This is a genomic window from Nonomuraea guangzhouensis, from assembly GCF_019396345.1.
Classification (GTDB): domain Bacteria; phylum Actinomycetota; class Actinomycetes; order Streptosporangiales; family Streptosporangiaceae; genus Nonomuraea; species Nonomuraea guangzhouensis.
On record NZ_JAHKRM010000011.1, the window covers coordinates 57,672 to 114,584 of the forward strand.

The 56,913-nt window shown below is 69.7% G+C and carries 52 protein-coding genes (2 of these 52 running past the window's edge); 23 read left to right on the forward strand and 29 right to left on the reverse strand.

Annotation, left to right across the window (positions count from 1 at the left end; translation table 11 throughout):
• Positions 1-688, forward strand: the 3' portion of a protein-coding gene (locus tag KME78_RS23460; protein WP_219531297.1) for an SDR family oxidoreductase. The gene continues 50 nt to the left of window position 1, outside the view; 688 of the gene's 738 nt are visible here — the last part of the coding sequence; its start codon lies off the left edge, out of view; it ends in the stop codon at positions 686-688.
• Between the two features lie 15 nt (positions 689-703).
• Here the strand turns inward: KME78_RS23460 and trpS are convergent, their stop codons facing one another.
• Together trpS and KME78_RS23470 are read right to left on the reverse strand one after the other, a co-directional pair.
• On the reverse strand, positions 704-1,708 hold the full coding sequence (gene trpS / locus KME78_RS23465) for a tryptophan--tRNA ligase (RefSeq protein ID WP_219531298.1): 1,005 nt from the start codon (positions 1,706-1,708) through the stop codon (positions 704-706).
• Between the two features lie 14 nt (positions 1,709-1,722).
• Positions 1,723-3,036 carry a hemolysin family protein gene (locus KME78_RS23470; protein ID WP_219531299.1) on the reverse strand — a complete coding sequence of 438 codons (1,314 nt, stop codon included), beginning with the start codon at positions 3,034-3,036 and terminating at the stop codon, positions 1,723-1,725.
• An 86-nt stretch (positions 3,037-3,122) separates the two neighbouring features.
• Here KME78_RS23470 and galE (KME78_RS23475) point away from each other — a divergent pair, with 86 nt between their 5' ends.
• Complete coding sequence (galE, locus tag KME78_RS23475) at positions 3,123-4,076, forward strand: UDP-glucose 4-epimerase GalE (protein WP_219531300.1); 954 nt, start codon at positions 3,123-3,125, stop codon at positions 4,074-4,076.
• Positions 4,077-4,346: 270 nt separating this feature from the next.
• Here the strand turns inward: galE (KME78_RS23475) and KME78_RS23480 are convergent, their stop codons facing one another.
• Both KME78_RS23480 and KME78_RS23485 read right to left on the reverse strand, forming a co-directional pair.
• Entirely contained in the window at positions 4,347-5,321 is a 975-nt protein-coding gene (locus tag KME78_RS23480; RefSeq protein WP_219531301.1) for a malate dehydrogenase, read from the reverse strand.
• Between the two features lie 54 nt (positions 5,322-5,375).
• A complete protein-coding gene (locus KME78_RS23485) occupies positions 5,376-7,328 on the reverse strand; it encodes a serine/threonine-protein kinase (protein ID WP_219531302.1) in 1,953 nt (650 codons plus the stop codon).
• A 202-nt stretch (positions 7,329-7,530) separates the two neighbouring features.
• On the opposite strand from KME78_RS23485, the gene KME78_RS23490 reads away from it, so the two are divergent.
• Positions 7,531-8,667, forward strand: coding sequence for a saccharopine dehydrogenase family protein (locus tag KME78_RS23490; RefSeq protein ID WP_219531303.1), 1,137 nt, complete (start codon positions 7,531-7,533; stop codon positions 8,665-8,667).
• Here KME78_RS23490 and KME78_RS23495 read toward each other — a convergent pair.
• The 4 genes from KME78_RS23495 to KME78_RS23510 all read right to left on the reverse strand — a co-directional run bounded on the left by KME78_RS23495 (position 8,642) and on the right by KME78_RS23510 (position 12,497).
• Entirely contained in the window at positions 8,642-9,679 is a 1,038-nt protein-coding gene (locus KME78_RS23495) for a polysaccharide deacetylase family protein (protein WP_219531304.1), read from the reverse strand. The two genes, KME78_RS23490 and KME78_RS23495, sit on opposite strands and share 26 nt — an antisense overlap.
• Before the next feature lie 140 nt (positions 9,680-9,819).
• On the reverse strand, positions 9,820-11,034 hold the full coding sequence (locus KME78_RS23500; RefSeq protein ID WP_219531305.1) for an NADP-dependent isocitrate dehydrogenase: 1,215 nt from the start codon (positions 11,032-11,034) through the stop codon (positions 9,820-9,822).
• A gap of 54 nt (positions 11,035-11,088) precedes the next feature.
• Entirely contained in the window at positions 11,089-11,379 is a 291-nt protein-coding gene (locus KME78_RS23505; RefSeq protein ID WP_219531306.1) for a DUF3017 domain-containing protein, read from the reverse strand.
• A complete protein-coding gene (locus KME78_RS23510; protein WP_219531307.1) occupies positions 11,376-12,497 on the reverse strand; it encodes a citrate/2-methylcitrate synthase in 1,122 nt (373 codons plus the stop codon). The genes KME78_RS23505 and KME78_RS23510 overlap by 4 nt, the downstream gene beginning before the upstream one ends.
• A 181-nt stretch (positions 12,498-12,678) precedes the next feature.
• Here KME78_RS23510 and KME78_RS23515 point away from each other — a divergent pair, with 181 nt between their 5' ends.
• Entirely contained in the window at positions 12,679-13,329 is a 651-nt protein-coding gene (locus KME78_RS23515; protein WP_219531308.1) for an FHA domain-containing protein, read from the forward strand.
• Between the two features lie 13 nt (positions 13,330-13,342).
• Here KME78_RS23515 and KME78_RS23520 read toward each other — a convergent pair whose 3' ends face one another.
• Both KME78_RS23520 and KME78_RS23525 read right to left on the reverse strand, forming a co-directional pair.
• Positions 13,343-14,443 (reverse strand): anhydro-N-acetylmuramic acid kinase, encoded by a 1,101-nt coding sequence (locus KME78_RS23520; RefSeq protein WP_219531309.1) that lies wholly within the window; start codon positions 14,441-14,443, stop codon positions 13,343-13,345.
• 467 nt (positions 14,444-14,910) lie between these two features.
• Positions 14,911-16,440: a glycoside hydrolase family 10-like protein gene (locus KME78_RS23525; RefSeq protein WP_219531310.1), complete on the reverse strand. Its 1,530-nt coding sequence runs from the start codon at positions 16,438-16,440 to the stop codon at positions 14,911-14,913.
• Between the two features lie 91 nt (positions 16,441-16,531).
• Between KME78_RS23525 and KME78_RS23530 the strand changes: the two genes are divergently transcribed.
• Together KME78_RS23530 and KME78_RS23535 are read left to right on the forward strand one after the other, a co-directional pair.
• Positions 16,532-17,962: a glycoside hydrolase family 3 protein gene (locus KME78_RS23530; RefSeq protein WP_219531311.1), complete on the forward strand. Its 1,431-nt coding sequence runs from the start codon at positions 16,532-16,534 to the stop codon at positions 17,960-17,962.
• The gene (locus tag KME78_RS23535) at positions 17,947-18,852 is read left to right on the forward strand and encodes a MurR/RpiR family transcriptional regulator (protein WP_246651734.1); all 906 of its coding nucleotides are present in this window, start codon (positions 17,947-17,949) and stop codon (positions 18,850-18,852) included. Before KME78_RS23530 ends, KME78_RS23535 begins: the two co-directional genes overlap by 16 nt.
• Here the strand turns inward: KME78_RS23535 and KME78_RS23540 are convergent, their stop codons facing one another.
• Positions 18,853-19,626 (reverse strand): IclR family transcriptional regulator domain-containing protein, encoded by a 774-nt coding sequence (locus tag KME78_RS23540; protein ID WP_246651735.1) that lies wholly within the window; start codon positions 19,624-19,626, stop codon positions 18,853-18,855. It abuts the gene before it with no gap.
• Between the two features lie 99 nt (positions 19,627-19,725).
• On the opposite strand from KME78_RS23540, the gene KME78_RS23545 reads away from it, so the two are divergent.
• Genes KME78_RS23545 through KME78_RS23565 form a run of 5 tightly spaced genes read left to right on the forward strand, consistent with a single transcriptional unit; the run spans position 19,726 to position 24,754 of the window.
• Positions 19,726-20,664, forward strand: coding sequence for an ABC transporter substrate-binding protein (locus KME78_RS23545; protein WP_219531313.1), 939 nt, complete (start codon positions 19,726-19,728; stop codon positions 20,662-20,664).
• Positions 20,665-20,675: 11 nt separating this feature from the next.
• Positions 20,676-21,455, forward strand: a complete 780-nt coding sequence (locus KME78_RS23550) for an ABC transporter permease (RefSeq protein ID WP_308127101.1) — start codon at positions 20,676-20,678, stop codon at positions 21,453-21,455.
• Complete coding sequence (locus KME78_RS23555) at positions 21,452-22,201, forward strand: ABC transporter permease (RefSeq protein ID WP_308127102.1); 750 nt, start codon at positions 21,452-21,454, stop codon at positions 22,199-22,201. The genes KME78_RS23550 and KME78_RS23555 overlap by 4 nt, the downstream gene beginning before the upstream one ends.
• Positions 22,194-22,964 (forward strand): ABC transporter ATP-binding protein, encoded by a 771-nt coding sequence (locus KME78_RS23560; protein ID WP_219531315.1) that lies wholly within the window; start codon positions 22,194-22,196, stop codon positions 22,962-22,964. The genes KME78_RS23555 and KME78_RS23560 overlap by 8 nt, the downstream gene beginning before the upstream one ends.
• Positions 22,961-24,754: a thiamine pyrophosphate-dependent enzyme gene (locus tag KME78_RS23565; protein WP_219531316.1), complete on the forward strand. Its 1,794-nt coding sequence runs from the start codon at positions 22,961-22,963 to the stop codon at positions 24,752-24,754. The genes KME78_RS23560 and KME78_RS23565 overlap by 4 nt, the downstream gene beginning before the upstream one ends.
• Positions 24,755-24,764: 10 nt before the next feature.
• Here the strand turns inward: KME78_RS23565 and KME78_RS23570 are convergent, their stop codons facing one another.
• Entirely contained in the window at positions 24,765-25,610 is an 846-nt protein-coding gene (locus KME78_RS23570) for a bifunctional methylenetetrahydrofolate dehydrogenase/methenyltetrahydrofolate cyclohydrolase (RefSeq protein ID WP_219531317.1), read from the reverse strand.
• Between the two features lie 109 nt (positions 25,611-25,719).
• Here KME78_RS23570 and KME78_RS23575 point away from each other — a divergent pair, with 109 nt between their 5' ends.
• From KME78_RS23575 to KME78_RS23585, 3 genes are read left to right on the forward strand one after another with little or no spacing between them, the layout of a single operon-like run.
• The gene (locus tag KME78_RS23575) at positions 25,720-29,892 is read left to right on the forward strand and encodes a glycoside hydrolase family 38 N-terminal domain-containing protein (protein ID WP_219531318.1); all 4,173 of its coding nucleotides are present in this window, start codon (positions 25,720-25,722) and stop codon (positions 29,890-29,892) included.
• The gene (locus KME78_RS23580) at positions 29,889-30,851 is read left to right on the forward strand and encodes a DUF7158 domain-containing protein (RefSeq protein ID WP_246651736.1); all 963 of its coding nucleotides are present in this window, start codon (positions 29,889-29,891) and stop codon (positions 30,849-30,851) included. The genes KME78_RS23575 and KME78_RS23580 overlap by 4 nt, the downstream gene beginning before the upstream one ends.
• Positions 30,852-30,859: 8 nt before the next feature.
• A complete protein-coding gene (locus KME78_RS23585) occupies positions 30,860-31,882 on the forward strand; it encodes an ROK family protein (RefSeq protein ID WP_219531319.1) in 1,023 nt (340 codons plus the stop codon).
• A gap of 20 nt (positions 31,883-31,902) precedes the next feature.
• Here KME78_RS23585 and KME78_RS23590 read toward each other — a convergent pair whose 3' ends face one another.
• The 3 genes from KME78_RS23590 to purN all read right to left on the reverse strand — a co-directional run bounded on the left by KME78_RS23590 (position 31,903) and on the right by purN (position 34,371).
• Positions 31,903-32,085 (reverse strand): hypothetical protein, encoded by a 183-nt coding sequence (locus tag KME78_RS23590; RefSeq protein ID WP_219531681.1) that lies wholly within the window; start codon positions 32,083-32,085, stop codon positions 31,903-31,905.
• Between the two features lie 118 nt (positions 32,086-32,203).
• A complete protein-coding gene (purH, locus tag KME78_RS23595; RefSeq protein ID WP_219531320.1) occupies positions 32,204-33,745 on the reverse strand; it encodes a bifunctional phosphoribosylaminoimidazolecarboxamide formyltransferase/IMP cyclohydrolase in 1,542 nt (513 codons plus the stop codon).
• Positions 33,742-34,371 (reverse strand): phosphoribosylglycinamide formyltransferase, encoded by a 630-nt coding sequence (gene purN, locus KME78_RS23600; protein WP_219531321.1) that lies wholly within the window; start codon positions 34,369-34,371, stop codon positions 33,742-33,744. The genes purH and purN overlap by 4 nt, the downstream gene beginning before the upstream one ends.
• Before the next feature lie 73 nt (positions 34,372-34,444).
• Between purN and KME78_RS23605 the strand changes: the two genes are divergently transcribed.
• A complete protein-coding gene (locus KME78_RS23605) occupies positions 34,445-34,864 on the forward strand; it encodes a DUF4190 domain-containing protein (RefSeq protein WP_308127103.1) in 420 nt (139 codons plus the stop codon).
• Here KME78_RS23605 and KME78_RS23610 read toward each other — a convergent pair.
• The 3 genes from KME78_RS23610 to sucC form a co-directional block, all read right to left on the reverse strand.
• Positions 34,861-36,465, reverse strand: a complete 1,605-nt coding sequence (locus KME78_RS23610; protein WP_219531322.1) for a cell division protein PerM — start codon at positions 36,463-36,465, stop codon at positions 34,861-34,863. The two genes, KME78_RS23605 and KME78_RS23610, sit on opposite strands and share 4 nt — an antisense overlap.
• 305 nt (positions 36,466-36,770) lie before the next feature.
• Positions 36,771-37,646, reverse strand: a complete 876-nt coding sequence (gene sucD / locus KME78_RS23615) for a succinate--CoA ligase subunit alpha (protein WP_219531323.1) — start codon at positions 37,644-37,646, stop codon at positions 36,771-36,773.
• Positions 37,647-37,649: 3 nt separating this feature from the next.
• Positions 37,650-38,831 (reverse strand): ADP-forming succinate--CoA ligase subunit beta, encoded by a 1,182-nt coding sequence (gene sucC / locus KME78_RS23620; RefSeq protein ID WP_219531324.1) that lies wholly within the window; start codon positions 38,829-38,831, stop codon positions 37,650-37,652.
• Positions 38,832-39,041: 210 nt separating this feature from the next.
• Here sucC and KME78_RS23625 point away from each other — a divergent pair, with 210 nt between their 5' ends.
• Complete coding sequence (locus tag KME78_RS23625) at positions 39,042-39,944, forward strand: hypothetical protein (protein ID WP_219531325.1); 903 nt, start codon at positions 39,042-39,044, stop codon at positions 39,942-39,944.
• A gap of 157 nt (positions 39,945-40,101) precedes the next feature.
• Positions 40,102-40,989 carry a hypothetical protein gene (locus KME78_RS23630; RefSeq protein ID WP_219531326.1) on the forward strand — a complete coding sequence of 296 codons (888 nt, stop codon included), beginning with the start codon at positions 40,102-40,104 and terminating at the stop codon, positions 40,987-40,989.
• A 15-nt stretch (positions 40,990-41,004) separates the two neighbouring features.
• On the opposite strand, the gene KME78_RS23635 is transcribed toward KME78_RS23630, so the two are convergent.
• From KME78_RS23635 to galE (KME78_RS23650), 4 genes are all read right to left on the reverse strand, one after another.
• Positions 41,005-41,367, reverse strand: coding sequence for a VOC family protein (locus KME78_RS23635; protein ID WP_219531327.1), 363 nt, complete (start codon positions 41,365-41,367; stop codon positions 41,005-41,007).
• Positions 41,364-41,636 carry a zinc ribbon domain-containing protein gene (locus KME78_RS23640; RefSeq protein WP_219531328.1) on the reverse strand — a complete coding sequence of 91 codons (273 nt, stop codon included), beginning with the start codon at positions 41,634-41,636 and terminating at the stop codon, positions 41,364-41,366. The genes KME78_RS23635 and KME78_RS23640 overlap by 4 nt, the downstream gene beginning before the upstream one ends.
• Positions 41,637-41,687: 51 nt before the next feature.
• Positions 41,688-42,119 carry a MarR family winged helix-turn-helix transcriptional regulator gene (locus KME78_RS23645; protein ID WP_219531329.1) on the reverse strand — a complete coding sequence of 144 codons (432 nt, stop codon included), beginning with the start codon at positions 42,117-42,119 and terminating at the stop codon, positions 41,688-41,690.
• A 67-nt stretch (positions 42,120-42,186) separates the two neighbouring features.
• Complete coding sequence (gene galE / locus KME78_RS23650) at positions 42,187-43,173, reverse strand: UDP-glucose 4-epimerase GalE (RefSeq protein ID WP_219531330.1); 987 nt, start codon at positions 43,171-43,173, stop codon at positions 42,187-42,189.
• A gap of 138 nt (positions 43,174-43,311) precedes the next feature.
• Here galE (KME78_RS23650) and KME78_RS23655 point away from each other — a divergent pair, with 138 nt between their 5' ends.
• Both KME78_RS23655 and KME78_RS23660 read left to right on the forward strand, forming a co-directional pair.
• Positions 43,312-44,085, forward strand: a complete 774-nt coding sequence (locus KME78_RS23655; RefSeq protein ID WP_219531331.1) for a hypothetical protein — start codon at positions 43,312-43,314, stop codon at positions 44,083-44,085.
• Between the two features lie 132 nt (positions 44,086-44,217).
• On the forward strand, positions 44,218-45,219 hold the full coding sequence (locus KME78_RS23660; RefSeq protein WP_219531332.1) for a L,D-transpeptidase: 1,002 nt from the start codon (positions 44,218-44,220) through the stop codon (positions 45,217-45,219).
• On the opposite strand, the gene pcrA is transcribed toward KME78_RS23660, so the two are convergent.
• Complete coding sequence (gene pcrA / locus KME78_RS23665) at positions 45,216-47,465, reverse strand: DNA helicase PcrA (protein WP_465264798.1); 2,250 nt, start codon at positions 47,463-47,465, stop codon at positions 45,216-45,218. The genes KME78_RS23660 and pcrA overlap by 4 nt on opposite strands.
• 127 nt (positions 47,466-47,592) lie before the next feature.
• Here pcrA and KME78_RS23670 point away from each other — a divergent pair, with 127 nt between their 5' ends.
• Complete coding sequence (locus tag KME78_RS23670; RefSeq protein ID WP_219531333.1) at positions 47,593-48,312, forward strand: PIG-L deacetylase family protein; 720 nt, start codon at positions 47,593-47,595, stop codon at positions 48,310-48,312.
• Positions 48,313-49,333: 1,021 nt separating this feature from the next.
• Here KME78_RS23670 and KME78_RS23675 read toward each other — a convergent pair.
• The 6 genes from KME78_RS23675 to KME78_RS23700 form a co-directional block, all read right to left on the reverse strand.
• A complete protein-coding gene (locus KME78_RS23675; protein WP_219531334.1) occupies positions 49,334-50,029 on the reverse strand; it encodes a CPBP family intramembrane glutamic endopeptidase in 696 nt (231 codons plus the stop codon).
• Positions 50,030-50,425: 396 nt separating this feature from the next.
• Complete coding sequence (locus tag KME78_RS23680) at positions 50,426-50,683, reverse strand: WhiB family transcriptional regulator (RefSeq protein ID WP_219531335.1); 258 nt, start codon at positions 50,681-50,683, stop codon at positions 50,426-50,428.
• A gap of 80 nt (positions 50,684-50,763) precedes the next feature.
• Entirely contained in the window at positions 50,764-51,405 is a 642-nt protein-coding gene (locus KME78_RS23685; protein ID WP_219531336.1) for a neutral zinc metallopeptidase, read from the reverse strand.
• The gene (locus tag KME78_RS23690) at positions 51,405-52,808 is read right to left on the reverse strand and encodes a glutamate-cysteine ligase family protein (RefSeq protein ID WP_308127104.1); all 1,404 of its coding nucleotides are present in this window, start codon (positions 52,806-52,808) and stop codon (positions 51,405-51,407) included. The genes KME78_RS23685 and KME78_RS23690 overlap by 1 nt, the downstream gene beginning before the upstream one ends.
• 137 nt (positions 52,809-52,945) lie before the next feature.
• Entirely contained in the window at positions 52,946-53,578 is a 633-nt protein-coding gene (locus tag KME78_RS23695; protein WP_219531338.1) for a response regulator, read from the reverse strand.
• Positions 53,575-54,786, reverse strand: a complete 1,212-nt coding sequence (locus KME78_RS23700) for an ATP-binding protein (protein WP_219531339.1) — start codon at positions 54,784-54,786, stop codon at positions 53,575-53,577. The genes KME78_RS23695 and KME78_RS23700 overlap by 4 nt, the downstream gene beginning before the upstream one ends.
• A gap of 113 nt (positions 54,787-54,899) precedes the next feature.
• Between KME78_RS23700 and KME78_RS23705 the strand changes: the two genes are divergently transcribed.
• The 3 genes from KME78_RS23705 to KME78_RS23715 all read left to right on the forward strand — a co-directional run.
• Positions 54,900-56,477 (forward strand): PspC domain-containing protein, encoded by a 1,578-nt coding sequence (locus KME78_RS23705; RefSeq protein WP_219531340.1) that lies wholly within the window; start codon positions 54,900-54,902, stop codon positions 56,475-56,477.
• Positions 56,467-56,685, forward strand: a complete 219-nt coding sequence (locus KME78_RS23710; protein WP_219531341.1) for a hypothetical protein — start codon at positions 56,467-56,469, stop codon at positions 56,683-56,685. The genes KME78_RS23705 and KME78_RS23710 overlap by 11 nt, the downstream gene beginning before the upstream one ends.
• A 71-nt stretch (positions 56,686-56,756) precedes the next feature.
• A protein-coding gene (locus tag KME78_RS23715; RefSeq protein WP_219531342.1) for a (2Fe-2S)-binding protein crosses the window boundary here: on the forward strand, positions 56,757-56,913 show its start. The gene runs 326 nt beyond the window's last position; 157 of the gene's 483 nt are visible here — the first part of the coding sequence; the start codon lies at positions 56,757-56,759; its stop codon lies off the right edge, out of view.

Here is a 56,913-nt window from a genome sequence, read left to right on the forward strand (position 1 = left end):
GGGAATCGGCTACGCGACCGCCCGACAGCTCGGCCGGGAGGGCCACGTGGTACTCCTAGGCGCCCGCGACGAGGAGCGAGGGCGTAAGGCCGAGGCGAATCTGATCGGCGAAGGGCTGGACGCCCGGTTCGTCCGGCTCGACGTCACCGACCTCGCCACGGTCGAGGCCGCGGCGGCGTACATCGAGGCGGAGTTCGGCCGCCTGGACATCCTCATCAACAACGCCGGAATCACCCGCGACCGCCCGTACCGGCCGAGCGAGCTGCCGGTGGCGGAGCTGCGCGCGGTCTACGAGACGAACGTGTTCGGGGTCGTCGCGGTGACCAACGCGATGCTCCCGCTGCTCCGCAGGTCGGCGGCCGGGCACATCGCCAACGTGTCGAGCGGGTTGGGCACGATCGCGTTCCTGACCGACTCGGACTCGCCCTTCAAGGACTACAGCCGACTCCTCGGCTACAACTCCTCCAAGGCCGCCCTGAACGCGATCACCCTGATCTACGCGGACGAGTTGCGCGACACCCCGATCAAGGTCAACGCGGTCTCGCCAGGCTTCTGCGCCACCGACCTCAACGACCACCGCGGCGTCCTGACCGCCGACGAGGGCGGCGCCCACATCGCCCACCAGGCCACCACCATGCCCACGACCGGCGCCTTCCTCAGCGAGGATGGCGGCGTCGTCCCCTGGTGATCCCGGTCTTGGCTGTCACAGGCTGGGCAGGAAGCCGACCCGGTCGCGTACCTCGGCCATGGTCTGGCGGGCCACGGCGCCCGCGCGCTCGGCGCCGATGGCCAGCAGGCGGTCGAGCTCGGCCTCGTCGGCCAGCAGCTTCTCCGTGCGCTCACGGATAGGCGTGAACGCCTCCACCACGGCCTCCGCCACGTCCTTCTTGAAGGTCCCGTAGCCCTGTCCGGCATAGCGCGCGACCAGGTCGGGGATCGGTGTGGCCGTGAGGGCGGACTGGATGCGGAGCAGGTTGGAGATGCCGGGCTTGTCGTCCTCGTCGAACAGGACCTCGGACCCCGTGTCCGTGACCGCGCGCATGACCTTCTTGCGCAGCGGCCCCGGCTGCTCCAGGACGTCGAGGATGCCCGCGGGGCTGGAGGACGACTTGGACATCTTGGCCGTCGGGTCCTGGAGGTCGGTGATCTTCTCGACCTCCTTGAGGATGTACGGCTCAGGGATGGTGAACGTGTCGCCCAGGCGGTGGTTGAACCGCTGGGCGAGGTCGCGGGTGAGCTCCAGGTGCTGCTTCTGGTCGGCGCCGACCGGCACGCTGTTGGCCTGATAAAGCAGGATGTCGGCCGCTTGGAGCACCGGATAGGTGAAGAGACCGACGCTGGCCGCGTTCTCCCCGAGCTTGGCGGACTTGTCCTTGAACTGCGTCATCCTGGCCGCCTCGCCCATGCCCGTCAGGCAGATGAGGATCCAGGCGAGCTCGGTGTGCTCCCGCACGTGCGACTGCACGAACACCGTCGAGCGCTCGGGGTCGAGCCCGGCGGCGAACAGCTGGGCGGCGGCCACCCGGGTGCGGCGGCGCAGCGCGGCGGGCTCCGTCGGCACGGTGATCGCGTGGAGGTCGACGACACAGTAGAAGGCGTCATGAGTCTCCTGCATCGTCACCCATTGGCGGACCGCACCCAGATAGTTGCCCAGGTGGAAGGAGTCTGCGGTGGGCTGGATGCCGGAGAGGACACGAGGTCTGGCCATAGCAGCCAATTGTGTCAGGAATCCAGGTCGGGCGGCGACTCGACGACCGGACGCCGCTTCACCCTCACCCTCGCGATACGGCGGCCGTCGAGTTCGATGACGGTCAGCTCGAAGCCGGGCACCTCCACCACCTCCCCACAGGCGGCCACATGGCCGAGCACGGACATCACGAACCCGCCCAGCGTCTCGTACGGCCCGTCGGCCAGCCGGATGCCGGTCTGGGCGTAGAAGTCGTTGAGGTTCGTCAGGCCGTCGATCTCCATCTCGCCCGCCGGGAGGACCACGGTGTCGCCCTCGACGTCGTACTCGTCCCTGATGTCGCCGATGAGCTCTTCGACCAGGTCCTCCAGCGTGACGATGCCGGCCGTCCCGCCGTACTCGTCGACGACGATGGCCAGGTGATGGCCCTCGTCGCGCATCTCCGACAGGGTGGTGAGCAGGCGCTTGGAAGCCGGTACGAACTTGACCGGCCTGATCGGCACCAGCTCGCTGATCGGCTCGATCCGCCCGGTGAGCACCGGGTCGAGCAGGTCCCTGACGTGCACGAACCCGATGACCTCGTCGTACGACTCGCGATAGACGGGAAAGCGCGAATGCGGCAGCCCCGAGGCCAGCACCGCCGCCTCCGCCAGTGTGGTGTCGGCCTCCATGAACTCCACCTCGGTGCGGGGCAGCATGACCTCGCGCAGCTGGCGCTTGCCCGCGGCGAACACCTCGGCGATCAGCTTGCGCTCGTCGGCGGTCAGGTCGGTGTGCCCGACGACCATGTCGCGGAGCTCCTCGGTGGTGACCTCCTCCCGGTCGGCCTGCGGGTTGCCGCCGAGCAGCTTGACCACGCCGTCGGTGGACTTCGACAGCGCCCAGATGATCGGGCGCGACAGCGCGGCCAGGCGGTCGAGGAAGGGCGCCACGACCAGCGAGAGCCCCTCGGCCCGCTGCAGGGCCAGGCGTTTGGGCGCCAGCTCACCGAGCACGAGAGAGACGTACGAGATGGCGAGCGTCACCAGCACCAGCGCGAGTACGGGTGCGACGGCGTGGGGCACGTTCCACCGTTCGAGCACGGGCACGAACTGCATGCCGAGCCGGTCGGCGCCGAACGCGGCCGACAGCATGGTGGCGACGGTCACCCCGATCTGCACCGCCGACAGGAAACGATTGGGGTCGCGGGCGAGCTTGGCCACCCGCTCGCCGCGGCGACCTCTCTGGGCGAGCTTGCGCACCTGGCTCTCCCGCAGGGAGACCATCGCCATCTCGGCGGCGGCGAAGAAGCCGCCGACGAGGATGAACAGCAGGACCAGCGCGATATTGGCCGCGAGCGTGTCAAACATGGTGGTTGGCAGCGTACTCGGCGGATTTCCCGCGTATGCTGAACCCCGAGCCCGACAAAATCAAACATATAGCTACAGGAGTAAACATGAGGTTGCTGGTCACCGGAGGCGCCGGATACGTGGGCAGTGTCGTGGCGGCCCAGCTCGTCGAGTCGGGCCATGAGGTGACCGTGCTCGACGACCTGTCGACCGGCCACGAGGACGCGGTGCCGGAGGGGGCGCGGTTCGTCCGTGGCTCCATCACCGAGGCCCACGAGGCGCTGGCGGGCGTCGAGGCGGTGCTGCACTTCGCGGCCAAGTCGCTGGTCGGCGAGTCGGTGGAGAAGCCCGGCCTTTACTGGTCGCACAACCTCGGCGGCACGCTGGCGCTGCTCGACGCGATGCGCGAGCAGGGTGTGCGCGGGATCGTGTTCTCCTCGACCGCGGCCACGTACGGCGAGCCCGAGCGCTCCCCCATCCTGGAGACCGACCCCACGCGGCCCACCAACCCCTACGGCGCCTCGAAGCTGGCCGTCGACACCGCCCTGACCGCCTACGCGGGCCTGTACGGCCTCGGAGCGGTGAGCCTGCGCTACTTCAACGTGGCCGGCGCGTACGGCCGCTATCGCGAGCGGCACGCCATCGAGACCCACCTCATCCCGAACGTGCTCAAGGTGGCCACCGGCGAGCGTGAGTCGGTCAGCGTGTTCGGCACCGACTACCCGACGGACGACGGCACCTGCGTGCGCGACTACGTCCATGTGGCCGATCTGGCGGTCGCCCACCTGCTGGCGCTGGAGGCGCTCTCCCTTGGCGAGCACAAGATCTACAACCTGGGCAGCGGCGCCGGCTTCTCCGTCCAGGAGGTGATCTCGGTCTGCCGCGAGGTCACCGGCCACGACATCCCCGCCGTTCTCGGGGCACGCCGGGCGGGCGATCCGGCCGTGCTCGTCGCGTCGTCCGAGAAGATCCGGCGCGAGCTCGGCTGGAAGGCCGAGCGCGCCTCCCTGCGGGACATCGTCTCTGACGCATGGGGAGCGCTTTCCGGGAAATCGGTATAGGAAGTCCAGATATGTGCTGTGATATCGAAATGTGAGGAGCTTTTCACCAAGGGTCACGAAGGTAGTCTTCGGCGTCCTCGTTCTACTGGGCAGCCTCACGGCGGCGGCAGGGGTGTTATTCGCCACCTCGCCACCGGCTCCGGCCATGGATATCACCCTGTGCCCTTAGGTCCACAAAAGGGAAATAAGCCGCAAACCGTACATGCGCCCACAGAAAAGGCGCGCGCCCGGAAACGGACGCGCGCCTCGTCAAGGCAGGCCGGAGACGGCTCAGATCAGGCCGAGCGACGCCACCGCGTCGCGCTCCTCGGTGAGCTCGCGCACGCTGGCGTCGATGCGGTCGCGGGAGAACGCGTCGATCTCCAGGCCCTGGATGATCTCGAACCGGCCCCCCGCCGCCCGCACCGGGAACGACGAGATGAGCCCCTCGGGCACGCCGTAGGATCCGTCCGACACGACGGCGGCCGAGGTCCAGTCGGTGCCGTTGACCCAGTCATAGACGTGGTCGATCGCGGCGTTGGCCGCGGAGGCGGCGGACGAGGCGCCACGGGCCTCGATGATGGCGGCGCCGCGCTTGGCCACCGTCGGGATGAACGTGTCGCGCAGCCACTCGGACTCCACCTGCTCGGCCGCGATCTTGCCGCCGACCTCGGCGTGGTAGAGGTCCGGGTACTGGGTGGCGGAGTGGTTGCCCCAGATGGTCATGTTCTTGATCTCGGTGACCGGGACCTGGAGCTTGGCGGCGAGCTGGGACAGCGCGCGGTTGTGGTCAAGACGGGTCATCGCGGTGAAGCGGTCGGCCGGCACGTCGGGCGCGTTCTGCTGGGCGATGAGCGCGTTGGTGTTGGCCGGGTTGCCCACGACCAGGACCTTGATGTCGTCGGCGGCGTGCTCGTTGATCGCCTTGCCCTGCGGGCCGAAGATGCCGCCGTTGGCGCCGAGCAGGTCGCCGCGCTCCATCCCGGCCTTACGCGGCATGGCGCCGACGAGCAGCGCGACGTTGGCACCCGCGAACGCGGTGTTCGGGTCGTCGGTGATCTCGATGCCGGACAGCAACGGGAACGCGCAGTCGTCGAGCTCCATGGCGGTGCCCTCGGCTGCCTTCACCGCCTGCGGGATCTCCAGCAGACTGAGCTTGACCGGGACGTTCGAGCCAAGCAGTTGCCCCGACGCGATGCGGAACAACAGTGCGTAGCCGATCTGACCGGCGGCTCCGGTGACGGTCACCTTGACGGGCGTGGCCATGGCCTTCCCCTAACTCGGAGGACGAATCATTGACTTTCGGATGCTACCCGTTCGTCATCCGCAGGAGTTCATCGAGGGCGTGTCCTGCTCGGGTGTGAAGTCCACGTTGCGGAAATACTGGGCCAGCAGGCTCTTGACGACGCCACCCTTGTAGAGGGCGGTGATGACGCCTTCGGCCGCCTTGCAGGTCCTCGTGTCTCCGTGCTTGATGCCGATGGCATAGCGCTCGTCGTTGAGCTTGGCGCCGAGGACCTTGAAGCGCTGGTTCTCGCGGCTGGCGAACCCGGCCAGCATGAGGTCCTCGCCCGGCACCGCGTCGACCTCGCCGCTCCTGAGCTTGTCCATGCACTCCGCGTAGTTGGTCGCCGGGACGAGCTGGACCTTCACCCTGGCCTGCACACTCCCGACGGACGGGCTGTTGGGAGCGCAGATCTTCTTGCCCTGGAGGTCGTCGATCGAGTCGATCGCGCCGCCGTCGCTCACCAGGAGATCGTGGTGGGCCACATAGTACGGGCCGGCGAACTCGACGTCGCTCTTGTCGATGGAGTAGGTGGCGATCACGAGGTCCACGGTGCCGTCGGCCAGCGCCTTCTCCCTGCCCGCCCTGGGGATCCTGACGAACTTGGTCTGCTCGGCGCCGAGCTCCCGCGCGATGCGCTTGGCCAGCTCGATGTCGAAGCCCTCGAAGCTCCCGTCGCGTTCCAGGGAGACGCCGGGGAGATCGCCCTTCACCCCGATCACGATCTTCTTGGTCTGCGCCACCTTGTCGACCACCGAGGTGAAGGAGCCGGGCGGGGCGGGGTCGGGCGAGGTGGCCTTGCCGAACATGAGCTGTGCCCAGTCGTTGCGCACCGCCACGACCGCCGTCGCGCCGATCAGGAGGACCGCCACGGCCAGCGCCCACCACCAGGCGAGGCGGCGGCGCGGCCCTGTTTCTTGGGCGGGCGCGGGCAGGTCGGTGTCGCGGGCGGGCACGGGCAGGTCGGTGTCCTGGACGCGAGGCGGCGGCGTGGAGCCGGTCGCCCACGGGATCGGCTCACCACCGGTCACCGAGGACTGCTCCGGCGGATGCATGAGCTGCGCTTTCGCCAGCGAACCCGTGCCTATGCTCCCGGTCGGCACCCTGATGAACGGGGTGGTGTCGTCGCTGGCCACCTGCACACCCCTGGTCAGCAGGGCCGTGGAGGCCCCGACCGTCTCGGGCTGGCCGAGCAGCCGCAGCAGGATCTGGTCGGCCGAGGGCCGGTCGTCGGGTGACTTGGCCAGGGCCGACCGCACCACGCCGCGCAGCGGCTCGGGCAGCATGGAGACGTCGACCTCGTGGTTCAGGATCCGGTTGAGCACCACCGCGATCGAGTTGCCCTCGAACACGGTCTCCCCGGTGGCCGCGAACGCGATCACCGCCCCCCAGGCGAACACATCGGTATAAGGCCCGACATCGTCGCCGGCGATCTGCTCGGGGGCCATGTAGGCGGGCGTCCCGATGGCCCGGCTGGTGATGGTGCCGCTGGAATCGATGATCCTGGCGATGCCGAAGTCCACCACGCGCGGCCCGTCGGCGGCGATCAGCACGTTGTCGGGCTTGAAGTCACGGTGCACGATCGAGGCGTGGTGGATCGCGGTCAGCGCGGTCGCCGTCCCGATCGCCAGCCGGTCGAGCGCCGTCCCCCGCAGCGGGCCGTCCTCGTCGACGATGTCCCTGAGCGCGCGCCCGTCGATGTACTCGCTGGCGATGTACGGCGTGTCGCCGTCGAGGTCGGCCTCGATCACCCGGGCCGTGCAGAAGGACGCCACCCGCTGCGCCGCCTTCAGCTCCCTGGCGAACCGCGACCTCGCGATCGTGTCCCCACTGAACTTGACATGCAGCAGCTTGATCGCAGCCTGCTCACCCTCATCGGTGACGCCCAGGTAGACGATGCCCTGGCCGCCCTCCCCAACCCGGCCGACCAGCCGGAACGACCCCAGCTGGCCGGGGTCGCCGGCGACCAGCGGCGAGATCTGCGGCATTCATCTTCCCCACGTTCAAACAAAGCCTAACGACGCAAACTTTACGACGCTGAGTAAGCTCTCAGGGAACCGTTAACCGTTCGTGACGTCACGGTTTACCGCCAGGAGCAGTATGGCCACCCGGCATCACCATCGTTGGGAGAAACGCCGAATAAGCACAGTATCGGGCAAAGCACCGAGAAACACCGGGAGGCTGGGGAATATGTCCCGTTCGTACGATATCGTGCTGTTCGGCGCGAGTGGCTTCACCGGCGCGCTCACCGCGTCCTACCTCGCCAAAGAGGCCGGCCCCGAGGTCCGGTGGGCGCTGGCCGGGCGGGACCGGGCCAAGCTGGAGCGGCTCGGCATCGACGCTCCGATCCTGGTCGCCGACGCCACCGACCCCGCCTCACTGGCCGCGATCGCCCGCGAGGCGCGCGTCGTCGTCACGACCGTCGGCCCCTACCTCCGTTACGGAGAGCCGCTCGTGGCCGCCTGCGCCGAGGCGGGCACGCACTATCTGGACCTGACCGGCGAGGCCGAGTTCGTGGACCGGATGTACGTCCGCCACCACCAGCGGGCCACCACGACGGGCGCCAAGCTCGTGCACGCGTGCGGCTTCGACTCGATCCCCTACGACCTGGGCGTGCTGTTCACGGTCGGCCAGTTGCCGGAGCATGTGCCGCTCAAGGTCAGCGGGTTCCTCAGGAGTGAGATGCGGGCGTCCGGAGGCACGCTGGCCTCCGCGATGACGATCGTCTCGCGCCCCCTGCAGCTCCTCGACGCGGCGGCGCGGCGGCGCGCGGCCGAACCGCGACCACCGGGCCGCCGCATCAGCTCCCTGCCCGGCGGGCTGCGTTACGTCGGCGGCTGGGCGCTGCCCATGCCGAGCCTGGACCCCCAGATCGTCGGCCGCTCGGCCCGCCTCCTCGACCGCTACGGGCCCGACTTCACCTACCGCCAGTACTACGCCGTCAAGGGCCTGCCCGCCGCGCTCGCGGTGGCGGCGGGAGCGGGGACGATGGCGGCTCTCGCGCAGATCGCCCCGGTACGCGACTGGATGGCGGGCCGCGTCAAGCCGGGCGACGGGCCCACCCCCGAGCAGCGGGCCCGCAACTGGTTCAAGATCACCTTTCTCGGCGAGGGCGGCGGCCGGCGGGTCGTCACCGAGGTCGCGGGCGGCGACCCCGGCTACGACGAGACGGCCAAGATGCTCGGCGAGTCGGCACTCTGCCTGGCCTTCGACGACGTGCCGGAGATCGCGGGCCAGGTCACCACCGCCGCCGCGATGGGCCGCCCGCTGATCGACCGCCTGCGCCGGGCAGGCATCACGTTCAGTACGCGAGAGCCCACGTCTTGAAGGACGTCCGCAGGAACGGCGTCTTGAACTTGGGGAAGGCCACGGTCGCCGGGTCGCCGTCCGAGGTGTAGCGCATGTCCGGGTTGCTCTTCAGCCAGTCGAGCCAGGCCACGGAGCAGAACTGCGTGCAGTCGCCCTTCTTGTCCATGGCCCTGATGCGCGGGATGCCCAGCGGGTCGAACGACTTGCTGAACGGCGCGGGCGCGGGCGTGTAACCGGCCAGGAAGACGCCGCTGTGGTCGTAGGCCACATCGCCGAGCTTGCCGTGCATGGCCCATTTCTTGTTGTGCGGCTGATTCCCGTACGGCAGGGCCAGGGTCACCGGCTTGGCGGCGCCCAAGGAGGTGATCATCGTCTGGATGGTGGTGATCTGCTCCTCGACCTCCTTCTCCGACCGGGAGTGCAGGTTGATGTGGTCGCGCGTGTGGTTGCCGATGTCGAACCCGTTGTCCTTGAGCCACAGCAGCATCTGCGCCTGCTCATCGTGCTCGGTCTTGCCGAACATGTCGCGGGTGACGTACATCGTGGCCACCGGCCGGAAGCCGGGATTCTTCGCTGCCACGTCACGCAGGATTCCGATGGCGGTGTCGGGCGCCAGGTTGCCCATCTCGTCCAGCGTGAGCTGCGACGGCGAGGAGTCGTCGAAGGTCAGCACGACGGCGTGCTTGCCCGCCGGAATGTCGATCTTCCCGGTGACGAACTCGGCGGCGGTGATCGGCACGTACCCGTCCTTGACCAGTCGCTCAAGGTCGCCCCTGAACTGCTCGGGAGTCCGGTCGTCGGTGGTCGCGGGGTTCTTGATGACCCGGTGGAACATCAGCACCGGGATCTGTCCCAGTTCGTTGGCCTTCACCTTGGCGGCGGCCGCCATCTTGGCCGCCTTGACCTGCTGCAGCTTCGCCGCCATGTCGGCCTTGGTGGTCACTGGCTTCTTGGCCGGCTCCGAACCGCAGCCGCACACGACCGCCGTGACCGCGATCAGCCCCACCCCACTCAAAAGACGCAATCGCATCCGAACTCCCTGGGACGCCTATGACTGTTACCAGGGACTCTTACCCATTGAATCGTCTCGACCACGCTCTGTGACAGCCAAGAGATGTTCTGGAGAACGCGAAAGGGCCGCCCGAGGGCGGCCCTCCGTGTAGAGGAAGATCAGGCCATCTTCTTCTTGAGGTTCTCGTCCAGCGCCCCCAGGAAGTCCTGGGTGGTGAGCCACTTGGCGTCGCCGCCGACCAGCAGGGCCAGGTCCTTGGTCATCAGGCCGCTCTCGACGGTCTCGATGCAGACCTGCTCCAGCGTGTCGGCGAACGCCGTCACGGCCGGGGTGTTGTCCAGCTTGCCGCGGTGGGCGAGGCCACGGGTCCACGCGAAGATCGAGGCGATCGGGTTGGTGGAGGTGGGGTTGCCCTTCTGGTGCTCGCGGTAGTGACGCGTCACCGTGCCGTGGGCGGCCTCGGCCTCGACGGTCTGGCCGTCGGGGGTCATCAGGACCGAGGTCATCAGGCCGAGCGAGCCGAAGCCCTGCGCGACGGTGTCGGACTGGACGTCGCCGTCGTAGTTCTTGGCGGCCCAGACGTAGCCACCTTCCCACTTCATCGCCGCGGCGACCATGTCGTCGATCAGGCGGTGCTCGTAGGTGAGGCCGGCCTTCTCGAAGTCGGCCTTGAACTCGGTCTCGAAGACCTCGGCGAAGATGTCCTTGAAGCGGCCGTCGTACGCCTTGAGGATCGTGTTCTTGGTCGAGAGGTAGACCGGGTAGTTACGGGCGAGGCCGTAACGCATGGAGGCGCGGGCGAAGTCGCGGATCGACTCGTCCAGGTTGTACATCGCCAGGGCGACACCGCTGCCCGGGAAGTCGTAGACCTCGAGCTCGACCGGCTCGGAGCCGTCCTTCGGGGTGAAGGTGAGGGCCAGCTTGCCCTCGCCGGGGATCTTCAGGTCGGTGGCGCGGTACTGGTCACCGAAGGCGTGACGGCCGACGACGATCGGCTTGGTCCAGCCCGGGACGAGCCGCGGCACGTTCGACATGATGATGGGCTCGCGGAAGATGACGCCGCCGAGGATGTTGCGGATGGTCCCGTTGGGAGACCGCCACATCTTCTTGAGGCCGAACTCCTCGACACGCGCCTCGTCCGGGGTGATGGTGGCGCATTTGACGCCCACGCCGTACTTCTTGATGGCGTTGGCGGCGTCGATCGTGACCTGGTCATCCGTGGCGTCGCGGTGCTCGACGCCGAGGTCGTAGTACTTCAGGTCGACGTCGAGGTAGGGAAGGATCAACTGGTCCTTGATGAACTGCCAGATGATCCGGGTCATCTCGTCGCCGTCAAGCTCGACGACCGGACCCTCCACCTTGATCTTGGGCATGCGAATGGTTCCCCTTCAATGAATCGATAACATTGAGGCTATCGGACGGCCCGGTCACCGGGCCAAAAGGGACATGATGATCCCCTTGAGCTCGTCGTTCGCCAAGATCAGCGAGGTAAGGACGAGCACGAATCCGAACGCCCCTAGCGTGATGACGTCGGTCCTCTTACTGCGTACGGCGAGCCCGCCGTATCCGGCGAACCGGAGGGCGGCGGCCACCATGATGGCGGCGCCCAGCGCGAACCCGCCCCACCGCGGGTCCACGAGAAAGATCAGGACAACACCGACAGCCGCACCCGCCAAGATCAGCGGGTACGGCCCCCAGCTCTCCCTAGAAATCGTCAACGCTCCTCTATCGGCTTCCACTTCTGATCACGCTCACCGATGTACTCACTGTCGGGGCGGATCAGTCGGTTGTCGGCGTGCTGCTCGATGACGTGCGCGGTCCAGCCGGACATGCGGCTGATCGAGAAGACCGGCGTGAATAGGTCCGTCGGAATACCGAGATAGTGATAGACCGATGCCGCGTAGAAGTCGACATTGGGATAGAGGCCCTTCATCTCGAAGACGACCTCCTCCATCTCCTTGGACATCCGATAATAGGTGTCGTCGCCGGTGGATTCGGCGAGTTCCTGCGACATCCTGCGCAGATGCGTGGCCCGCGGATCCTCGGTCTTGTAGACCCGGTGGCCGAAGCCCATGATCTTCTCGCCGGCGTCCAGCTTCTCGCGTACGGCCTGCGCCACCCCGGTGGGCGAGATCGATTCGAGGGTCTTCATGACCTGCTCGTTCGCGCCGCCGTGCAGGGGGCCCTTGAGCGTGCCGATGGCGGCGACGATGGCCGAGTGCATGTCCGACAGGGTCGCGGCGCAGACGCGGGCGGCGAACGTCGAGGCGTTCATGGTGTGGTCGGCGTGCAGCACCAGGCAGGTGTCGAAGATCTCGACCTCGCGCTGCGCGGGGGTGCGCCCGGTGACCTGCAGCAGGAAGTTCGCCGCGATGCTCAGCGCCGGGTCGGGCTCCGGGACCTCGGCGCCGTTGCGGGCGGCGTGGTAGCGGGCGACCAGCAGGGGCTGCTGCGCGGTCAGGCGGGCGGCCTTGCGGTGATTCGCATCGGGAGCGATGGAGTCCTTGTCCGGGTCGTCCGCACCGGAGAGCGAGACCAGGCTGCGCAGGGCCTCCATCGGTTTCTGCTTCTCGGCGATCTCCGGGATGTTCGCGGAGACCAGCGCGCCGAGCTCGCGTCCCCGGACCAGCTCCTGGCCGTACCTCTCCAGCTCGTCCCGGTTGGGGAGCTTGCCGCACTGCAGCAGGTGGGCCGTCTCTTCGAACGTCGCGCGGCCGGCCAGATCGTGGATGTCGTATCCGCGATAGAACAGGCGACCGGCCTTCCCGTCAATGTCGCTGAGCGCTGTGGACGCGGCTACGACATCGGCCAGGCCTTTCGTGGGCTTGTCCGCCATGAGTGATTCCTCCGCATATCTCCGCCCGAAGTCTACCTGTGAGCAGGCAAAACCGGCCGCGAAGGTCCAGACCAATTTCACGCCGGATTCTCCTTATGGCAAAGGCGATTCCGCATCCCCTCGTTTGGGTAAGCCGGAGCTGTAGTAATAGTTACGGCGGGCTACCTGGGGAGGAACTGCCGTGGAGGGGCCGTTCATACGCATCGAGGACACTGGCGAGGTGGTCCCGTTGCGCCCCGAGATCACAACGGTAGGGAGGGGCCGGGGCGCAGACATCCGGCTGACCGACCCGAGTGTGTCTCGACTCCATGCCGAGTTCGTCAGGCGAGGACCCTACCTGTACGTCGTTGATCTGGGCCTGTCCCGCAACGGCACGCGGGTGAACGGCAGGCCGATCGCCCGGAGGGTGCTTGACGACGGCGACGTCGTCTCCTTCGGAGCGGCGCGCGGTCGCATCGGCGGAGTCCCCCGAGAGGACTTCACCCCCGAGGTCGAACTGCGCAGGGCCGCTGCGCCGGAGCTGACGAGGCGCGAGGTCGATGTGCTGACCTCGCTCTGCAGACCGGCGCTCTCGGATGAGGCGTTCGTCGCCCCGGCGACCGCACGCGAGATCGCCGACGACCTGGTCGTGACCGAAGCCGCGGTCAAGCAACACCTGCTGCGGCTGTACCAGAAGTTCCGCATTCCTGAGGGCACCAACCGGCGCACGCGGCTGGCTAACGAGGTCGTCGCGCTGGGCCTGGTGCGCCCGACCCCCGTGGTGCCACCACAGCGGTCGGGGACGTCGGCCGAGCAGCAGCAGCCGACGGCGGCTGGACGCAGGGCTTCCTAGACTGCGGCGGACTTCAGCGGAAACGGATCGCGACCGGTGCCACGGCGAGGGGTTCCGGTAGCGCGAGTGGACCGGAGCCGGGCGTCACCGTGCCCAGGACGCGCGCCCCCGTGGCGCCCGTGCAACTGGGCACGGTCGATGGCAGGCCGTGCGCGGTGAGCCAGCCGAACAGTGAGAAGGCGATCGCCTCCTTCGCGTCGGCGGGCACACCGAGTTCGTCGCTGGTCACGAGCCGCGTCCGCGGCACCCGCGCGCGCAGCATGCCCATGAGAGTGGGATTGCGCACACCGCCGCCGGAGACGATCACGGTGTCGAGTCCGTGCCTGCGGATCTCGGCCGCGACGGTCTCCGCGGTGAGCGCGGTGAGTGTGGCGACGAGGTCGGCCTGCGGCAGGTCCGCTTTGACGTACCCAGGGGTGAAGAGCTCCTTACCTGTGGACTTCGGCGGCTCCTTCGCGTAGTACGGCTCGGCGAGCAGCTCCGCCAGCAGCGCCGCGTCGACCGTACCGGCCGCGCCGAGTGCCCCGTCCTCGTCGTACGGCGGGGCGGCGGCGTCGATGAGCGCGCACGCGGGCCCGGTGTCGTAGGCGATGGCCGGCTCCCGCACGGTCAGGTTGGCGATGCCGCCCAGGTTCAGCGCCCCGGTGTGTCCCGGCAGCCCGGCCATGAGCAGCAGGTCGAGGTAGGAGACGAGCGGCGCCCCCTGCCCGCCGGCGGCCACGTCGCGCGCTCGCACGTCCGACACCACGGGCAGCCCGGTGCGCTCGGCGATCCAGGCGGGCTGGCCCAGCTGCAGGGTGCCGAGGACCCGGCCGCCCTCCACCCAGTGGAAGATCGTCTGCCCGTGGGAGCAGATCAGGTCGGCCGGCGGCCCCTCCGCCGCCGCCTCGGCGAACGCCTGGCCGATGAGCGTGTCCAGGGCGCAGACCTCGCCCAGGTCGATCCGGCTGGGCGGCAGCGCGGCCACGATGCGGGCTCTCAGGCCAGGCTCGTACGGCCGTTCGCCGGTGTGGACGAGCGCGCCGGTCAGCACGCCGCCGTCCAGCGACCAGTCCACGACCGCGCTGTCTATCCCGTCGTGGGACGTCCCCGAGATGAGCCCGAGAACCCGCATCGCACTCCTTCCAAAGGAACCCCTACCGCCCTCTTCCGCTCCCCCGCCAGGGGTAACCCCCCAAAGGGACCCCTACCGCCCTCTTCAGCCCCCGAAGGGGTATCCCTCCAAAGGGACCCCGACCACGACAGACCGCCCTCTTCCGCTCCCTCGCCAGGGGCATCCCTCCAAAGGGACACCGATCACGAGGATCACCCTCTTCCACCCCCGAAGGGGGGATCCCTCCAAAGGGACCCGGCCACGACGGGCCGCTCTCTCCCGCCCCCCCGAAGGGGGTATCCCTCCTCAAGGACCCCAGCCGCCACGGACCGCTCTCTCCCGCCCCCGAAGGGGGGATCCCTCCAAAGGGACCCCGACCACAACGGACCGCCCTCTCCCACCCCCCGAAGGGGGTATTCCTCCTCAAGGACCTCAGCCGCCACGGACCGTCACAGGGATTGAGACGGTCGCGTGACGAACCGTTGCCGCTAAAGCACCCGGAAGCCGTTGCTCGGCTTGCTGGTCCGGTTGGCCCGGTCGACGGCGACCACGTAGTAGTGATCCCCGCGCTTGCCCTCCGGATCCACCCAGCGCACCTGCCGGTCACCCGGCACCACCGCGACCAGGTTGCGAGCGTCAGCGAACGCGCCGGCCCCGGCCTTGCTGGGGAACCGGAAGATGGCGAACTGGAAGGGCTCGTGCCGGTCCGTCGCGACCGCGCGTACCTCCACCCCATCATGCTTGCGCAGCGCGTACGCCAGCACCGGCCGGTGCGGCGCCTCGCCACCCGCCAGCCTGGTCAGCACCGGGGCCAGCGCGGGCCGGGTGTAGTGGTCGGCCACGGCCGTGCTGATCGAGCCGATCCGGTCGGCCCGCAGGTCGTTGGCGTTGTACCAGATGTCGCCGCTGACCGGTGGATTGTCCCGGTTGAGGGTGAGGTGCTTGGACAGCTCGGCCGGGTCCTGCCACTGGGGCACGGTCTGGGCCGGGTCGCCCGCCTTGTACGCCGCCTGGCCGATCCAGAGCAGCGTGCCGGTGCCGTTCGCCACGTCGGACCACCACGGGACGAGCTTGGCGTAGTCGGCCGGCGGCTGCCCGATGTACCAGTAGAGCTGGGGCGCGATGTAGTCGAGCCAGCCCTTCTTCACCCAGCCTCTGGTGTCGGCGTGCAGGCTGTCGTAGGACTGGCCGCCGGCGGTGTCGGAGCCGAGCGGGTCGCTGGCCTTGTTGCGCCAGATGCCCGACGGGCTGATGCCCCACGCGATGTCCGGCTTGACCTGGCGCACTCGCTGCTGCATCTCCGAGACCATGAGGTCCACGTTGTTGCGCCGCCAGGTGGCCAGGTCGGGGAAGCCGGCGCCGTACTGGGCGAACGCGGCGCTGTCGTCGAAGGCGGTGGTGTTCGTCGGGTAGAAATAGTCGTCGAAGTGGAGGCCGTCGATGTCGTACCGGGTGACCGCGTCCATGATCGCGTCCTGGCAGAACTTACGGACCTCGGGCATGCCGGGGTTGTAGTAGAGCTTGCCGCCGAACGGCAGGATCCAGTCGGGGTGCTTGCGGCCCGGGTGGTCGGGGTGCAGCTTGGCCGGGTCGGCCTGCATCGAGACCCGGTACGGGTTGAACCAGGCGTGGAAGGCCAGCCCGCGCTTGTGCGTCTCCTCGACGATGAAGCCCAGCGGGTCGTAGCCGGGGTCCTGCCCCTGGGTGCCGGTCAGCCACTGCGACCACGGTTCGAACGGCGACGGCCAGAACGCGTCGGCGGTCGGCCTGATCTGCACGAAGACGGAGTTCAGCTTCCGCTGCACCGCCAGGTCCAGCCAGGCGAGGTATTCCGCCTTCTGCTGCTCGACGGTCAGCCCGGTCTTGGAGGGCCAGTTGATGTTGACCACTGAGGCGATCCACATGCCGCGCATCTGACGCAACGGCGGAACATAGTCGGCGGCGAAGGCGGGGAGCGGTACGACAGAGGCGGCTGCGGCGAGGGCGAGGCCCTTCAGTAACGTCCTTCTGCTGGGCATGTGGGGGATGGCCTCTCGGAAGTGGTTGTGTCGAGGGCGACGATGACAGAAAATTACCTTCAATTCAATAATCGTGAAGGAAAATGCCGACATGTCCCCTGACCTGTACCGACTAGCGATAACAGTGCTCCAGCCAGGCTACGAAGGCGCGTCCGCGCCCGACTGGTTGCTCAGGGCGCTCGGCGAAGGACTCGGCGGCCTGGTGCTGTTCGCCCGCAACGAGCCCGGCGAGCAGCTCGTCCAGCGCTTTCGCGCCGAGAACCCGGGCGCCGTCGTGGCGATCGACGAGGAAGGCGGGGCGGTCACCCGCCTGGAGGTCACCTCCGGCAGCTCCTTCCCGGGCAACCGGGCGCTCGGCGTGGTGGACGACGTGGCCCTGACCGAGCGGGTGGGCCGCCAGATCGGCCGGATGCTCGCCGACGCCGACATCACGCTCAACTACGCGCCTTCGGCCGACGTCAACGCAAACCCGGCCAACCCGGTGATCGGCGTCCGCTCGTTCGGCCCGACCGCCGACCTGGTCGCCCGCCATACCGTCGCCTACGTCAACGGGGTGCAGGGCGCCGGGGTCGCCGCCTGCGCCAAGCACTTCCCCGGTCACGGTGACACGGTCACGGACTCGCACCTGGCGCTGCCGACCGTGCACGCCTCGCGTGAGCTGCTGGCCGAGCGCGACCTGCCGCCGTTCAGGGCCGCGATCGGGGCCGGGGTGCGCTCGATCATGTCGGGCCACCTGCTCGTCCCCGCCCTCGATCCGTCGATGCCCGCGACGCTCAGCCGTACCGTCATGACCGAGCTGCTCAGGGGCGAGCTCGGTTTCGACGGGATGCTGGTCACCGACGCGATCGAGATGCGGGCGGTGGCCGCGATGTTCACCCCCGGCGAGATCGCGGTCCGCGCGCTCGGCGCGGGCGTCGACGCCATCTGCGTGGGCCTGTCGACCGAGCGGAGCCTGAACGAGATCCGCGACGCCATCGTGGCCGCCGTCCGGGCTGGCGAGCTCCCCGAGGAGCGGCTGGCCGAGGCCGCCGGCCGGGTCCTCGCCCTGTCCGGCTGGTACGACCGGCAGTCGGCCCTGCGTGAGAAGGCCCGCGCCGACGTCGACGGGGGCGTCGGCCTGGACGCCGCCAGAGCCGCGCTGACCACGACGGGCACGGCCTCGCTGACCCGGGCGCCGCTGGTCGTGGAGGTCAACACCCGCCTCAACAAGGCCGTGGACCCCTCGACGCCGACCGGCATCACGGCGGCTCTCGGCACGCTGCTGCCGGGCACCGAGCGGGTCCAGATGGAGCCCGAGGGCGAGCTGCCACCGTTCGACGATCGGCCGGTCGTCCTCGTGGTGCACGACGCCGCCCGGCATTCCTGGGTGCGGGAGACGGTGGCGCGGGCCGTACAGGTGCGGCCCGAGGTGATCGTCGTGGACACCGGCATCCCCGCGGCGCCCGCCGGCGCCGCGCACCTGGTCACGCACGGCATCTCGCGCGTCTCGGCGCAGGCGGCCGCCGAATGGCTGACCCGGTGACCGGGGCGCCGCTTGACGGGCCGGACGGGCGGGTGAACGAGCCGTCGAACCCGGTCTCCGCCGTCCGCGCGGTGTTCCCGTCGCTGACCCCGGCCGCGCAGGCGATCGCGCGCATCATTCTCGCCGACCCCGGTGTGGTGGTGCGGAGCACGATCACCGAGTTCAGCGCGGTGTCCGGGACGAGCGAGGCGACGATCGTACGCACTGCCAGGGCGCTCGGTTTCGCCGGTTACTCGCAGATGCGCTTCGCCCTGGCCGCCGCCGTGGCCAAGCAGCCGGAACGGCTGGTGCCCGGCGACCTCGGCCCCGACGACCCGCTTACCGACGTCATCGCCAAGGTGGCGCGGGCCGAGTCCGAGGCGCTGGCCGACACGGCGGCGCAGCTCGACCCCGAACCACTCGGAGAGATCGTCACGGCCATCGCCGGGGCCCGGCGGGTGGACGTGTACGGCGTGGCGGCGTCCGGGCTGGTGGCGGCCGACATGTCGCAGAAGCTGCTGCGGATCGGCCTGTCCAGCCACCCGTTCAGCGACGCCCACATGGCGCTGACCAGCGCGGCCCTGCTCCGGGACGGCGACGTGGTGGTGGCGATCAGTTGCAGCGGCGAGACGCCGGACGTGCTCGACCCGGCCCGCACTGCCGCGGAGGCGGGGGCGCTGCTGGTCGCGATCACCAACAATCCGCGGTCGTCGCTGGCCGGGCTGGCCGACTACACGCTGGTGTCGGCGGGGCGGGAGACCGCCTTCCGGCCGGGGGCGCTGGCCAGCCGGATCAGCCAGCTCCTGATCGTCGACTGCATCTTCGTCGGGCTGGCCCAGCGCACGTACGACAAGGCCGACGCCGCGATCCGCGCCACGAGGGAGGCCACGGACCGCTACCGTCGCCGCTGATCAGTCCACCGTGCTACGCGCCACACCCGCCAGGTCCGCTTCGATCCGGGCGGCCGTGGCCAGCAGTGGCGGCAGCAGGTCCCGCCTGACCTGCTGCGACGTCGTACGGCTGACGTGGGTCGAGACGTTCACCGCTGCTACCGCCCGCCCGGAACGGTTGCGGATCGGCACGGCGATGGACCGCAGCCCCTCCTCCAGCTCCTGGTCGACCATCGCCCACCCCCGAGCGCGCACCCGGTCGAGCTCCGCCCGCAGCGCCGCCGACTGGGTGATCGTCCGCGAGGTGAGCCCGCGCAGCTCGGCCGAGCCGAGATAGTCGTCGAGCCGCTCCGGGGAGAGCGCCGCCAGCAGCACCCGGCCCATGGACGTGCAGTACGCGGGGAACCGGGTGCCGATGTTGATCGTCACCCGCATGATCCGCGCGGTGGCCACCCGCGCCACGTACACGACGTCCGCGCCGTCGAGCACGGCGACCGAGGCCGACTCGTGCACCTCGGCGGCCAGCCGTTCGAGATGCGGATCGGCCACCTCGGGCAGCGACAGGCTGGACAGATAGGCGTAGCCGAGCTCCAGAACCCTGGGCGTGAGCGAGAACAGCCGCCCGTCCGAACGCACGTACCCGAGGTCGGCGAGCGTGAGCAGGAACCGCCTGGCCGCCGCCCTGCTGAGGTCCGTCGCGCGGGCGACCTCGCTCAGCGTCAGCTCGGGCGCCGTGGCGCTGAACGCGCGGATCACCGCGAGACCGCGGGCCAGCGACTGTACGTGATCAACCATGACGATCCTTGACATAGGTCATCAAAGGCGTAGCTTCCACGATACGGGGGTGTTCGTTCAGAGAATATCTGTGCGCATAGCGAACAACAGGAGACAAAAGTGTCTCGCACTCTCGTGGTCTTAGCCGCCCTTCTCCTCACAGCCGCGTGCGGCGGCCCCTCTCAGCCGGCGACGACGAACCAGGGCAAGACAAAGGTCACCGCCGGCGTGATCGCGATCGTCGACACCGCGCCGATCCACCTGGGCAAGGCCAAGGGCTTCTTCGCCGAGCAGAACATCGACCTGACGATCACTCCCGTCCAGGGCGGCGCCGCCGCGATCTCCGGCGCGGTCAGCGGGCAGTTCCAGTTCGCCTTCGCCAACACCACCTCGCTGCTGACCGCCAAGCAGCAGGGGCTCGACGTGCAGGTGGTCGCCAACGGCGTCTCGTCGACCGGTCAGCAGGGCAAGGACTTCAGCGCGGTGCTGGTGAAGAACGACAGCCCGATCAGGTCGGCCAAGGAGCTGGCGGGCAAGAAGATCTCGGTCAACCAGCTCAAGAACATCGGCGACACGACCGTACGGGCCTCGGTACGCAAGGCCGGTGGCGACCCGTCGGGCATCCAGTTCGTCGAGCTGGCCTTCCCCGACGCGCCCGCCGCGCTGCAGGCCGGCCGCGTGGACGCCATCTGGGTGGTCGAGCCCTTCGTCAGCCAGGCGCTGAGCCAGGGCGCCCGCGCCGTGGCCTGGAACTTCGCCGACGCCGCCCCCGACCTGACCGTGGCGATGTACTTCACCACCGGCAAGACCGACGCGGACCTGACCAAGCGGTTCACCGCGGCCATCCGCAAGTCGCTGGAGTACGCCGACAGCCACCCCGACGAGGTCAGGGCCGTGCTCAAGACCTACACCAAGATCTCCCCTGCGGTGATCGCGAAGATCTACCTGCCCAGGTGGCCCGCCGAGGTGAACAAGGCGTCCGTGCAGACCATCGCCGACCTCGCGCTGGCCGACGGCGTCCTCAAGGACAAGGTCGACGTCTCGGCGCTGGTGCGGTGAGGCGGCTGACGGTGAGGCGGCTGGCGGGGCGGCCGCTGTACGGGCTCGCGGGGCTCGGCGGCCTGCTGGTGCTGCTGGAGGCGGTGCCCCGGCTCGGGCTGGTGGACAAGCGGTTCCTGCCGCCCGCCTCGCACATCCTCGGCACGCTGGGCGGCCAGTTGGTCACGGCCGAGCTGTGGTTCGCGCTGGGCGAGACCGTGCTCGGCTGGGCGCTCGGCCTGGCGATCGCGTTCTGTCTGGCGGTGGCGGCCGGGGTGGTCATCGGGATCGTCCCCGGGCTGCGGGCCGCGACCCGCTCCACGGTCGAGTTCCTGCGGCCGATCCCCTCGGTGGCGCTGGTCCCGCTGGCCACGCTGCTGTACGGTCCTTCGCTCGGCTCGACGCTGCTGCTGGTGGTCTACGCCTCGTTCTGGCAGGTGCTCATCCAGGTCCTGTACGGCGTGGCGGCCGTCGACTCGGTCGCCGACGACACCGCCCGGTCCTACGGGCTGTCGTCCTGGTCGCGGGTCCGGCATCTGGTCTGGCCGACCGCGTTGCCGTACGTCATGACCGGGTTGCGGCTGGCTGCGGCGGTGGCGTTCATCCTTGCGGTCACGGCGGAGCTGGTGATCGGCAGTCCGGGGCTCGGGGCGGAGATCCAGGTCGCACAGAACAGCGGGGCGGTGCCCACGGTGTACGCGCTCATCGTGCTCGCCGGGCTGGTCGGGATCGGGGTCAACGCCGCGGTGCGGCTCCTGGAGCGCCGGGTGCTGTCGTGGCATCCCGCGGTGCGATCGGAGGCCGGCCCGTGAAGGTGGTCAGGCTTTTCGGGGTGCCGGTGCTGCTGGTGCTGGGCTGGTGGCTGGTCAGTGGTGGGTCGTTCTACCTGCCGGATCCCGTACGGGTGGCGCGGGCGTTCGGGCAGACCTGGTTCTCGGCGCGGGTGTTCGACGACGTGCTGCCCAGCATCGGGCGGCTGCTCGCCGGGTACGCGCTCGGGAGCGTGCTGGGCGTGGGGCTCGGGGTGCCGATCGGGCTGTCGCCGCGGCTGCGCGCGACGCTGGAGCCGGTGCTGGAGTTCTTCCGGGCGATCCCGCCGCCTGTGCTCGTGCCGCTGCTCATGCTGCTGGCCGGGATCGACACGCCGATGAAGGTGCTGGTCATCGTCTCGGGCTGCCTCTGGCCGATCCTGCTCAACACCGTCGAAGGCGTACGGGCGCTGGACGAGGTGCTCGCCGACACCTGCCGGATGTACGGCGTGCGCGGAGCCACCCGGCTGCGCCGGTTCGTGCTGCGCGGGGCCAGCCCGCAGATCATGGCCGGGCTGCGGCAGGCGCTGTCCATCGGGATCATCCTCATGGTCATCAGCGAGATGTTCGCCAGCTCCAGTGGGCTCGGGTTCACGATCGTGCTGTTCCAGCGGCAGTTCCAGATCGCCGAGATGTGGAGCGGCATCCTGCTGCTCGGGCTGATCGGGCTGACGCTGTCGCTGCTCTTCCGCTTCGTGGAGCGGCGGGTCCTTTCCTGGTACTACGGCGCCGGAGCCGCCCGTGCTTGAGATTGCGGAGCTGCGCAAGGTCTACGAGAGCCCTAACCGCAGCGTCGAGGCGATCCGCTCGCTGACCTTCAGCGTCGGCGCGGGCGAGCTGGTGTGCGTGGTCGGGCCCTCCGGCTGCGGCAAGACCACGCTGCTGCGGTCCGTCGCCGGGCTGCTGCCGGTCAGCGGCGGCCAGGTGCGGGTGGCCGGAGTGCCGGTCACCGGCCCGCCGCCGCGTATGGCCGTGGTCTTCCAGGAGTACGCCCGGAGCCTGTTCCCCTGGATGACTGTGCGCCAGAACGTCGAGCTGCCGCTGAAGGAGAAACGGATTCCCGCGCCGCGCCGCCTGGAGCTGGTCTCCGGGTCGCTGGAGGCGGTGGGCCTCACGGACGCCGCGGACGCGCACCCGTGGCAGCTGTCCGGCGGCATGCAGCAGCGGGTCGCGATCGCCAGGGCCGTGGCGTACGAGCCGCGGGTGCTGCTGATGGACGAGCCGTTCGCCGCCGTGGACGCGCAGACCAGGGCCGATCTGGAGGACCTGATCCTGGCGCTCTGGAGGGACCTCGGGGTGACCATCCTGTTCGTCACGCATGACATCGACGAGGCCGTCTACCTGGGACAACGCGTGATCGTGCTATCGTCGTCACCAACAGTGATCATGGAAGATCTGAAGATCGACCTGCCTGCGCAGCGCGACCAGCTCACCACGCGGTCACTGCCGCGCTTCGGCGAACTGCGCGGGCACATCTACGAGCGGATCCAACGCGCCAGGGAGGCCCGATGAGCACGGTCCGGGACGCCACGTTCGACGTGCTCAGGCGTTTCGGGCTGACCACGATCTTCGGCAACCCGGGCTCGACCGAGGTCGCGCTGCTGACCGGGCTCCCTGACGACCTGCGGTTCGTGCTCGCCCTGCACGAGGGGTCGGTGGTCGGCATGGCCACCGGGTGGGCGATCGGGCACCGGGCTCCGGCGCTGGCCGTCCTGCACACGGCGGCGGGTCTGGGCAACGCGGTCGGCGCGATCGCCACCGCGCGGGCCAACCGGGTGCCGCTGGTGATCCTGGTCGGGCAGCAGGACCGCCGCCATCTGGCGCTGGAACCGTTCCTGACCGGGCGGCTGACCGGGCTGGCCGGGGACTATCCGGTGTGGGTCGACGAACCGGCGCGGCCTCAGGACGTGCCGGGGGCTGTGGCGCGGGCCTACCACGAGGCGGTGACCTTCCGGGGGCCCGCGCTGGTGGTGGTGCCGATGGACGACTGGGCGGCGCCGTTCGAGAACGAGACGATCGCGGCGCCGACGCGCCTGCTGCGGCCTGCCGCCGTACCGGACGAGTCACTCGCACCCCTGGTCGACCTGCTGTCCGGGGCCCGCTCGCCGGCGATCGTCGCGGGCGCGGGCGTCGCGGACACGGCCGCCTCAGGCGCGCGCCCCTCCGGCGCGGACACCTTGGGCGCGGACACCTTGGGCGCGGGCACCACAGGCGCGGGTCCCACAGGCGCGTCCGGTGAGGGAACTCCCTTCGCGGACTCACGTGGACGGGGCGCCGGCTGGTCGGCGGTGGTGGCGCTCGCCGAGCGGCTGGGGTGTCCGGTCTGGCAGGAGTCGTTCGGCGCGATGGCGGGGTTTCCGCAGGACCATCCGCAGTATGCCGGGGTGCTGCCCGCCGATCGCACCCGGCTGCGCGCGGCGCTGGCCGGGCACGACGTGGTGCTCGCCGTGGGTGCCCCGGTCTTCCGCCAGTACCCGTTCGACACCGGCCCGCTGGTCGAGCCCGGCACGACGGTCGCGCTGGTCACCGATGACCCGGCCGAGGCGCACCGGAGCCCCGCCGACCTGGCCTACCTCGCCGCCCCGTCCGCCGTCTGCGAGCGCCTGGCCGCGCTCGTCCCCGCCCGACCGGCCCCGGTACGGCCCGCGCCCGCCGCGCCCGCGCCGCCCCTTGCAGGCGACGGGTCGCTGGCCACGCACGTGCAACCCCTGACAGGCGACGGGTCGCGAGCCGCGCACGTGACAGGGGACAGTTTGCGCCCCGCGTACGTGCTGCACGAGCTCGCCAGGCGGCTCCCGGTCGATGCGGTGCTCGTCGAGGAGACCCCGTCGTCGCGCCCGGACCTGCACTGGCTGGTCCCGGCCCGCAACCCGCTCGGCTTCGTGTCGGCGGCCATGGGCGGGCTGGGGTTCGGCCTGCCGGCGGCGGTCGGCCTGCGGATGTCGCTGCCCGACCGGCCGGTGGTCGCGGTGGTGGGCGACGGCTCGGCGCTGTACGGCGTACACGCGCTGTGGAGCGCGGCGCACTACCGGGTGGGCGCGCTGTTCGTGGTGCTCGCCAACGGCCGATACGCGATCATGGACCGGCTGGCCGACAAGGCAGGCGGCAAGGCGCCGTGGCCCGCGTTCACCGAGGTCAGCATGAGCGGGATGGCCCGGTCGCTGGGCTGCGAGGCCAGGCGGGTGGACACGCCGGAGGAGCTCGCCGCGGTGCTCGACGAGGTGGTGCCCACGCTCGCGGCCCGCGAGGAGCCCCTGCTGCTCGATGTGACCGTCGCGGTGGACGCGGACTTCCAGCCGTAACGAAGGTGAGTCAGGCGCGTTCGGCGGCTTCGACCACGTTCGCGAGCAGGAGGGCGCGGGTCATCGGGCCGACGCCGCCGGGGTTGGGGGTCAGGAAGCCCGCCACCTCCGCCACCTCGGCGGCCACGTCACCGGCGATCTTGCCGTCCACCCGCGAGACGCCCACGTCGAGCACGGCCGCGCCCGGCTTGATCATGGCCGGGGTGATGAGGCCGGGCACTCCGGCGGCGGCCACCACGATGTCGGCGTGGCGGACGTGCGCGGCCAGGTCGCGGGTGCCGGTGTGGCAGAGGGTCACCGTGGCGTTCTCGCTGCGCCGGGTCAGCAGCAGGCCGAGCGAGCGGCCCACCGTGATGCCGCGGCCGACCACGGCCACCTCGGCGCCCTTGATCGGCACGCCGTACTCCTGAAGGAGCAGCACGATGCCGTGCGGCGTGCACGGCAGCGGCGCGTCGACCATGTGGACCAGGCGGCCCAGGTTGACCGGGTGGAGGCCGTCGGCGTCCTTGGCCGGGTCCATGCGCTCCAGCAGCGCCATCGTGTCGAGGTGACGGGGCAGCGGGAGCTGGACGATGTAGCCGGTGCACTCCGGCGAGGCGTTGAGCTCGTCGATGGCCGCCTCGACCTCGGCCTGGGTCGCATCCTCGGGCAGGTCCACGCGGATGGAGGAGATGCCGACCTCGGCGCAGTCGCGGTGCTTGCCCGCCACGTAGATCTGGCTGCCGGGGTCGTCGCCGACCAGCACGGTGCCGAGACCGGGGGTGATGCCACGCTCTCTGAGCGCGGTCACCCGCGTCGCGAGGTCTGCCTTGATCTTTGCGGCGGTCGCCTTGCCGTCGAGTTTCACTGCGCTCATGTCTCGAATCCTTCCATGAGATCGCAGGAGGGGACGATGACATCGTTGTCATGGATCTTGGAACAGCATAAAGTGACGAAGCCGCCTATATCTCCTTTAAGGAGTCGTCTTGCCTGCTCACTTGCTGTCAGCCGAGTCGACCGACCTGTTCGTCGGCTCGGTGGAGCGGCCGTACCAGGTGCTCAAGGTCACGCTGGAGTTGAGCGGGCAGGAGACGCCGCTCGACGTCCGCGGCGCCGGGGTGTCCTGCGCGGCACCGGTGAGCGTGCCGCCGGGCGCGGGCCCGCGCACCGTCGAGGTGCCGCTGGACGTCAGCGTCCCGGCCGGGACCGTGGTGCCCTGCACCGTCACGCTCGGCGACGCGTCGCTCGACGTGGAGGTCACGGCCGAGGAGCCGGGCTGGACGATGTACATGGTGTCGCACTTCCATTACGACCCGGTCTGGTGGAACACCCAGGCCGCCTACACCAGCCCCTGGGAGCTGCTCTCGGTCGACGCGACGACCAGGCCGCTGTGGGAGCACAACGCGTTCGCGCTGGTCGAGGCGCATATCGAGCTGGCGCTGCGCGACCCCGACTACCGCTTCGTGCTGGCCGAGGTCGACTATCTCAAGCCGTTCTTCGACACCCATCCCGAGCGCCGCGCCGACCTGCGCGCGCTGCTCGCCGAGGGCCGGGTGGAGCTCCTCGGCGGAACGTACAACGAGCCGAACACCAACCTGACCGGCGCCGAGAGCACGATCCGCAACATCGTCTACGGCATCGGCTACCAGCGCGACATCCTCGGCGGCGATCCGCGTACCGCCTGGCAGCTCGACGTGTTCGGGCATGACCCGCAGTTCCCGGGCTACCTGGCGGCGGCCGGGCTGACCGGCAGCGCGTGGGCCCGGGGGCCGTTCCACCAGTGGGGGCCGATCAGCAAGAACTTCAAGGAGGCCAAGAACGACGCCTCCCTGATGCAGTTCCCGAGCGAGTTCGAGTGGATCTCGCCGTCGGGACAGGGTGTGCTGACGCACTACATGCCCGCCCACTACTCGGCGGGCTGGTGGATGGACTCCTCGCCGTCGCTGGAGGAGGCGACGCGGGCGACGTACGAGCTCTACCGGTCGCTGAAGCCGGTGGCCGCGACCAGGAACATCCTGCTGCCCGTCGGCACCGACTACACCCCGCCGAACAAGTGGGTGACCGACATCCACCGGACCTGGGCGGCCCGGTACGTCTGGCCCCGGTTCGTCTGCGGCACACCGCGGGACTTCCTCGACGCGGTGCGCGGGGAAATATCCGCGTTCAGCCCGCAGACCCGGGACATGAACCCCATCTACACCGGCAAGGACGTCTCGTACATCGACACCAAGCAGGCCCAGCGCGCGGCCGAGGTGGCGGCGCTCGACGCCGAGCGGCTGTCGGCGTTCGCGTCGCTGCTGGGGCTGGGCGGCTACCCGCACACCGCGCTGGACAAGGTGTGGCGGCAGCTCGCGTACGGCGCGCACCACGACGGGATCACCGGCTCCGAATCCGACCAGGTCTACATCGACCTGCTGACGGGCTGGCGCGAGGCGCACGACCTGGCCGCCGACGCCCGCGACCGCGCGCTGGACGCGCTGGTCGGCCAGATCTCGATCGACGGCCGCAGCGTCGTGGTGACCAACACGCTGCCGTTCGCGCGTGACGGCCTGGTGCGGGTACGGCTCGCGCCGGGCGAGCGGGTCGACTCTGTTCCGGCCATCGACGAGGACGGCACGCTGGTCTTCCTGGCCGAGGACGTGCCCTCGATGGGCTGGCGTACGTACCGGATCGTCGAGGGGGCACCCGACACCTGGCAGCCGCTGCCCGAGGCCATCTCGATCTCGAACGACCGGTGGCGCGTCGTCGCCGACCCGTCGCGGGGCGGCGGGCTGGAGTCGGTGTTCGACCGCGCGGCGGGGCGCGAGCTGCTGTCGGGGCTCGGGAACGAGCTGCGGCTGTATGAGGAATATCCGACGCACCCCGACATGGGTGAGGGGCCGTGGCATCTGCTGCCGAACGGTCACGTCACCGGCTCCGGCGAGGCCGCCGCGCTGGCCGTACAGGCCGAGCGGAGTCCCCTCGGAGAGCGCCTGACCATCACCGGCCAGGTGGGCGAGGTCTCCTACGAGCAGATCATCACGCTGTGGACGGGCTCGGACCGGGTGGAGTTCACCACCCGCGTGCTCGACTACACCGGCGCCGACCGGCTGCTGCGGGTCCGCTTCCCCGCTCAGGTGGCGGGCGCGCTACCGGTCTCCGACGTGGCGGGCGCCGTGGTGGGGCGCGGGTTCGCACAGCCGGACGTCGACGCCGCCGAGCACCCGTGGACGCTGGACAACCCGGCCAACACCTGGTTCGGGCTGTCCGCCACGGCCAGGGTGGACCTGGGCGAGGCGGGCGCGCGGGCGCTGGGGGTCGCCGAGGTGGTGGTGCCCGCTCTGGAGGATGCGCCCGGGGCACGTTCGCTGGTGGTGGCGCTGGCCCGCGCGGGCGTGACCGCCACGACCTCGTCCGCCTCCGGGTCCCGGTACGGCTGGCTGGACGTCGACTCGAACCTGCCGGACTTCCGGATCATCCTGGGCGGTCCGGACGCGAACCCGCTGGCCGCCGAGCTCCTCTCCCGCAGCGACCCGGCCTTCCTCGACGCGCTCAAGTCGGGGGCGCCGCTGGTGTGGGTGCCCGCGGAACGGCCGCTGGCCGAGGTGTGGCAGCCGAGCGCCGACCTGCGTGACGTGCGCGCGCTGCCCGCGCTCATCGTGGCCGGGCCGGTAGCGGAGGTGGTGGAGGATCTGGCGGACGCCGTGATCTCCGCCGTGTGCCCGGTCGGTGAGGAGGTGCTGGAGTCTCGGACGGTCGCGCTGCTCACGTATGGGTTGCCAGGGTTCGCGGTGGATTCGTCGGGGGCGTTGCATCTGTCGCTCATGCGGTCGTGTACCGGGTGGCCGTCGGGGGTCTGGTTGGATCCGCCTCGGCGTACCGGGCCTGATGGGGCCGGGTTCCAGGTGCAGCACTGGACGCATGAGTTCTCGTACGCGCTGGCCGGTGGGGATGGGGACTGGCGGGCGTTGCGGCTGCCGGCGGCGGGGCAGGAGTTCATCACGCCACTGCTGCCGCGGGTGGTGTCATCGGCTGCGGACGGCGGGTTGCCGCAGGTGCACTCCCTCCTGCGGGTGGAGCCCGCCCGGGACGTCCTGCTCGGCACCCTGAAGGCCACCGGCAACCCTCACGCCCACGGCCTGTCCGTCGTCGGCGGCTCTGGTGGTGTCACCATCCGGCTGGTGGAGTCGACCGGGCTCGGCTCGCGGGCCGCGATCGAGTCGCCGGTCCTGAACCTCGACGGCCTCGTCCACTCCGACCTGCTGGAACGGCCCGGCGATCCGGCGACCGCGCTCGACCTGGCCGGGGCCGAGGTCGCCACCTATCTCGCCCCCGCCCCGTCCCGGCCCGCCCACCCCGACCTGGACGCCCCCGCTGAGCGAGCCCAGCACGAACTGGGCGCCACGACCGAGCAGGCCCAGCCCGTCTACAGCCGCTACTGGCTGCACAACAAGGGACCCGCGCCCCTCGGCTACCTCCCGGTGTCGATCACCGTCACGCCTGGCCTCATCGCGGCGGCGCAGGGGGCGGTCGAGGTGGAGGTCGTGGTGTCGTCCCACCTTGTCGACGCGCCGCACGAGGGCGTGGTGGACCTCCGCGTACCGGACGGCTGGAGCGCCACCCCCGCCCAGCGCGCCTTCCGCCTCGAACCCGGCGGCCACCTCCGCTTCCCCGTCACCGTCACCCCCGCCCCCGGCCAGGGCCTGTACTTCGTCGCGGCCCGTACCAAGGTGGGCGATCAGCTGGTGGAGGACGTGGCCACCGTCGCGCTGGGCGACGTACCCGAACTGCCCGTCGAGGGCGCCGTCCCGAAGATGAGCGACGCGTTCCAGGGCACCCAGGCCACCGAGGGCCGCCCGACCGGCCTCTCCGTCACCACCCTCACGGACTCGCTCTCCCTCCGCCCGGGCGACCGCACGTCTCTCGTGGTACGGCTGGCGAACACCACCTCGGACGAGATCCACGGCGAGTCCCAGCTCGCGGCGCCGTGGGGCTCGTGGGAGCTGCTGCCCACGGTCATCCAGGGCTTCACCGTGGCACCGGGCGAGACGGTCGACGTGTCGTTCCCTGTGGAGGTGCCGTACGACATGGCGGCCGGGCACTCCTGGGCGCTGGCCAAGGTCATGTGGTACGGCCGCTGCCAGTACGCACCCGCCGTCCGCCTGGAGGTGACCCGATGAACCACACGCTCGCTGACCCGGCCGGGCACAGGCACGAGGACAACGCGCCGCCAACGGGCCACCACCATGACGGTCACACGCCGCTGGCGGGACAGCATGACCGTGACGCGTCGGTCAGCCTGGGCGGGCACCGGCTTAGTGATCCGCCGGGCGGGCCGGTGCGGGAACGGCCCCCGGCGACCGGGGCAGCTACCGCGCCTGGTGCCGGAGCGGTGATCGGATGGGTGGGCGGTCGGCCGATCTCCCGCGAGCCGCTGGAACGGCGGGTACGCGAGCTGCGCGACGGCCCGCTCAACGCGGCACTGCCTGTCCCGGGAAGCTCCGAGGACCGGCAGCTCGCCAGGTGGCTGACGCAGGTGATCCTCACCGAGGCGCTGTGCGAGGCCGAGGCCGCCGCCCGGGGGCTGACCCCCGTGGAGACCGGACAACTCGACCCAACGGCCGCCGTGGAGCTGGGGTCGATCAACGCCGCCGCCTACAACGGCAGCCCGTGGGTACGCGCGCTGTTCGAGCACGTGACGGCCACGGTCGAGGTGCCGCCGGAGTGGCGATCACCGGTGCCCGCGCAGGGTGTGGCCCGGCGCGACGTACGCCATCGGGTGTTCGCCGACCGCGCCGACGCGGCCGCCGCCACGGCCGACGACCTGGAACCGCTGGGCGCGGTGACGCTGGGCTCCCTGCCCAAGGCGATCGCCGACGCCATCCCGCGCCGGCCGTACGGGACGCTCATAGGCCCGGTAGAAGACGCCCTGGGCTGGCACGTAGCGGTGGCCCACCCGGAGCCCACCCCGCCGACCCGCTCCCCCTCGAACCCCGGTACGGTCTCGCGGAGAGACGCCGCGCGGCGCCGGATGTTCGCGCGGTGGCTCGACGAGTTGCGGGCCGCCAAGGTCGAACTCGTGCCCGGACTGGAACACCCTGGCGATCCCCGCCAGCCCGACAACCACCATAAACACTGAAAACACTGATGACTTTCGTACTTGCCATTGATATCGGGGGAACCAAGCTCGCCGCCGCGCTGGTGGACGAGGCGGGTTCCATGCTGCGTTCCGCCACCCGGCCCACGCCGCGGGCGGAGGTCATGGTCGCTCTGGCGGCCCTGGTCGAGGAGGTGACCGGGGGCGGGCCCGCGCCGGAGGCGGTCGGGATCGGGTGCGCCGGGCCGCTGGACCTGGCCGCCGGGACCGTCAGCCCGGTGAACATGCCCAGCTGGCGCGGCTTCCCGCTGCGTGACGAGGTCCGCAAGCTGACCGGGCTGCCGACCATGCTGGCGGGTGACGCCCAGTGCATGGCGCTCGGGGAGCACTGGCTGGGCGCGGGGCGCGGGAGTTCGGCGCTGCTCGGGATCGTGGTGTCCACCGGGATCGGCGGCGGGCTGGTGATCGACGGCGTCCCGCTGCTCGGCCCCAACGGAAATGCCGGACATGTCGGTCACATGTCCATCGACCCGTACGGCGAGCGCTGCGAGTGCGGCGGGCGCGGCTGCGTCGAGCGCTACTCCAGCGGCCCGAACCTCGCCCGCTGGGCCCTGGCCAACGGCTGGATCCCAGGCGTGCATGGTCCGGCCGGCGCACCGGACGGTACGGCTGATACGTCGGCCGGTGCGGCCAACACGCGGGCGCTGGCACCGGACACGGTAGCCGACACGCGGGCGCCGGCGCCGGACACGGCGGCTGATGCGCGGACGCTGGCGCGGGACGCGGCGGCCGGGGATTCCGTGGCGGTGGCGGCGTTCGAGCGGGGTGCCAGGGCGCTGGCCGGCATGATCGCCTCCACCGCGGCCGCGGTCGAACTCACCAAGGTGGTCATCGGCGGCGGCGTCTCAGCGGCGGGGCCGGTGCTGTTCGACCCGCTGGCGCGGGCACTGGACGACGTAGCCGGGCTGGCGTTCGTCAGGGCGGTGGAGGTGGAGCCGACCACCCTGGGCGTACGAGCCGCACTCGCCGGAGCCGCCAAGCTGGCCTGGGACCATTCCCGTTCAGCCGTCTGAGGCGCGGACGGCCGAGCGGGCTACTCGCGCTCGGCCGCCTGCGCCTCGCGGCGCTCGATGATGCGACGGGTGAATGGGACGACCTCCACGACGCGTACGCCGAGGTAGGCACCGATGAAGGCGAGCACGACCAGCATGACCGGGCTGGTGGCGAACCCGTTCATGGTCACGAAGGCATACAGAGCTGAGTCGAGCAGCGCCATAAGGGAAACTCCCGAGGAAAGACCGGCAAGGCCCACAGGGTAACCGGACATTACCTATGCTTGTGTGCAAAAGGGCGGCCTTGTGCCGCCCTTTTACCTTTCACACGAATCCCAGGAATCAGTGGAAGAAGTGGCGCGTCCCCGTGAAATAGAGCGCCACGCCCGCCTCCTCCGCCGCCTCGATGACGAGCTGGTCGCGTACGGACCCGCCGGGCTCCACGACGGCCTTGACGCCCGCCTCGATCAGCACCTCCAGCCCGTCGGGGAACGGGAAGAACGCGTCCGACGCCGCCACCGACCCCGCGGCCCGCTCACCGGCGCGGGCCACCGCCAGCCGGCACGAGTCGACCCGGTTGACCTGCCCCATGCCGACGCCCACGGTCGCCCCGCCGGACGCCAGCAGGATGGCGTTGGACTTGACCGAGCGGCTGGCCCGCCACGCGAACGCCAGGTCGGCCAGCATCGCCTCCGAGACCGGCTCGCCCGCCTTGAGCTGCCAGCTCTCCGGCGCGTCACCGGGCGCGTTGACCCGGTCGGTCTGCTGGACGAGCAGTCCGCCGTCGATCCGGCGGAACTCTGCGGCGTTCGCCGGACCCGTGGGGCAGATCAGCAGGCGGACGTTCTTCTTCTGCGTCAGCACGGCCAGCGCCTCGGGATCGTACGACGGCGCGACGACGACCTCGGTGAACACCTCGGCGATCTGCCCGGCCAGCTCGGCCGTGACGGCCCCGTTGACCGCGATGACGCCCCCGTACGCCGAGACCGGGTCACACGCGTGCGCCTTGCGGTGCGCGTCGGCGACATCGGACCCGACGGCGATGCCGCACGGGTTCTGGTGCTTGATGATCGCGACGCAGGGGTCGGCGAAGTCCCAGGCCGCCCGCCAGGCGGCGTCGGCGTCGAGGTAGTTGTTGTACGACATCTCCTTGCCGTGCACCTGCTCGGCGTTGGCCAGGCCGTCGAGGCCGCCGCTGTAGAGGGCGGCGGACTGGTGCGGGTTCTCCCCGTAGCGCAGGGTCGACTTGCGCTTCCAGGTGGCGCCCATGAACGAGGGCCAGTCGTCCTCGACCCGGTAGACGTTGCCGAACCAGGACGCCACGGCCACGTCGTAGGAGGCCGTCTGGGCGTAGGCGATGCCCGCCAGCCGCTTGCGTTCGGTCAGCGTGAAGCCGCCTTCGGCGAGCGCGCCCAGCACGTCGCCGTAGAAACGCGGGTCGACGACGACGGCGCAGGTGCTGTGGTTCTTGGCGGCGCCGCGGATCATCGCGGGCCCGCCGATGTCGATCTGCTCGACACACTCCTCGGCGGACGCGCCGGAGGCCACCGTCTGCTCGAACGGGTAGAGGTTGACCACCACCAGCTGGAACGGGTCGATCTCCAGCTCGTCGAGCTGGGCCACGTGGTGGGGCTTGGTCAGGTCGGCCAGCAGCCCGGCGTGCACGCGCGGATGCAACGTCTTGACCCGGCCGTCGAGGCACTCGGGGAAGCCGGTCAACTGCTCGACCTTGGTGACGGGGATGCCGTAGGACGCGATGGCGGCGGCGGTGCCGCCCGTTGACACGATCTCCACCCCCGCGCCGTCGAGAGCCCTGGCCAGCTCTTCCAGCCCGGACTTGTCGTACACCGCGATCAGCGCGCGCCGGATGGCGATGCGAGTCACTTCGTTTCCCCTTCTGGTTGGTTACCGATGCGGACGGTCCGTCCGCTGACCGTCCAGCCCTCACGGACCATCCGGCCGACGATCTCGACGAGCAGGCGGCGCTCGACGGTCTTGATGCGCTCGTGCAGCACCGCCTCGTCGTCGCCCGGCAGCACGGCCACGGCCTCCTGGGCGACGATCGGCCCGCTGTCGACACCGGAGTCGGCCAGCATGACCGTGCAGCCCGTCACCTTGACGCCGTAGGCGAGCGCGTCGCGCACCCCGTGCGCGCCCGGGAACGCGGGCAGCAGCGCGGGATGGGTGTTGAGCAGCGGGAACGCGTCGAGCGTCGGGGCGCCGAGTATCTTCATGAAGCCCGCGGACACCACCAGATCGGGCTCGTACGAGGCGATGCGGTCCGCGATCGCCACATCCCATTCCGTACGCTGCTCGTAATCACCCAGTTTTTCGACGAAAGTAGGAACGTCAGCCCGCGACGCCCTGGCCAATCCCTCGATGCCATCCCTGTCCGCGCCGACGGCCACCACGCGGGCGCCGTAAGCCGGATCGGCGGAAGCGTCCAGCAGGGCCTGTAGGTTTGTTCCAGAGCCGGAGACGAGGACGACGAGCCGCCCAGCCTTTGACACGCGCACTCCAATGGGAAACAGGGTGGGGTTGCAAGCGTATCCGCTCTTCGTCCGGCGACGCAGAGGAGGTCAGGTGTCGACACCGGTGCAGGCACCGGCGGGTCAGCAGCCCGCGGATTCCGCGGGCCGCCGCGCGATCTGGTTGTCCATCGCAGCGCTGGCCATGACGTTCATGCTGCCGTTGGCGGGGCTGGTCATGGCGGTGTTCGCGCTGATGGCGGGCATTCGCGCGCTCCCGCAGCTGAGGAGCGCGGAGAAGCCACTGGGCATGGCCGTGGGCGGCATCGTGGTCTCCTCGATCGCGCTCGCGCTGTCGGCCATGGCCACGGGGATGCAGCTCTACCTGATGGACGAATACTCCACCTACCAGGAGTGCATGAAGGGCGCGGGCACCGTCACGTCGCAGGGCGAGTGCTTCACCCAGTTCAGGGACGCGGCCCAGAAGAAGCTCCCGCCCGACGTGCTCGAACTTCTGGGCGCGGTGCAGCCCTAGTCGCGGTCCCAGGCGTACGGGTCGACGTAGATGACGTGGCCGCCCCGGTCGTCGGACTCGTCGACGATGTCCTTGCGCGGCGGCCGGTCCCGGTCGGTCAGCGTGGGCAGGGTCTGTGCCAGCGTCTCCGCGGCGGCCGAGGCGTGCTCGTCCTGCCAGTCGTCGCGGATGACCGGGATGGCCTGGGTGTCGGCCTCGGTGGCGTCCATCCAGTGACCGGGCAGCGGCCGGGCGTCGGCCTCGGCCAGGCCGACCTTGCTGGCCGCCCTGGCGATCGCGGCGCCCGCCTTACGTACGGGAACGGCGGCCTTGTCGAGCGGGGCACGGGCCTTGCGGTTCAGCAGCAGCAGGTTGGCCACACCCGCGGAGATGCCGGCGGCGACGCCCACCTCCAGGCCCACCGACAGCGCCACCTCCCAGGGCGACGGCCCGACCGTGGCCAGCCGCCCGCCGCCGATGGGGCCGCCGGACAGCGCGGCGAGCAGCGCGGCGACCAGCCCGGTGGTGATCCCGGTGAAGAACCCCCACAACGGCGCGGCCTCGTACGACGGCGACGGCGCCATCCGAGCCACCACGATGCCCGCCACGGTCCCGGCGGCGAACGGCAGCGCGATCACCGCCATCGTCCAGCCCGGCACGGGACCGCTCTCGGGCAGCGCGCCGAGCAGCGGCAGGCTCGGCACCGTGCCCAGTTGCACGCCCGTGGGCGCGACCAGGGTGCCGGCGCCGACGGCGAACCCGGGCCCGGCGATGTAGGAGGCGGCCCAGATGACGGTGTTGAGCAGGTAGAGGGCCTGGACCAGCAGGAGAAGCAGGCCGCCCACGAAGCCGGGCGAGAGCACGTTCGACAGCTCGCGCACCTGGCCGAAGTTCATGATCAGGGCCATCAGCACGAGGGCGAGCCCGGCGACGAGCAGCACCGTGATGGCGACGGCCGTGCCGACGGTCAGCGCGCGCACCCGCTCGGGCAGCAGGCGCAGCATCGCCCGCCACGGGCCGATCGTCCGCGCGGTGGCCAGCGCCCCGGCCAGGAACGCCAGCGCGAAGTGGCTGATCAGCGCCTCGCCGATGAACGGCTGCGTGATCTCGTTGCGGGCGACGAGCGCGATGAGCCCGGCCAGCAGGGCGTAGGGGGCGGCCAGCGAGACCCCGGCCTGGGCGACCAGCACGAGCTGGGCCCGGCGGCGCGCGTTGGCCTGCTCGCGCGGGCTGTTCTTGGGCAGCCGCGCGGGCAGGCGCAGCCGCAGGTCGGCGTCGCGGGCCATCCATCGCCCGGCGCGGTAGAGCAGCACGGCGGGCAGGATCGTCAGGCCGAGCGGCAACAGCCCCACCTTGCCGCCGGGGATCGCGAACCCGGCGTGGTGCGCGGCCAGCCAGACCTGCGCCGCCGTACGGAACACGCCCGGCAGCCCCGCGCCCAGCGCGCCGCGTGGCGCGGCGATCCAGCCGACCAGGGTCAGCGTGGTGAGAACGGCCAGGCCGACGCCGAGCGTGATGGCGGCGGCGAGCATCCCGGACACGGGCAGCGGCCGGCGCGTCTCGTCGTCATCACTCGAGACGCCGGGCAGCCGGCCTAGGACCGATTCGAGGAGCGCCGTCACAAGTAGTTATTTTCTCAAGGTTTCCCAACCCGCGCTTGGTTGACGCGCCGCGCACCCGCTGCCAAATTCGGGGGGATTTTGCTTTTTTACGGCAGGCCCGGCAGGCCCCACCCACCGACCATGGCCGGGCTCCGTCCAGGGATACGCTCCTCCGGTGATGCGGGGCCGGGCGCCGCTACGAGACGGCGAGACCATCCGCGTGGTCATTCGCGGGCCGTGAGGCGGATCGGACGGGCCCGGACCAGGCGGGCTTGGACAGCAAAACGCCCCGCCACGACGGGCGGGGCGATGCTGGAGCCGGAAGGTCAGCGCGACTGCATGATCTCGCGCATGAGGCGCGCGGTCTCGGACGGAGTCTTGCCGACGCGGACGCCCACCTTTTCGAGGGCCTCCTTCTTCGCCTGAGCGGTGCCGGCGGAGCCCGAGACGATGGCACCGGCGTGGCCCATCGTCTTGCCCTCCGGGGCGGTGAAGCCCGCGACGTAAGCCACCACCGGCTTGGTCACGTGCTGCTCGATGTAGGCGGCGGCCCGCTCCTCGGCGTCGCCGCCGATCTCACCGATCATCACGATCGCGTCGGTGCCCGGGTCATCCTGGAAGGCCTGGAGCGCGTCGATGTGCGTCGTGCCGATGACCGGGTCACCGCCGATGCCCACCGCGGTCGAGAAGCCGAAGTCGCGCAGCTCGTACATGAGCTGGTACGTCAGCGTGCCCGACTTGGACACCAGGCCGATGCGACCGGCCGTGGTGATGTCGGCGGGGATGATGCCGGCGTTGGAGGCGCCGGGCGAGGCGATGCCGGGGCAGTTCGGGCCGATGATGCGGGTCTTGTTGCCCTTGGCGATCGCGTACGCCCAGAACTCGGTCGAGTCGTGGACCGGCACGCCCTCGGTGATCACCACGCAGAGCGGGATCTCCGCGTCGATGGCCTCCTTGACGGCGTCCTTGGTGAACGCCGGGGGCACGAAGGCGACCGACACGTCGGCGCCCGTCTGCTCCATGGCCTCCTTCACCGTGCCGAACACCGGCAGGCCCTCATGCGTCGTGCCCGCCTTGCGGGCGTTGACGCCACCGACCACGCGGGCGCCGGAGGCCAGCATGCGGCGGGTGTGCTTGGTGCCCTCACCGCCGGTCATGCCCTGAACGATGATCTTGCTGTTCTCGGTCAGCCAGATAGCCATGTGTCACGCACCTACCGCAGCGAGCTCGGCGACCCGCTTGGCCGCGTCGTCCATCGTGTCGACCAGCTCGACCCGCGGGAGTGCGGCGTCGGCCAGGATCTGCCGCCCGAGCAGGGCGTTGTTACCGTCAAGCCGGACCACCAGCGGGTGGGTCACCGCTTCGCCGCGGCTCTCCAGCAGCTTGAAGGCCGAGATGATGCCGTTGGCCACCGCGTCACAGGAGGTGATGCCGCCGAAGACGTTCACGAAGATCGACTTCACGCTCGGGTCGGAGAGGATGATCTCCAGGCCCGCGGCCATGACCTCGGCCGAGGCGCCGCCGCCGATGTCGAGGAAGTTGGCGGGCGACGGCTTGCCGGGGAACGCCTCGCCGGCGTAGGCGACCACGTCGAGCGTCGACATGACCAGGCCCGCGCCGTTGCCGATGATGCCCACGTCACCGTCGAGCTTGACGTAGTTGAGGTCCTTCTCCTTGGCCTTGGCCTCAAGGGGGTCCTCGGCGGCCTTGTCGGCGTACGCCTCGTGCTCCGGCTGGCGGAAGGCGGCGTTGTCGTCGAGGGTGACCTTGCCGTCGAGCGCCTTCACCTGGCCGTCCGCCGACAGGATCATCGGGTTGACCTCGACCAGCGTGGCGTCCTCGTCGACGAAGGCGCACCAGAGCTTCTCGATGAGCTCGGCGGCGCCGTCGAGCGCCACCTCGGGCAGCCCGCCCGCGACCGCGATCTCGCGCGCCCTGGCACGGTCGATGCCGTCCAGCGCGGAGACCGGTACCTTGGCCACCTTCTCGGGCGCGGTGTGCGCGACCTCTTCGATGTCCATGCCGCCGGCGGCGGAGCAGATCGCGAGGAATGTACGGTTCGCGCGGTCGAGCAGGAAGGAGAAGTAGTACTCCTCCGCGATCGCGCTGGCCTCCTCCACGAGCACCTTGTGGACCGTGTGGCCCTTGATGTCCATGCCCAGAATGGCGGTGGCCTTCTCAACGGCGTCGGCGGCGTCATCGGCCACCTTCACGCCACCGGCCTTGCCACGGCCACCGGTCTTCACCTGGGCCTTGACAACGACGCGGCCGGTCAGCTGCTCCGCTGCCGCCCGCGCCTCCTCCACGGTGTGGGCGACGATGCCGCGTGGCACCGGAATGCCGTAGTCAGCGAAGAGCTCCTTCGCCTGATGTTCGAACAGGTCCACGAGGGTCCGTCCTTGCTTATCCGACTCTTGTCCGACTGAATGTTCGACGGCCCGGGCCACCCCGTGCGTGCGTGCCGGGCGTTTCCGCCAGTGAAGCCTAGCCCCAAGCTTGACCCGACCAGGTCATCGGGTCTCAGTTATCCCGTTATGTGACAGTGATCTCACTTCAGCACGATATTTCGGGACATCTGAAGAAGGGCACCCACATCTATGAGGCGATGGATCGCCGGCGCGGTGGCAGTTTCCGCGCTGGCCGTGGCCGGCCCCGCGTTCGCGCAGGCCAAACCGGCGGACCCGGTGGCGGCGCTGAAGAAGCAGTTCGTCGCGGGGCAGGGAGTCAAGCTCACCGAGCACACCAGCATCACGGTCGGCCGTGAGTCCTACACCCGAGCCGACAGACAGGGCGTGATCGGCTTCGATGCCAAGGGCATCGCGGGCGCCGAGAACACCCGCACTCCGATCCTCACCAAGAAGGAGCGGGCGCGGCTGGAGAAGATGGCCGCGAAGGACCCCTCCATCTCGGACTCCGTCGACCTGCTCACCGAGCGGATCTATCTGGTCAGTGCCGGCAAGCGCCTGTACGTCAACGGCGGTCTTTACGGCACCCTCATGCCGGAGAACAAGACCTGGATCGGCATGAACGGCAGCCCGTCCTCAGCCGCTTACGGCGACCAGCTCATCAATGTCTTCGAACCGGCGACGCTCAAATACCTGCTGTCGAAGACCAAGACCGTGAGTGGCGCCCAGTATCGCGGTTCGGTCACTTTCGCCGAGCTGTACAAGCTGTCGCCTACGTTCCGCGAGCAGATCGCTACGAAGCCGACCGGTAAGCCCGCCAAAACCGTCATCTCCTGGCGGCTCACACTCGACGCGCAGAAACTGGTCAAGCGACTGGCCATCTCGTGGTCCATGAAGGTCACCAAGAAGGTCACCCTCAGCGCTTCGACCGAAAGCCGATACACCGAGTGGGGCACCGCGGTGAACGTGACCGCGCCACCCGCCGACCAGGTCGTGGACTTCAAGGAGCTGATGAAGAAGGCTCCAGAACCGCCGGCCGCCATCGACCGGAACTACGTCAGCGTTCCGCCCGACGACGAGGGCAACACCGAATAGTCAGAGATTTCCACAGAAGGGCCCGGACCGCGTCCGGGTCCTTCTGCACGAAAAATCCACATCTTTTCCCCTCTGCAGACAATCGTCTGAGATATCGCTGTGATCTTTGTTTGGCAGGATCCTCCCGCTTCCGTAAATCAGAGACGAGGGCATTGATATGAAGCGCATCATCGCGGGGCTGGCATTAGCGTCAGCCGCCACGCTCATCACGGCCGGACCGGCACTGGCGGCACCGGCCGCCAAGGACCCGGTCGCCGCGGTGAAGAAGCAGTTCGTCGCCGGCAAGGGCGTGAAGTTCAGCGAGACCACCAAGGCCATTCAGGGCCCCATGCGTGGCATCGTCATCCGCCGGTCGGGGAGCTACCAGTTCAGCAACACGGGCGTCGCCGCGTCGGACATCACCGGCAAGTTCAACGTCAAGGGGCTGCCGGCGGAGTCCGTCGATGCCGACAGCGACGAGGCCAAGTTCCTCAAGGCCCTGTCCACGCCGGAGCGGACGATCAGGGTCGGCAAGACGTCGTATATGTCCGGCGGCATCTGGGGAGAAGTGCTGCCCGAGGGCAAGACCTGGTTCAAGGTGCCGAACGCGCCGTTCTCCGGCCTGACCGGGGTCTATGGCCAGCCGCTCGACCTCACCGAGGCGGCCACGCTCAAGACCCTGTTCAAGGGCGCCAAGGCGGCCAACGGCGGCTACGCGGGCAAGATCACCGTGGGTGACCTGCGCAGGGTCTCCCCGACTTTCCGCGGCAACCTGCTGCTCGGCACGCCCAGCAGCAAGACGGCGAAGGTCGCCATCTCCTGGAAGCTCACCGTCGACGCCAAGGGCCTGCCTTCCCGGCTGGTCACGACGTTCCCGATGACCGCGCTGTCCTCGAGCGCGAGCAAGAAGGAGAGCCTCAGCATCGAGACCGTCTACAGCGGCTGGGGCAGCGCGGTGAAGATCACGGCGCCGCCGGCCGACCAGGTGACGGACACTCCCAAGTCCGGCACGGAGGATGAGACGATTCCTTCGCTGGACATCCCGTTCAGCCGGATCGTGAAGTAACCGAGTATTCGGGCCTCAAGCCTCTCCCGTCGTCAGGCGGGAGAGGCTTGATTGCTTGGTGTAGTCGGTCAGCCCGATGACGTTCCCCCACGGGTCGGCGACCTCGACCGTCCACCCGGTGAACACCTCGAACGCCTCCCCGCCGACCTCCTTGGCCACCGTGCGGGCGTCGGGCACCTCAAGCCACACCCGCATCGAGCCCGGCCGCCCCTCCCGCACTCGTACGAGCAGCCCGGGGGTCTCGGTGCCGATGGCGAACAGCGCCAGCTCCTCCGTCGAGAACTTCTCCCGCAGCCCCAGCACGCCGCCGTAGAACTCCTTGGCCCGCGCCAGGTCGCCCACGCCGACCAGGATGTTGTCCACACCGAGGATGTTCACGGAACGAGTCTCGGGTGTCCCCGCCAGGCGGGCATCGTCCGCATATAGGCCCTGGTGGCCTCCTCCGCCTCGGCCCTGGGCTGGCCGGTGCGCTGCGTCTGCCACTGGACCATGCGCTCGAACCGCTCGTCGAAGTCCTGCAGCGCCCCGTCGGGCTTGCTGCACAACCGGCACCACGTGCTCTCCGGGTGTCCTGGGGCGTGATCCTCGGCCGAGTTCATCGGCATCCCGCAGCTTTCACAGCTCACGTTCTCGTCAACGGGCGTCATGGCCCTCCTCCCTCCGGACCGCCTCGCAGGCGGCGCCTTCTCAGGAGCGCCTCACGTGCGCTCCTCCCCCAGCAGCGCGCGGAGCCCGGTGATGAGCCCCTCGCGTTCCTCCGGCGTCATGTCGCGTACGGCACGCGCCAGCAGATCGTCCGCCAGCACCCGCGGCGAGGCCGTGGCGGCAGCGGCCCGGCCCTCGTCCGTGACCCAGACGAACACCCGCCGCCGATCGCGCTCGTCCCTGATCCTGGCCACGAGCCCGCGCTCCTCGACCCGGTCGACCAGCTCGGTGGTGGCCGCCTTGGACAGCTGCAGGTGCTCGGTCAGCTCACCGAGCGTCAACGGCCCGGCGTCCATGAGATGACCGAGCACGGCATGCATCCGCGCGGTCAGCCCGGCCGCGATGGGCCGCTTGGACGCCTTGAACCGCCGGTAGACGGCCGGGTAGAGCCGCGCGACCTCACGTGCCGCCTCCGCCTCGTCCATCGTTCCTTTCGTATACGAACAGTTCGTGTACGAATCGTACCTCCGAACGAACCTCTTGGTCCAGAGGTCATTCGGCGAGGCGCGAGTCCCGCAGGGCGGCCCATTCGAGCGAATGCCTGATCCCGTCCTCGACCGAGTAGCGCGGCCGCCACCCCAGCAGCCGCTCCGCGAGATCGCTCCGCGTGTAGGCGCCCGCCACGTCGCCGGGCCGCCGCTCGGTCTCCACCACCTCGACCGGCCGCGCCACCACCCGGTTGAACGCGTCGGCCAGCTCCCGGACGGTCGTCCCCGACCCGGTGCCCAGGTTGATGACCGACTCCGCGTCGGACAGCGCGTCGAACCGCTGCAGAGCGGCCACATGCGCCGCCGCCAGATCCCATACGTGCACGTAGTCGCGGATCCCGGACCCGTCCCGCGTTGAGTAGTCGGTGCCGGTGATCTCGAACGGCACGCCTTCCTCGTGCGCGCCGATCATCTTGCCCAGCGCATGGCTGGGCCGCCGCAACTGCAGCCCGGTGCGCATCGCCGGATCCGCCCCGATCGGATTGAAGTAGCGCAGGGAGAGCACTCTGATCGGCCGTGTCGCCGCGATGTCGGCGAACATCGCCTCGCACACCGCCTTGGTCCGCGCGTACGGGCTCTGGGGGTCGAGGGCCGACCTCTCGTCGACCGTATGATCGTCCCCGGTCCGGTAAATCGCCGCCGACGAGCTGAAAATCATCCGCCCGCACCCGTTGCGCAGCAGGTGATCGACGAACTCCAGGCTCTTGGTGACATTAGCCCGGTAGTAGCCGACCGGATCGGCCACCGAATCCGGCACCACGATCAGCGCCGCGCAATGGACGACCGCCTCGATGCCGGGCTGCTCGGCGAATATCTTGTCGATCAGCGCCCCGTCGGCGATATCGCCCTCGTAGAAAGTCCGGCCCTCGGCGAACTCCCGCCGCCCCGTGACCAGGTTGTCGAGAATCACCGGCGTGATCCCCGCGTCCAGGCACGCCGACGCGACCGTGCTCCCGATGAACCCCGCCCCACCTGAAATCAGTACCCGCATCCCGGCACCCTATTGGGTCTCCCACTAAGCCCACTGTCAACCGCGAAGTCCGGCGCCGGCGTCCTGCTGGACAAGTGTCGCTTTCTCGGACAAGTAATGAGGTGCGACTGTGATCATTTGTCGGCAAGATGGCGCCTCATGAAAATCATGATCACCACTCTTACGGCCGCCGTCGCCGTACTCATCTCATCCGCTCCCGCACAAGCGGCGGCCAAGAACCCCGTCGCGGCATTGAAAGCCCAGCTCGTGGCCGGGCATGGGGTCCGTTTCACGGACACCAGCGCGTTCGTCGGCAGCATCAACAAGGACCCGCTGGTCGTGCGGACCGGCAAGGTCCGGTTCGGCAAGAAGGGGCTCACCGGCTGGGACATCACCGGCAAGTTCCCGAGCCCGCTGTACGACGGACACAACACCACACCCGAGCGGACGATCGCGATCGGTGACGTGGCCTGGGTGACGGGCGGCGACCTGAGCGAGGAGCTGCCGAAGGGCAAGACCTGGTTCAAGACGTACAGCAAGATGAACCTCACCACCATGAGCAGCTGGTTCGGCCAGGTGGTGAGCCCGGCCGAGCCGGCGACGCTCGCGGCCCTGGTGAAGAACGGCAAGCTCAGCGGATCCACCTACCGCGGCAAGATCACCTTCAGCCAGCTCTTCAAGATCTCCCCCTGGTTCAGCAGCTCGATCCCGATGCGTAGCGACACCGAGGCCACCATCACGTACGCCCTCAAGGTCGACGGCAAGGGGCTGCCGAGCCGGTTGACCACCTCGTGGCAGGCCACGGACTTCCTGGACATCTCCTGGTGGGAGGGGAAGGCGGTCACGACCGACACCCGCTACACCGGCTGGGGCAGCAAGGTCTCGATCAAGTCCCCGCCCGCGAACCAGGTCACCACTGAGCTCAAGGACTGAGCCGGGTACGCCGCAAACCCGCACGTCAGGAGGTGTTATGTGATCGTTACAGCCGAATGCCCACGTACGGCGGGTTTTGGTTGTCTCACTTATGAGACGCCTCATGAGTAGCACATAGTCCTGGAGTAACCCTTGAATCCCCTCCCCCGGATGCTGGCTCTGGCCGCCCTGATCACCACGGTGGCGGCCTGTACCACGGAAGGAACGCCTGCCCCGGTGGCTCAGGCCGCCGTGACCCCGGTGCACGCAGCCGGTGCCGCCGTACCGAAGAAGCCGGTAACGGTAAAGAAGGTCGCGGCGAAGAAGGCCAAACTGGAGATCGCCGACATCACCCCCGAAGGTGAAGCCAAGGAGAAGGTCGGTGTCGGTTTCCCCATCATCGTGACGTTCGACCGCAAGGTGGCCGACCGGGCGGCGGCCGAGGCCGCGCTGCAGGTGCAGGCGGACCGGCCGGTCGACGGCGCCTGGCGCTGGGTGACCGACCGCAAGGTCGTCTACCGCACCAAGACGTACTGGCGGCCGCACCAGAAGGTTCAGCTCAACGCCCGGCTGAGCCAGATTCCCGGCAACGAGGCCGCCAAGGACGTCAGCCGCCGCTTCGCCGTCGGCTACTCCAACATCTCGGTGGTCAACACCCGTAGCCACGTGATGAAGGTCAGGCGCGACGGCAAGCTGGTCAAGTCGATCCCGATCAGCGCGGGCCGCGGCGGCATGGTCAAGAACGGCGTGGACGTCTACCTGACCACCAGCGGCACCCATCTCACGATGAACAAGAAGCCGCTGGAGACCATGACCTCGGCGTGGATGGGCGTCACCGACCCCAAGGACCCTCAGTACTACAAGGAGGAGATCCCGTGGGCGGTGCGCATTTCCGACAGCGGCGAGTATGTGCACCAGAGCGCCGGCTACTACCAGTATCTGGGCCGTTCCAACCAGAGCCACGGCTGCGTCCGCGCCACGCCGGCCGGCGCCAAGTGGTTCTACGGCATCGCCCAGCGCGGTGACGTCGTCAAGATCACCGGCACCAAGCGCGAACTCGACTGGCGCAACGGCTGGGGCTACTGGCAGCTCAACTGGACCGAGTGGAAGAAGGGCAGCGCCCTCACCAAGAGCGCCGTCGCCAAGAAGAGCTAGAGCTTCTCCAGCGGAGCGTAGGCGAGGAGCAGCGTCTTCTCGCCTCCGCTCCCGAAGTCGATCTTTACCTTGGTCTTCTCCGCCACCCCGTCCACCGCGACGACGGTGCCCAGCCCGAACGCGTCGTGCGTGACCCGGTCTCCCGGCGCCAGCGTGGGCACCACGCGGGCGCCCTTCTTCGGCGCCGCCGTCTGGGCGGGCTCGCGCCGGGTCGCCGCGCTCCACGCCGACTTCTCCGGCGGGGTGCGCCAGTCGAGCAGTTGCACCGGCACCTCGCTGACGAACCGCGAGGCCGGGTTGAACGACGGCGAACCCCACGAGCTGCGTACGGCGGCCCGGGTGATGTAGAGACGCTTCTGGGCCCTGGTGATGCCGACGTAGGCCAGCCGGCGCTCCTCCTCCAGCTCCTTCGGCTCGCCCAGCGAGCGGACGTGCGGGAAGACGCCGTCTTCCATCGCCGTCAGGAAGACGACCGGGAACTCCAGCCCCTTGGCAGTGTGCAGGGTCATCAGCGTGACCACGCCCTGCCCGCCGTCGGCTTCGGGGATCTGGTCGGCGTCGGCCACCAGCGACACCTGCTCCAGGAACTCCACCAGCGTGCCCTCGGGATTGGCCTCCTCGAACTCCGAGGCCACCGAGACGAGCTCGTTGAGGTTTTCCAGCCGGGACTCGTCCTGCGGATCCTCCGAAGCCTCCAGCTCGGCGCGGTAGCCGGTGGCGACCAGGACCTCCTCGGCCAGCGCCGACGGCGGCATGCCCTCGGCCTTGCCGATCAGCTCCTCGATCATCGCGACGAACTCGCGTACGGCGTTGAGCGACCGCGTCGCCATGCCGTACGCCTCCTCGGCCCTGCGCAGCGCGTCCCAGAAGGAGATGCGCTCGCGCGACGAGAGTGCCTCGAGCATCGCCTCGGCCCGGTCGCCGATGCCGCGCTTGGGCACGTTGAGGATGCGGCGCATCGACACCACGTCGGCGGGGTTGGCCAGCACGCGCAGGTAGGCCAGCAGGTCCTTGACCTCCTTGCGCTCGTAGAAGCGCACGCCCCCGACCACCTTGTACGGCAGGCCGGTGCGGATGAAGATCTCCTCGAACACCCGGGAGGCCGCGTTGGTGCGGTAGAAAACGGCGACGTCGCCGGCCTTGACGCCCTCCTCGTCGCTGAGCCGATCGACCTCCTGGGCCACGAACATGGCCTCGTCATGCTCGTTGTCGGCCACATAACCGACGATCTTGGGACCGTCGCCCTGGTCGGACCAGAGGTTCTTCGGCTTGCGCGACTCGTTGCGGGAGATGACGGCGTTGGCGGCGGCCAGGATGTTCTGGGTGGAGCGGTAGTTCTGCTCCAGCAGGATCGTGCGCGCGTCGGGGTAGTCGCGCTCGAACTCCAGGATGTTGCGGATCGTCGCGCCGCGGAAGGCGTAGATCGACTGGTCGGCGTCGCCGACCACGCACAGCTCCGACTGGTCGGCGCCAGAACGGACCAGCTCGCCGTCGGCCGTGCGCAGGTCGGGGCGGCCCACCAGCTCCCTGATCAGGATGTATTGGGCGTGGTTGGTGTCCTGGTATTCGTCGACGAGCACGTGCCTGAACCGCATCCGGTAGTGCTCGGCCACGTCGGGGAAGAGCTGGAACAGCGTCACCGTGTTCATGATGATGTCGTCGAAGTCCATCGCGCCGGCCTCGGTGAGCTTGCGCTGGTAGCTCTTGTAGGCCTCCGCGAGCACCTTCTCCAGGTGGGAGCCCGCCTTGTCGAGCGCGGTCTCGTAGTCGACCAGCTCGTTCTTGAAGTTGCTCACCTGGGCGGAGAACGAGCGCGGCGGGTAACGCTTCGGATCGAGGTCCATCTCCCTGCACACCATCGCCATCAGCCGCTGCGAATCGGCCTGGTCGTAGATGGAGAAGCTGGAGGGGAACCCGAGCCGCTTGGCCTCCCGGCGCAGGATGCGCATGCAGGCGCTGTGGAACGTCATCACCCACATCGCCTTGGACCTGGGCCCGACAAGCCGGTCGATGCGCTCCTTCATCTCGCGCGCGGCCTTGTTGGTGAAGGTGATCGCCAGGATCTCGCCCGGATGCACCTCACGCTCGGCGAGCAGGTAGGCGATGCGATGGGTGAGCACCCGCGTCTTTCCCGAACCCGCCCCCGCCACGATCAGCAGCGGACCGCCATGATGGATCACGGCCTCCCGCTGCTGCGGGTTGAGGCCATCGAGCAAGGGGTGGTCAACAGAGACTTGGGTCGGCACGCACCTAGGTTAAGACTCTCCACCGACAATCGGCGCCCCGACGCCTGGAATCCCCACCCCCACTGGTGTCCGGAATGCCCGCTACGAGCCGCTGGTTGTCGTCAAAGGACAATCCGAAAGGGAAAAGATGCTGGCCGACAACGAGATCAACCGGGTACTTGTCGTGACCGCGCACCCCGACGACGCCGACTTCGGCGCCGCGGGCACGGTGGCACTCTTCGTCGATCGGGGTGTCGAGGTCACCTATCTGCTGGTCACGGACGGCGACGCGGGCGGCAACGAACGTACACTCGACAACACCGGCATGGCCGAACTACGCAGGACCGAACAGACGGCGGCCGCCAAGGCGGTGGGCGTCACGGACATCCGTTTCCTCGGCCACGCGGACGGCAGCGTGGTGCCGTCGCTGGCACTGCGCAAGGACATCGCCAGGGTCATCCGCCAGGTACGCCCCGACCTGGTGATCACCCACCACCCCGAGCGCAACTACCAGTTCATCGCCCCCAGCCACCCCGACCACCGCGCGGTGGGCGGCTCCACCCTCGACGCCGTCTACCCCGACGCCCGCAACCCGTACGCCTTCCCCGAACTGGTCAAGGAAGAGAACCTGGAGGCCTGGACGGTCCGCGAGGTCTGGCTCATGGGCGGCTCCACACCCAACCACTGGACGGACATCACAGAGGCGATCGACCGCAAGCTGACGGCCTTGCAGTCGCACGTCAGCCAGGTGGCCCACGTGGAGGGCTTCGCCGACTTCGTCAAGAGCCGCTTCGCCGCGTGGGCCGAACAGGCCGGCTTCGGCGAAGGCCACTACGCGGAAGCCTTCCAAACCGTCACCACGGCCTGACCACCCCCTCTGAACCGTCCCGACAGGACCCCTTGCCGATGCCAGCCGATCCTGACGGCCGAACCGCCGTGACCGGGCGGACCGTCCTGCCGGGCGGACCGTTCTGGCGGCCGACCATCCAGGCAGGCGAGCGGTTCTCGCGAGCGGACCATCGTGACGAGCGGACCGCCATGACGGGCGGACCATCCTGACGGGCCGACCGTCCAGGCGGGCGGGTCGTCCAGGCGGGCGGGTCGTCCAGGCGGGCGGGTCGTCCAGGCGGGCGGGTCTTCCTGACCGCCTGGCATCCAGGCAGGCGGTCGGTTCTCGCGGGCGAGCCACCAGGCAGGCAAACTGGCGATCCGAGCCGCCGCCCTGGCGCGTCCTGACGGAGCTAGCCCGCCGGAGTAGCTGCCCGCTGACCCGCCCCTACAGGACCACCCTGCCGGATCAGCCGATCCAGGCGGGCAACCCCGCCAGGCAGGCGGACCGTCCCGGCGGCCGACCATCCAGGCAGATGGGCGGCTCTCGCGAGCGAGCCGTCCAGGCGGGCCGGCTGGCGAGCTGGGCCATCGCCCTGGTGCGTCCCGACGGAGCTGGCCCGCCGGAGTAGTTACCCGCCCACCCGCCCCTACAGGACCACCCTGCCGGATCAGCCGATCCAGGCGGACGACCCCTCCACACGGGCGGACCGTCCCGGCGGCCGACCATCCAGGCAGGCGAGCAGTTCCCGCGAGCGAGCCATCCAGGCGGGCGAGCCATCCAGGCGGGCGAGCCATCCGGGCGGGCGGACCATCCGGGCGGGCGGACCGTCCGGGCGGGCGGGCTGGCGGGCTGGCGGGCTGGCGGTCTGAGCCGCCGTGCTAGGGCGTTCCGAGAAGGATGCCCAACCGGAGTGGGTGCCGGGCCTGCGCCTGGACCGTCGCGGCAGGTCGTTCTGAACCGTTCTAAGGCTCTCTGAGGGCTGGGCTGGCCGGGGATCAGGGCGGCCGTTGCGGAGGGCGGGAGCCGGTGCCCTGGGGCGTTCTTGCGGTGGGGGATGTCATTTGCTGGGCGAAGGCTGTTTTCCGGCTATTCGGGCGAAGAGGTAGCCGAGGGAGTTGGTGGCCAGGTGCAGCAGGGTTGGGGCTGTCAGTCCGCCTCGGCGGCGTAGTTCGCAGAAGAAGACGCCTGCTGCGGCCGTCGATATGACGCTGCCCGCCACCACTCGTGCCGTGTCCAGGTGGCCCGGTGTCTCGCCGGCGGTCAGGGCGCCGAGCGCTGGGTTGGCGCGGGCCATGTCGATTGCCGGGAGGATGTGCCACAGCCCGAACAGGGCCGACGACACCGCCGTTGCCACGACGGTTCCGTGGGTGCGGCGGAGTGTGCCGTGCAGGACGCCGCGGAAGCCCACCTCCTCCAGCAGGACCGTGCCCAGGGGCACCTGGACCAGGGCCTCCTCCAGGACACGTGCGCGCGACAGCGACAGGGCGCGGTCGTCCTGGAACAGCGGGCGGGTGCGTGGCATCGCGACACCGGCCGTGTAGACGGCGGCGACACCCGCTGCCAGGGCGCCGCCGATCGCCGCGCCCCTTCGCCCGTGTTCGAACCCGAGCTCCTGCCACGGCACCCCGGACCGCCGCGCCATGGCCACCAGGGCGGCGGTCGCGGCAGCGGAGGTCAGGGGCGCGAGCCGGGGCGCCACCCGGTTGTTCAGGACGTTGGCCACGGCCAGGACGGCGATCGAGCGAAGTAGCACCCCTGCAGGCTACGCCGGTCTCTATCCATTCCAACCGGTGAATATCGGCCATCCGCGCTGACTCAGGCATGAGTCCGCGGTGTGCTCGGCCCACGCCGAAGTCAGCGCCACCTGCCGGGTGCGGGTGTGGGTGTGGGTGTGGGGATGGGCGTGAGGATGGGCGTGGTCGCGGTCCTGGGCACGGCTCGGACACAGGCGTGGGCGCGGGCGTGGGCACGGGCATGGGCGTGGGCACGGGCGTGGGCGCGGGCATGGGCGTGGGCACGACGGGGGCGTCGTGGTTCGGGCCCTTCGAGGTCCAGACCATGACGTCCAGACCGACCCACCCAGACCGGGCCCACGCGATCACGACAGGTCCCGCCAACGCAGGCCAGGTCGTGGCCCAGGCAGGTGCCGTTAAGTGGCGGCTGGGCTGCGCCACCCTAAGGGGAAGCGGGAGCGGCGGCGTTCCTCCGGGGTCAGGCCGCCCCAGATGCCGTCCGCCTCCCCCGCGCTCAGCGCGTAGGAGCGGCAGTCGGTCAGGACCTGGCAGGTGGCGCAGATCGCTTTGGCTCGCGCCTCCTGGGTGGCGGAGGGCGCGAGCGGGAAGAACAGCTCAGGATCGCTGGATCTGCAGGCGCCCCCGCGCAGCCAGCCGATCTCTCCCAATGGCATGGGGTAACGGTATGCCGACGTCATGATCGGCCGCATCATCCTGTGGGTTGACACGCGACTACATCCCCAGCCGCAGCTTCTCAGCAGGCGGCCACGCCGCCTTGGACGCCGTTGGCGAAGGACTGTTGGCGTTGTTCGGCCGTGCCGTGGGCGCTGGGGTTGAGCCAGTCGTCCGTCGGGTCGCCCGCCGCCTCCAGGTTGCGGAACAGTTCGTCCTCGTCCCCCGGTTCCACCCGCAGGGCGCCCGCGCTGACCAGTGAGGCGAGCGTGCCGCCCGCGTAGCAGTCGGCCTGCAGCTCCGCCTGTACGTTCAGCTCGAAGCCGGACCGCAGCTGCGCCTGCACCGAATGCCCGAACTCATGGGGAATGATCAGGTAGACCGAGCCGTCCCCCATGTCGGTCCAGAGCGACTCCATCCAGTCCTGGTCATAGGCGATGAAATGGCCGGCGGGGCAGTAGAAGGCGTTGTTCGGTACGGCGGGCTCGCCGCCGCAGCTCGGCCCAGATGTCCCGGAATAGGGGACAAAATCGGCAATAGGCCGGTAAGTCCGTCCGAGGGTGTTGAACTGCTGCTTCCAGAACGCCTCCGTCAGCTCCCGCGCCGTCCGTACGTCACCCTCGAACGTGTCGGCCCCCGAGGCGTCCAGGGAGGCCGGCCGGGACAGCCCGCACGCGGACAGAAGGAGCACCAGAACAACGGCCAGGGATCGTCGCACAGGCATCACAAATCCCAAGTGTGCACCGGCTCGTTGCCATGCATGCGCTCTATGTAGTCAAGGGTCATCGCCCGCAGCGCCTCGTGCCGGTCATCGCCCCCGTGCGCCTGTACGCGTTCCACCTGCCAGGTCGATCCGGTACGACCGGACAGGCACCGGCCCTCGATGACCCCGAGCAGCCGGTCGGCCACCGGCCCGTCCACCCCCCACTTGCTGAGCCCCTCGTGGGCCATCGGAAGCAGGCGGCGCAGGATCAGCTCCCCGGCGGACACCTCGCCCAGGCCCGGCCAGTAGAGGCGGGCGTCCAGGCCGTGCCTGGCCGCGCTGTTCAGGTTGTCCTCGGCGGCGGCGAACGACATCTGGCTCCAGATCGGCCGCTCGGCATGCGGGAGTACGGCCATCAGCCCGTAGTAGAAGGCCGCGTTCGCCGTGATGTCGAGCACGGACGGCCCGGCGGGCAGCACCCGGTTCTCTATGCGCAGGTGCGGGGCGCCGCCGGCCACCGCGTACACCGGCCGGTTCCACCGGTAGACCGTGCCGTTGTGCAGGGTCAGCTCGTGCAGTTGCGGGATGCGGCCCTGTTCCAGTTCGGTCCGCGGGTCCTCGTCCTCGCAGAGCGGCAGCAGTGCCGGGTAGTACAGGACGTTCTCCTCGAACAGGTCGAACACACTGGTGATCCACCGCTCGCCGAACCAGACGCGCGGCCGTACGCCCTGCGCCTTCAGCTCGGCCGGACGGGTGTCCGTGGCCTGCTCGAACAGCGTGATCCGGGTCTCGCGGTGCAGCTCCTTGCCGAACAGGTACGGCGAGTTCGCGGCGACGGCCACCTGTGCCCCGGCGATGGCCTGGGCGGCGTTCCAGTGCGCGGCGAACTGCTCCGGGCTGACCTGCAGGTGGAGCTGGACGCTGGTGCACGCGGCCTCGGGGGTGATGCTGTCGGCGTGGGTGTCGAGGCGTTCGACGCCCTCGATCGACAGGTGCAGGTCCTCCCCGCGCGCGGCGAAGATCTGCTCGTTGAGCAGCCGGTAGCGCGGGTTGGCCGACAGCGTGCCCTCATGGATCTCCTGCTCGCGCAGCGTGGGCAGGATGCCGATCAGGACCAGGTGGCCGTTCTCTGTCTGGGCGCGCTCCTCGGCGTGGTTGAGGCGGCTCCGGATGTCGTGCTCCAGTCTGAGCGGCCCGTCGCCGCCCAGCTCCTGGGGCTCGATGTTGATCTCGATGTTGAACTGGCCCAGCTCGGTGGCCCAGTCGGGCTGCTCGATCGCGGCGAGCACCGCGGCGTTGCACATGGCCGCCTCGCCCGCCGCGTCCACGATGTTGAGCTCGATCTCCAGCCCGGCGAGGGGCCGGTCGGCCTCGAAGCGGGCCTCGCGGAGCATCTGGGCGAAGACATCAAGGCATCGCCGCACCTTTTCCCGATATTTCCGTCGATCGTCTCGGCTGAATACGACTACCGGCACGTCCCTGCCCATTCTGGAAATGTCGCATGCCAGAGCCAACTAAGCCAGCACCCCAGCCTTTACATGGCAGAAACGGGCAAAAGCCGTTAGACGAGCCGCCTGGCGGTGGCCCAGCGGGACAGCTCGTGCCGGTTGGACAGCTGGAGCTTGCGCAGCACCGACGACACGTGCGTCTCGACCGTCTTGACCGAGATGAACAGCTCCTTGGCGATCTCCTTGTAGGCGTAGCCACGGGCGATCAGCCGGAGCACCTCGCGCTCGCGCTGTGTCAGCGAGTCGAGCTCGGGATCGATGGACGGCGCCTCCGACGAGGCGAACGCGTCGAGCACGAACCCGGCCAGCCGCGGCGAGAAGACCGCGTCGCCCTCGGCCACCCGGCGGATGGCGTCGGTCAGCTCCTTGCCGCTGATGTTCTTGGTCACGTAGCCGCGGGCGCCGCCGCGGATGACGCCGATCACGTCCTCGGCCGCGTCGGACACCGACAGTGCCAGGAAACGTACCTGCGAACCGGCGCCGAGCACCCTGCGCAGCACCTCCTGCCCGCCGCCGCCGGGCATGTGCACGTCGAGCAGGACCACGTCGGGGGTGAGCTCGGCGATCGCCTTGACCGCCGTCTCGACGTCCTCCGCCTCGCCGACGACCTGGATGGAGTCGCCCAGCTCGGCCCGTACACCGGAACGGAACAGCCGGTGATCGTCGACGATCAGCACCGTGGTCATTGCTTCTCCACCTTCATGGTCAACATCACTTCTGTCCCCTCACCGGGCGCGGTGCGCAGTCTGGCGGCACCGCCGTGACGTTCCATTCTCCCGATGATGGACTCCCTGATCCCCATTCTGTCGAGAGGCACCGCGTCGAGGTCGAATCCCTTGCCACGATCTCTCACGAAAATCGTGACTTCTTCGCCCTCTACCTCTGCATAGACGGCAACAGAAGGACTTCCAGAGTACTTGGCGGCGTTGACCATCGACTGCCTCGACGCCTTCAGCATGGCGGCGAGCTTGCCGGCCGGGTCGAGTGCGATGTCGCCCACGCAGACCACCTCGATCGGCACGCCGTGCGCGTCCTCCTCTTCCGCGGCGATCCGCCGTACGGCCGCGGCCAGCGTCGCGTCGGCGTCCTGGGCGGGCTGGTAGAGCCAGTTGCGCAGGTCACGTTCCTGCGCGCGGGCCAGCCTGGTGACCTCGAACGGGTCGTGCGCGACGCGCTGGATCAGCGTGAGCGTGTGCAGAACCGAGTCGTGCACCATGGCCGCGACCTCGGCCCGCTCCTCCGACCTGATGCGCTCGCGCCGCTCCAGCTGCAGTTCCTTCCACAGGCCCGCGAGCCAGGGAGCGGCGATGACGGCCAGGCCGCCGACCACCACCACGGTGAACAGCAGGCCGGGCCGGGCCTTGACCAGCTCGCCCTGGGCGGCCAGGAAGCCCGCCGCGCCGATGACGACGAGCGCGATGCCGAGCAGCGTGCGCACCCGGTTCTTCCTGATGCTGTTGGTCGCCCCGCTCATCCAGTTCCGGCGGCGTTCGGGATCGGCCTGCTGCCACAGGATGATCGCGCCGATACCGCCCACAGCGAACGGCAGGATGCCGATGCCCCCCTTGGAGGCACCGGTCAGCCAGCTGAACGCGAACAGCGCCACACCGATCGCGCTGAACGCCGCGAGCTGGCTCCAGTCGCGCTGTGGCGACTGCTGCCCCTCGTACGGCTTGCGGGGCGTGATCATCCAGAGCACGGCGTAGGCCACCATGCCGACCCCGTCAACCACGCTGAGCAGCACGAACATCAACCTGATCACTACCGGATCAAGCTTCAGCTGAGCCGCGAGCCCTTGTGCAACGCCGCCGAGCAGCCGGCCCTCCATGGGGCGCATCATCCGGCGGTACGGCGCTTCGCCACCGGGTTCGGCAAGAGTCTTCTGGTCAGCCATAACATCGCCATCGTCACATGTCGCGCGCGTTGGGGACATCAGGGAACAACCCCCGGGTCGGGTCAGGGGTCTCCCGGATGGAGATCGCCGCCGGGTGGGGCCACGATAGTGGCATGACAGAAGCACCGCCGAAGAGACCGGCCGCTCCGCCCAGCGCGCTGCGACGCAGCAGCGAGGGGCGCTTCCTCATGGGAGTCTGCGCCGGGCTCGGGCGGCACACCGGGATCGACCCGGTGGTGTTCCGCGTGGGGTTCGCGGTGCTGCTGTTCGGCTCCGGGGTGGGGCTGTTCCTGTACATCGCGGCGTTCCTACTGATGAAGGAGCCGAACGGGCGGCCCGGTTACATCGAGCAGTGGACCCGGCGCGACTTCGCCGCCGACACCGTGATGGCGCTGCTCGCGGCGGTGCTCGCGGCCGGGCTCGGCATCAACCTGGCGTCGGTCTGGCTCGGCACCGGCACGCTGGTGGTCGGCTTGATGCTGGCCATCGGGCTGCTCGCGGCGCACACCAGCGGCGTGGACCTGCTCGGCCTGGTCCGGTCGATGCCCGAGCGGCTCAACCGCCGCCCCCCGCAGGGCGAGCCCGACCCGTTCCTGTACGACTTCGCCCACTCGCCCATCCCGAGCCCCTCCGCGCCGACGGCGGGCTATCCCCGGCCCCGCCCGGCCGCCTCGTACGCCCGCGAGCCAGTGACGGAGACCGTGCCGCCCCCCACCCCCGAGCCACCGACCACCCCCGAGCCACCGACCACCCCCGTGCCGCCGACCCCTCCGACGCGCGTCAACCCCGTCGCCGCCGAAGCACCGCTCGACGAGCCGGCCGCCGCCCGGGCCGAGGCGTATGGGGAGCCCTACCAGGAGCCGTCGCGGGAACCGTCCCAGGAGTCTCGTCACGAGCCGTCCCAGGAGCCGCGCTACCGCACCGATCCCAGGACCGCCGTCACCTACGGCGAGCCGTTCGCGCCGAGGGGCCCCTACCAGCCGCTCGACCCGCGCAGGCGGTCCGGCGGCTACTCACCGTACGACCCCGCCCTGTACGGCGGCCGGCTGGCGCCCCCGCCCACGCCCCGCCAGAAGCGGCCCAGATCGTTCATCGGCGCCATCACCATGTTGCTGGCCATCATCATTGGAGGGATCGTCGTGGCGGTCCAGACCAGGTCCGCCTCGGGGGTCAGTCCCACCCTGGTCGGCGGCGCCGTACTCGTCACCATCGGCGCCGGGCTGCTCATCGCGGCCTGGTGGGGCCGCGGCGCCGGCCTGGTCGCTATCGGCACCATGGTCGCGCTGCTGATCGGCCTCGGCCTGATGGTCGGGGACCTGCCGCGGAACGTCGGCGACTTCGTCTGGCGGCCGACCACCGTGGCGGAGGCGAACAAGCTCTACGACGTGGGCGTCGGGGACGGCCGGCTCGACCTGTCCGAACTCAAGCTCACTCCGGGCACCAGCCTGACGTTCAACGCCAAGGTCTCGATCGGCGAATTGACGGTGATCGTGCCGCCGACCGCCAGGGTCGAGGTGCACGCCAGCAACAAGGTCGGCGACATCAAGGTGGACCAGTCGCTCAGGGGCGGCGTCGACGTCAAGTTCGACAAGGTGCTGGAGCCCGACACGCGCCCGAAGGGCGCCGTCTCGACCATCGTGCTGAACCTGAGGGGCGGCGTCGGCGACATGGAGGTGCGGCGTGCCGCGTGAGGGCGTGCAGCGTGAGGTCGACAAGCCGCGCAGGGTGCACAGGACCGACTGGATGGCGCTGCTGAGCGGCACGCTCTTCGTGGTGCTCGGCATCCTGATCCTGACCCAGGCGATCACGGATCCCCTGGTCCTGGTGTCTCTCGTGATCGTGGGACTGGGCTTCGCGGGTCTCGTGGCGGTCATCGCGCGGGTGATCCGCGGCAAGTAACCCTTGACCGGGAAAAACACGAGCGTACGTTGGGCTGTGTCCGCGTTTCCCGCGCGCCTCAGGGAGGACGTATGCCTCGGATCGCCGTCACCGTCGACGGAGTCAAGTACGAGGAGGAAGCCGAGCCGCGGCTCCTTCTCGTTCACCTGCTACGAGAACGTCTGGGCAAGACCGGCACCCCGGTCGGCTGCGACACCAGCAACTGCGGCGCCTGCACCGTGATGCTCG

Bases quoted from the DNA above. Each gene is read 5' to 3' on its own strand.
- KME78_RS23470 (WP_219531299.1), bottom strand. From the start codon at position 3,036: ATGTTTGACACGCTCGCGGCCAATATCGCGCTGGTCCTGCTGTTCATC.
- KME78_RS23645 (WP_219531329.1), bottom strand. From the start codon at position 42,119: ATGGACGAGGCGGAGGCGGCACGTGAGGTCGCGCGGCTCTACCCGGCC.
- KME78_RS23705 (WP_219531340.1), top strand. From the start codon at position 54,900: ATGACAGAAGCACCGCCGAAGAGACCGGCCGCTCCGCCCAGCGCGCTG.
- KME78_RS23580 (WP_246651736.1), top strand. From the start codon at position 29,889: ATGAACCACACGCTCGCTGACCCGGCCGGGCACAGGCACGAGGACAAC.
- KME78_RS23700 (WP_219531339.1), bottom strand. From the start codon at position 54,786: ATGGCTGACCAGAAGACTCTTGCCGAACCCGGTGGCGAAGCGCCGTAC.
- KME78_RS23520 (WP_219531309.1), bottom strand. From the start codon at position 14,443: ATGCGGGTTCTCGGGCTCATCTCGGGGACGTCCCACGACGGGATAGAC.
- KME78_RS23585 (WP_219531319.1), top strand. From the start codon at position 30,860: ATGACTTTCGTACTTGCCATTGATATCGGGGGAACCAAGCTCGCCGCC.
- KME78_RS23510 (WP_219531307.1), bottom strand. From the start codon at position 12,497: ATGGCGGACAAGCCCACGAAAGGCCTGGCCGATGTCGTAGCCGCGTCC.
- KME78_RS23630 (WP_219531326.1), top strand. From the start codon at position 40,102: ATGAAGCGCATCATCGCGGGGCTGGCATTAGCGTCAGCCGCCACGCTC.
- trpS (WP_219531298.1), bottom strand. From the start codon at position 1,708: ATGGCCAGACCTCGTGTCCTCTCCGGCATCCAGCCCACCGCAGACTCC.
- KME78_RS23680 (WP_219531335.1), bottom strand. From the start codon at position 50,683: ATGCCATTGGGAGAGATCGGCTGGCTGCGCGGGGGCGCCTGCAGATCC.
- KME78_RS23530 (WP_219531311.1), top strand. From the start codon at position 16,532: ATGTCCCCTGACCTGTACCGACTAGCGATAACAGTGCTCCAGCCAGGC.
- KME78_RS23695 (WP_219531338.1), bottom strand. From the start codon at position 53,578: ATGACCACGGTGCTGATCGTCGACGATCACCGGCTGTTCCGTTCCGGT.
- KME78_RS23590 (WP_219531681.1), bottom strand. From the start codon at position 32,085: ATGGCGCTGCTCGACTCAGCTCTGTATGCCTTCGTGACCATGAACGGG.
- galE (WP_219531300.1), top strand. From the start codon at position 3,123: ATGAGGTTGCTGGTCACCGGAGGCGCCGGATACGTGGGCAGTGTCGTG.
- KME78_RS23535 (WP_246651734.1), top strand. From the start codon at position 17,947: ATGGCTGACCCGGTGACCGGGGCGCCGCTTGACGGGCCGGACGGGCGG.
- KME78_RS23670 (WP_219531333.1), top strand. From the start codon at position 47,593: ATGCTGGCCGACAACGAGATCAACCGGGTACTTGTCGTGACCGCGCAC.
- KME78_RS23640 (WP_219531328.1), bottom strand. From the start codon at position 41,636: ATGACGCCCGTTGACGAGAACGTGAGCTGTGAAAGCTGCGGGATGCCG.
- KME78_RS23570 (WP_219531317.1), bottom strand. From the start codon at position 25,610: ATGAGCGCAGTGAAACTCGACGGCAAGGCGACCGCCGCAAAGATCAAG.
- KME78_RS23655 (WP_219531331.1), top strand. From the start codon at position 43,312: ATGAAAATCATGATCACCACTCTTACGGCCGCCGTCGCCGTACTCATC.
- KME78_RS23565 (WP_219531316.1), top strand. From the start codon at position 22,961: ATGAGCACGGTCCGGGACGCCACGTTCGACGTGCTCAGGCGTTTCGGG.
- KME78_RS23525 (WP_219531310.1), bottom strand. From the start codon at position 16,440: ATGCCCAGCAGAAGGACGTTACTGAAGGGCCTCGCCCTCGCCGCAGCC.
- KME78_RS23485 (WP_219531302.1), bottom strand. From the start codon at position 7,328: ATGCCGCAGATCTCGCCGCTGGTCGCCGGCGACCCCGGCCAGCTGGGG.
- sucD (WP_219531323.1), bottom strand. From the start codon at position 37,646: ATGGCTATCTGGCTGACCGAGAACAGCAAGATCATCGTTCAGGGCATG.
- KME78_RS23495 (WP_219531304.1), bottom strand. From the start codon at position 9,679: ATGCGATTGCGTCTTTTGAGTGGGGTGGGGCTGATCGCGGTCACGGCG.
- KME78_RS23685 (WP_219531336.1), bottom strand. From the start codon at position 51,405: ATGCCTGTGCGACGATCCCTGGCCGTTGTTCTGGTGCTCCTTCTGTCC.
- KME78_RS23625 (WP_219531325.1), top strand. From the start codon at position 39,042: ATGAGGCGATGGATCGCCGGCGCGGTGGCAGTTTCCGCGCTGGCCGTG.
- KME78_RS23500 (WP_219531305.1), bottom strand. From the start codon at position 11,034: ATGCCCAAGATCAAGGTGGAGGGTCCGGTCGTCGAGCTTGACGGCGAC.
- KME78_RS23540 (WP_246651735.1), bottom strand. From the start codon at position 19,626: ATGGTTGATCACGTACAGTCGCTGGCCCGCGGTCTCGCGGTGATCCGC.
- KME78_RS23490 (WP_219531303.1), top strand. From the start codon at position 7,531: ATGTCCCGTTCGTACGATATCGTGCTGTTCGGCGCGAGTGGCTTCACC.
- galE (WP_219531330.1), bottom strand. From the start codon at position 43,173: ATGCGGGTACTGATTTCAGGTGGGGCGGGGTTCATCGGGAGCACGGTC.
- KME78_RS23480 (WP_219531301.1), bottom strand. From the start codon at position 5,321: ATGGCCACGCCCGTCAAGGTGACCGTCACCGGAGCCGCCGGTCAGATC.